Below are 57671 nucleotides of genomic sequence, written 5' to 3' on the forward strand. Positions count from 1 at the left end.
AGCTGATCATCGGCGCCATGATGCGCAAGCTGGTGCACGTGGCATTCGGCGTGCTCAGGTCAGGAAAAATATTTGATCCGACCTTGCACGCCGCTTGACGGGGATAACAGTATCTACCCTTGCGGGCATGAAAAAAGGCAGGCCGTCTGGCCTGCCTTCCTGTCGCTGGCACGCCCGCCTAAGCGGGCGCGTGGCGTTTACTCTTCTTCGTACGAGCTGATCGGGGCGCAGCCGCAGAACAGGTTGCGGTCGCCGTACACGTTGTCGGCACGGCCGACCGGTGGCCAGTATTTGCGCTGGCGCAGCGAAGCGACGGGGTAGGCCGCGACCTCGCGGCTGTACTTGCGTTCCCAGTTGTTCGACAGCAATACCTGCGCCGTGTGCGGCGCATGCTTCAGCGGGTTGTCGTCGTGGTCGAATTCACCGCTGGCGACCTTGGCGATTTCGGCCCGGATGGCAATCATGGCATCGATGAAGCGGTCGATTTCCACTTTCGATTCGCTTTCCGTCGGCTCGATCATCAGCGTGCCCGGCACGGGGAAGCTCATGGTCGGCGCATGGAAGCCGAAGTCCATCAGGCGCTTGGCCACGTCTTCGTTGCTGATGCCGGTGGCGTCCGTGATCGGGCGCAGGTCGAGGATGCACTCGTGCGCGACCAGGCCGTCGTGGCCCGTGTACAGCACCGGGTAGTGCGGTGCCAGACGACGCGCGATGTAGTTCGCTGCCAAAATCGCCGTCTCGGTCGCCGCCGTCAAGCCTTCTGCGCCCATCATCGCGATATACATCCACGAAATCGGCAGGATGCTGGCCGAGCCGAATGGCGCGGCGCTGACGGCGCCGATGCCTGCATCGGCCGCGTCGCGTCGGTAGCCGGTAGAGCGCTGGTTCGGCAGGAACTTCGCCAGGTGGGCGCCCACGCCGATCGGGCCGACGCCGGGTCCGCCGCCGCCGTGCGGGATGCAGAAGGTCTTGTGCAGGTTCAGGTGTGACACATCGCCGCCAAACGAGCCAGGAGCGGCCACGCCGACCAGCGCGTTCATGTTGGCGCCATCGATGTAGACCTGGCCGCCGTGCGAATGGATGATCTCGCACAGTTCCTGGATGCCTTCTTCAAATACGCCGTGGGTGGATGGGTAGGTGACCATCACGCAGGCCAGGTTGGCGCTGTGCTGTTCCGCTTTCGCCTTCAGGTCGGCCAAGTCCACGTTGCCATTGGCATCGCAGCTGGTGACGACCACCTGCATGCCGACCATATTGGCCGATGCGGGGTTGGTGCCGTGCGCCGACGAGGGAATCAAACAAATGTTGCGGTGGCCATCGCCGCGCGACTCGTGGTAAGCCTTGATCACCAAGAGGCCTGCGTATTCGCCTTGCGAGCCGGCGTTTGGCTGCAGCGAGACGGCCGCATAGCCCGTCAGCGCACATAGCATCTCTTCCAGTTGCGCGATCATTTCGCGGTAGCCCACGGTTTGCGCATCTGGCGCGAACGGGTGGATGTTCGAGAACTCGGGCCAGGTGACGGGGATCATTTCGCTCGTCGCGTTCAGCTTCATGGTGCACGAGCCAAGCGGGATCATGGTGCGGTCCAGCGCCAGGTCCTTGTCGGCCAGGCTGCGCAGGTAGCGCAGCATCTCGTGTTCCGAGTGGTAGCTGTTGAAGACGGGGTGGGTCAGGTAGGCGCTGGTGCGGCTCAGCTGCGCCGGCAGGGTGCTGGTCACATTCGCTTCGACGGCGTCCAGGCTTGGCGCGGCAGGCGCGTTGGCCAGGCCGTGCGCGAACACTTTCCACAGCAGCGCCATATCGTCACGCGTGGTGGTTTCATCGAGCGACACGCCGACGTGTGTGGCATCGATTTTGCGCAGGTTGACGCCATGCGCGATGGCCGTCGCGTGCAATTGCGCCGCATCGGCGACGTTGATGGTCAGGGTGTCGAAATAGCTCGCGTTGACGACGCCATAACCGAGGGTCTTCAGGTTGGCGGCCAGCACGCCCGTAAAGCGGTGCACGCGCTGGGCGATCTTCAGCAAGCCGGCGGGGCCGTGGTAGACGGCGTACATCGAAGCCATTACGGCCAGCAGCACTTGCGCCGTGCAGATGTTGGATGTGGCTTTTTCGCGGCGGATATGCTGTTCGCGCGTTTGCAGGGCCAGGCGATATGCCTTGTTGCCTTGCGCATCGACGGTCACGCCGACCAGGCGGCCCGACATGCTGCGCTTGAATTCATCGCGCGTGGACAAATAGCCGGCATGCGGGCCGCCGAAGCCGAGCGGTACGCCAAAGCGCTGGCTGTTGCCGACGACAACGTCTGCACCCCATTCGCCCGGTGGCGTAAGCATGGTCAGGGCCAGCAGGTCGGCCGCGACGATGACCATGGCGCCATTCGCGTGCAGTTTTTCCACGCCGGCGCGGTAATCGCGCACGACACCGTTGACGCCAGGGTATTGCAGCAGCACGCCGAAGCAAGCGTCCAGCGATTCGATTTCCGCAGGGTTGAAGGTACGCACTTCGATGCCGATCGGCTGGGCGCGCGTCTGCACCACTTCCAGCGTTTGCGGCAGAACGTCATTGGCCACGTACAGCACGGTCGACTTCGACTTGCCCACGCGCTGGATCAAGGTCATCGCTTCGGCCGCGGCCGTGCCTTCGTCCAGCATCGAAGCATTCGAGATGCCCATGCCGGTGAGGTCCGTGATCACTTGCTGGAAGTTCAGGATCGCCTCCAGGCGGCCTTGCGAAATCTCGGGCTGGTATGGCGTGTACGCCGTATACCAGGCGGGGTTTTCAAAGATGTTGCGCAGTACGACGCCAGGCGTAAAGGTGTTGTAATAACCCTGGCCAATCAGCGATTTCAATACCTGGTTCTTGCCGGCGATGGCTTTCAGGCGTGACAAGGCTTCCTGTTCCGGCATCGGCTGCGAGTAGGCGCCCAATGGCAGGGTGCCCTTGTTGCGGATGTTGGCCGGCACCAGGGCATCGATCAGCGCGGCGCGCGATGGATAGCCGAGGCTCGCCAGCATGGCTTGCTGTTCGGTGGAAGAGGGGCCGATGTGGCGGGCGATGAAGGCATCGCGTGCTTCGAGTTGGGTCAGGCTGGTGCGGGTCATGATATAGAGGCCAAAAAAGACTGAAAAACCGGAATGCGGCGCGCGGGCGCTGCTGTAATTTGTTGCAACCAAAGCAAACGGGCCGCAAACGCGGCCCGTGAATCACACGCGATTAAGCGCTGGTGGTGGCGCCATAGGCGGCAGCGTCGAGCAAGCCGTCCAGGGCCGACACGTCCGCTGGCTTGATCTTGAACAGCCAGTTGGCATAGGCATCGGCGTTGATCGACTCTGGCGAGTTGACGACGTCGTCGTTGACGGCTACAACTTCGCCGGCCACTGGCGCGTAGATGTCGCTCGCTGCCTTGACCGATTCCACCACGGCGGCGTCGTCGCCGGCACCATAGGTATTGCCCACGTCAGGCAGTTCGACGAAGACGATGTCGCCCAGGGCGTCCTGCGCGTACTCGGTGATGCCGACGGTGACGGTACCGTCGCCTTCAAGGCGTACCCATTCGTGGGAAGCGGTGTACTTCAGGTCTGCAGGAATGTTCATGTGTGGCTCCAGAGGGTAAGTGTTCGTTATTGATGATGTTTGTTCGGTCTTGCGGGCGGCTCTAATCGCTTACGCAGCCAGGATTTTACCGTTGCGCACGAAAGGCAGCTTGACGACGGAGGCGGCCAGTTGCTTGCCGCGGATTTCCACATGCACCGTGTCGCCCACGTTCACGCCGTTGGGCACGCGCGCCAGGGCGATCGCCTCTTGCATGGTCGGGCTGAAAGTGCCGCTGGTGATTTCGCCCTTGGCATCGGTGCCGGCGATGATGACTTGTTGATGGGCGCGCAGCACGCCGCCTTTTTCGCGCAGGATCAGGCCGACGAATTGCGCATTCTGGCCTTGGGCCAGCAGGGCAGCCTTGCCGCTGAAGTCGCGCTCGCTGACGAGGTCGATGGTCCAGGCCAGGCCTGCGTCGAGCGGGTTGACGCTTTCATCCATGTCCTGGCCGTACAGGTTCATGCCCGCTTCCAGGCGCAGGGTGTCGCGCGCACCCAAGCCGGCCGGCTTGACGCCAGCGGCGATCAATGCATTCCACAGCGCTTCCACCTGGCTGGCCGATACGCCGATTTCGAAACCGTCTTCGCCCGTGTAGCCGGTGCGTGCCAGCATGACTTCGCCGAAGGCCGTGTCCTTGACGATGACGACGTTGAAGGGCTTGATGGCTTCGGACGCGGCTTGCGTTTCCGGCAGTACTTGCCACACCTTGGCGCGCGCGTTCGGGCCTTGCACGGCCACCAGGGCCATGGCGTCATGGCCATCGCGGCGCTCGGTGATCGTCAGGGCGCTGTGAGTGTTTGTATTTTGCTGCTGCATCCAGGCCACGTCTTTTTCCGCCGTGCCCGCGTTGACGACCAGGCGGAACCAGTTTTCATTGAAGAAGTAGACGATCAAGTCATCGATGACGGTGCCTTCGGCATTCAACATGCACGAGTACAGGGCCTTGCCCGATACTTGCAGCTTGTCCACGTTATTGGCCAGCAAGCCGCGCAAAAAAGCGCGTACGTTGGGGCCCTCGATATCGACCACGCACATATGGGATACGTCGAACATGCCGGCATCGCCGCGTACGGCGTTGTGCTCTTCGATTTGCGAGCCGTAGTTGACGGGCATGTCCCAGCCGCCGAAATCGACCATGCGGGCGCCGAGGGCACGGTGGGCGTTGTTGAGTGGGGTCGCTTTGAGCGTCATGGATTCCTCGGGACGAAGGTAAAGGGGGAAGTTAACAGAACACGCTAGCCAAACACGGCTTTCTGGCGTGATCACTGACCCCCCTGTCCTTGATACCTGAGAGATTACGGGGGGCTTGCCCCGTGCGCCCCTTCGGTGGGCCGCCGGCAATAGCCGCGGCCGCTCTCCAGAGTTGAGCTAAATATGTCGCCAAAGCAACAACTTTAGTCCGCCTGATCGGTCCTTTTGCCTGAGAGTTTTTGGGTAGTGCCCCTTCGGCGGCAACGCTGGGTTGCCCTCTCCCGATCAAGTGTGAAGAATATATGCCAGCAGGGGTATTCTGTCAATCTGTAAAGACGTGCTCCGGAAGCTGCAATTGCGCGGCAGAGGTGCCTGTCGACGGGCTTGGCGGCGCCGTCATCGCGTGCAAGTGCGCGTCACCTCGTGGCGCAATGGGCTATGATGAAATTCGGGCTTTCTTGCGGGTGGCTGACATGAACACAATACAAAGCGAGACATACAGTAACACTGACAATAACATCGACAACAACACCGACAACAACACCGAGAACAACACCGGGCAGCACGCTTACTTCACCCTCTCGGGCGACGTCAACAGTGACATGGTGCGGCGCGTCTTCGACGCCGCAGCCGACATGACGGAAGACAAGCTCAGCGTCGCGCACATCCTGATTCAGTCGAATGGCGGTTATGTCAGCGACGGCATCTGTCTGTACAACTTTCTCAGCAAGTTGCCGTTTGACATCATTACCTACAACGCAGGGGCCGTGGCGTCCATTGCCGTCACGCTGTTTCTGGCCGGGCGGCAGCGCCATGCCAGCGAGACGGCGCGCTTCATGGTGCACAAATCGCATGCCACGGCGTCGCCCGGTTCGCGCCCCGACGCGCTCAGCATCATCGTCGAAGGCTTGCGCGCCGACGACATGCGCACCGAGCGCATCCTGCGCGACCATGTCAACCTGACGCAAGAGCAATGGCAGGTGCATACCTATTCCGACTTGCACCTGACGGCGGCCCAGGCGCTGCAAGTGGGCATGATCGAATCGATCCGCGACTTTGCGCCGCCCAAGGGCAAGCGCTTGACAAATATCTGACGCGTGTGCAGCAGCTGCGCAGCGCCTAGTTCCGCTGCGGAAATTTTGTAATCGAATGTAATTCTTTGCTGCAGCACAGCAAAAAGCCGCGCGAAACACGGCGCAGTCGTGGCATAGTGCAAGCTGATCATGAAATAAGTGCAGCGACGATGACTTGGTGGAATGGAATTTCTTTTGCGGCCGACATGTCCGTGATGGGGCCGGCTGGCGCGGCGATTGCCCTGTGGCTGCTGGTGTCGCGCCAGTGGCGCCTGGTGCTCAGCTGGAGCCTTTGGTATGGCGGTGGCTTGGCCCTCGTGGTGCTGTCGAAGCTGGCCTTCATGAGCTGGGGTGTGGGCAGCAGCGCGCTCGACTTTACTGGCTTCAGCGGTCACGCCATGCGTGCCGGCGCCGTGTTTCCGGTGCTGATGTATGTGCTGTTGCAGCGCGCCGAAGCGCGCTGGCGCCATGCCGGCGTGCTGGTCGGCGTGGCGTTTGCCGTGCTGGTGGGCATTTCGCGCGTAGTCGTACATGCACACAGCGTATCGGAAGCGGTCAGTGGCTGCGTGCTGGGTCTGGCAATGGCGCTGGGCTTCATCTGGACTGCCCGTGGCGCCGTCAATATCGCCGTCAGCCACGCGCTGGCGCTGGTCAGTCTGGTACTGATGGTGGTGCTGAGCTTCAAGGCCGAGCCCATGCCGACCGAGCAGTGGCTGCAAGAGCTGGCCAAGTTGCTGTCAGGTCACGAGCACGTTTTTTCCCGCGACGATTGGAAACTCGCACACGATCGCCGCCCGGTCCCTTAACTTGGCGCCAGCTGGCCAGCTGCCATTTGACGCTGTTGTTTTTTGGCCAGAAAAGCATCAGGAAATGGTATGATGAAGCACTTTTTTTCGGTGAGCGGCCAGGCTGCCATCGCCATGGCGAATATGAACTGATTATGCGCCCGCTTCGCCGATCTCAACCGCCAGCATAGGCCAGGAACTCTAAAACACGTGCGTCTCTCTTCCATCAAGTTGTCGGGATTTAAGTCTTTCGTCGATCCCACCAATTTCCAGGTGCCAGGCCAGCTCGTGGGCGTGGTTGGGCCCAATGGCTGTGGCAAGTCGAATATCATCGACGCCGTGCGCTGGGTGCTGGGCGAATCGAAAGCATCCGAATTGCGCGGCGAGTCGATGCAGGACGTCATCTTCAACGGCTCCACCCACCGCAAGCCAGCCGGGCGCGCTTCCGTGGAGCTGGTGTTCGACAATAACGATGGCAAGGCGTCCGGCCAGTGGGGCCAGTACGCCGAGATCGCCGTCAAGCGCACCCTGACGCGCGACGGCACCTCCACCTATTACATCAATGGCCAGCCCGTGCGCCGGCGCGACATCCAGGATATTTTCCTCGGTACGGGCCTCGGTCCGCGCGCCTACGCCATCATCGGCCAGGGCATGATTTCGCGCATCATCGAATCGCGCCCTGAAGAATTGCGTGTCTTCCTCGAAGAAGCGGCCGGTGTGTCGAAATACAAGGAGCGTCGCCGCGAGACGGAAAACCGCTTGCACGATACGCGTGAGAATTTGTTGCGCGTGGAAGATATTTTGCGCGAACTTAATGCCAACCTGGAAAAGCTCGAAGCGCAGGCGGCCGTTGCCACCCGCTTCCACACCCTGCAGGCGGACCAGGAAGAAAAGCAGAAACTCTTGTGGCTACTGCGCAAGAATGAGGCGCACAACGAGCAGACGCGCTATGCCCGTGAGGTCGAACAGGCACAGACGGATCTGGAAGAGCAGACGGCCAAGCTGCGCAACGTGGAATTGACACTCGAGCAGATGCGCCAGGCGCACTTTGCCGTCGGAGACCGTTTACATACGGCGCAGGGCCATCTGTATCAGACGAATGCGGAAATCGGCAGCCTGGAAGCGCAGATCAAGTTCGTCATCGAATCGCGCGCCCGCCTGCAGGCCCAGCTAGCCACCTTGACGGCCCAGCGCGACCAATGGAGCAGCCAAGGCGACGAGTACCAGGAGCAGATCGAAGAGGCGCAATTTCACCTCGAAGAGCTCGCTGCCAAGGTTGAGCAAGCGCAAATGATGGCCGAACAGAAGGGCGAGCAATTGCCCGAGCTGGACGCGGCCTGGCGCGCGGCGCAGAACAAGAGCACGGAATCGCGTGCGCGCATCATGCAGGCCCAGCAGCAGCTGGAACTGGAATCGGCGCACCAGCGCAACGCCTCGAACATCCTGGCCAGCCTGTTGACGCGCCGCGAGCGCTTGCAGCAGGAAAAAAATAGCTTGAGCCTGCCCGATAGCAGCCATCTGGAAAACCTGAAGCTGCAACTGGAAGAGAAGCAGCAAACCCTGGAAGAACAGGGTTTCTATCTGGAAGAGGCTTTGGAGCAGCAGCCCAAGCTGGAGCAGGAACGGGCCGCAGCGCAGGCGCAAGTCAATGCCGAAACAAACGCTAACGCCCAGCTCGAAGCGCGTCTTTCTGCTTTGAAACAATTGCAGGAACGCGTGCAGACCCAGGGCAAGGTGCAGCCATGGCTGAAAAAGCACGAACTCGACACCTTGCCGCGCCTGTGGCAAAAGCTGCAGATCGAGGCGGGCTGGGAAGCGGCCATGGAGTCGATCCTGCGCGAGCGCACGTCGGCCTTGCAGCTGTCAAATATCGATTGGGCCAAGGCCTTTTTTGCCGATGCGCCGCCGGCCAAGCTGGCCCTGTACGCGCCGTCGACGGTGGCGCCGCTGCCCGTGGCGGAAGTGGCGGGACTGAAACCGTTCCTGAACTTGCTCAAACTCAACGATCCGGGTTTGCGCGGCTTGCTGCAAGATTGGCTGCACAATGCCTATGCCGTGGAAGACGCGGCCGAAGCGCTGGCCGAACGTGCCAAGTTGCCGCCAGGCGGCTATTTTGTCACCAGGCTTGGACATGTGGTGACGGCTTCCAGCGTGCGTTTCTATGCTGCCGATTCTGAGCAGGAAGGCATGTTGGGGCGCCAGCAGGAAATCGAGAATATAGGCAAACAATTGCGCGCCCAGCAATTGCTCGCCGAAGAGGCGCGCGCCCGAGCCGTGCGGGCCGATGCTGCCGTCGCCAGCCTCACGCGTAATCTCTCGGACTTGCGCTTGCGCATACAGCAACTGACGTCTGCCGTGCATACGCTGCAACTCGATGTGGTGAAATTGTCGGAAGTCGAAGCGCGCTTCAACCAGCGCAGCACGCAGATCGGCGCTGACCTGTTTGAAATCGCCGCGCAGGAAGCCGAACAGATGCAGGCCAAGCTGGAATCGGAAGAGAAATTCGAACAGCTGGACATGGAACTGGGCAACTTGCAGGAAGCTCACGAAGACGGCCATACCGACTTTTTGCGCAAGGAACAGCTTTTGTCCGAAGCGCGCGAAGCCTTGCGCGACCTGGAGCGAAACGCCAAGGACACGGAATACGCAGAAAAAGCCCAGCGCGCCAAGATCGAGGAATTGCGCCGCAATATCGCCACGGCAAGCACGCAGGCACAGCAAGTGACGGCCAGCCTGCAGGCGGGCGAACTGGAGCTGGCCAACCTGGAAAGCGGCGCCGCCGCCGATGGCTTGCAGGACTTGCTCGAGCGCCGCACCACGCAGGAGCGGGCGCTGGCGGACGCGCGCCATGAACTGGACCAGATCACCCAGCAGCTGCGCCTGTCCGAAGATGCGCGCACGCAATCGGAGCGCAGCTTGCAGCCGCAGCGCGACAAGATCATGGAAATGCAGCTCAAGGAGCAAGCCGCGCGTCTGAACCAGGAGCAATTCGCCCAGCAATTGCTGGAATCGGGCGCCGATGAAGCGCTGCTGACGGAAAAGTTGCATCCGGACATGCGGCTCTCGTATCTGCAGGGCGAAGTCACGCGCCTGACGAACGCCATCACGGGCCTGGGCGCCGTCAACCTGGCTGCGCTGGACGAATTGGCACAGGCATCCGAGCGCAAGAATTTCCTCGACGCTCAAAATGCCGACCTGACGGAAGCGATCAACACCCTGGAAGACGCGATCCACAAGATCGACAAGGAAACGCGCGACTTGCTGCAAGATACGTTCGACAAGGTCAACCACCACTTTTCCGAGCTGTTTCCCATCCTCTTTGGTGGCGGGCAGGCCAAGCTGACCATGACGGGCGACGAAATTCTCGATTCCGGTGTACAAGTCATGGCGCAGCCTCCCGGCAAGAAAAATGCCACCATTCACCTGTTGTCCGGTGGAGAGAAGGCGCTGACGGCGACCGCATTGGTGTTTTCCATGTTCCGCCTCAATCCTGCGCCGTTCTGCCTGCTCGACGAAGTCGATGCGCCGCTCGATGATTCGAACACGGAACGCTTTTGCCGCATGGTCAAGCGCATGTCCGACCAGACCCAATTCCTTTTCATTTCGCATAACAAGATTGCGATGGAAATGGCCCATCAATTGATCGGTGTGACGATGCAGGAGCAGGGCGTATCGCGCATCGTGGCGGTGGACATGGAGTCCGCCGCAAATTTTGCTACCGAGGCACAAGCAGCATGACAGACTTACAAATTACCTTGTTCGGCGCCGGCGGCGTCTTTATCGTCGGTGTTTTTTCGTATAACAAATGGCAAGAATACAAGGCCAAGAAAAGTGTGGAACGGGCCTTTTCCACCGACCACGATGACGTGCTGATGCGCGAGGGCGAGGCGCCAGCGGCGCAGGCACAGGAACCGGTCTTGCGCCAGGAGCCGCGCTTTGACGCTGCACCCAACGCCAAGGCCGAACCGTCGTTTGGTGCGTCGCCAGCGGCCGTTGTAACGGATGCGCCCGTACACGCGGAACCGTCGCTAGGCGATACCCCGGCCGAGCCGCTCCTTGCAACAGGCGCCGAGCCGGTGCAAGAAGTGAGCACCGCCAGCGAGCAGGCGACCAGCCTGGTCGACCCGCTGATCGATTGTTTGTTGCCCCTGTCGCTGGAAGCGCCCGTGCGCGGCGAGAAGATTTTGCCGGTGCTGCAAACTCTGCGCCTGGTGGGCAACAAGCCCGTGCATTTCATCGGCTTGCACGTCAATGGCGACTGGGAACCGATCACGCATGGTGGTGTGTATACCAAGATGCAGGGCGGCGTGCAGTTGGCCAGCCGCAGCACGGCCTTGAATGAACTGGAATACTCGGAATTGGTCACGCGCTTGCGTGTCGTGGCCGACGAGATCGGCGCCGAACCGGAAGTGCCCGACATGATGGAAGTGATGGCCGAAGCGCGCAATCTGCATCGCTTTGTCGCCGGTCACGATGCCCAGCTGGGCGTCAACCTGCACACGAACGGTGCACCGTGGGCCATGTCGACCCTGCTCTTCGCCCTGGAAAAGCAAGGCTTTGACGTGCGTCCTGACGGCCGTTTCGTCATGCCCGATGGTGACGGCAGCTATCTGTTCTCGCTGTCGACAAATGTCACTCTGGCCGAGGAAACCACGCCCCGCTTGACCCTGTTGCTCGACGTGCCGTGCGTGGCGCCTGCACGCGACGCTTTCGGCGCCATGGTTGCCTGCGCCAAAGCGCTGGTGGGCCGCCTCGACGCCACCATCGTCGACGATTACAACCAGGCCCTGTCGGACGCGGCACTGGCCGAGATCGCCGGCCAGGTGCAAGAGTTTTACCAGGAAATGGAAGCGGCCGATATTGCGGCCGGCTCCACCCGCGCCCTGCGTTTATTTAGCTGAAGAATCGCGTAACAATGACTGATCCGACTAACCAGGACGCCGCCCAGCGCGTCCTGGCACTCACTGCCGAACTCAATCGGCACCTGCACGCCTACCACGTGCTCGACAATCCCACCATCCCCGACGCCGAGTACGACCAGTTGTTTGTCGAACTGCAGGCGCTGGAAGCGGCCCATCCGCACTTGCGCACGCCCGATTCGCCCACTTTGCGCATCGGCGCAGCACCGTTGCCGCAATTCGAGCAAGTCACGCACGCCGTGCCGATGCTGTCGCTGAACAATGGTTTCTCCGACGACGATATCGTCAATTTCGACCGCCGCGTGCGCGAAGGCCTGGACCTTGATGGTGCAGGAGTCGATTACGCCGCCGAAGTGAAATTCGATGGCCTGGCCATCAACCTGCGCTATGAAAACGGTTTGTTCGTGCAGGCGGCCACGCGCGGCGATGGCGCCACGGGCGAGGACGTGACGGCCAATATCCGCACCATCGCTGGCATTCCACTGCGCCTGCAGGGCGACAAGATTCCCGCCGTGCTCGATGTGCGCGGCGAAGTGATGATGTTCAAGGCCGATTTCGCCCGCCTGAACGAACGCCAGCGTGTGGCGGGGCACAAGGAGTTCGCCAACCCTCGCAATGCTGCGGCCGGCAGCCTGCGCCAGCTCGATTCGCGCATCACGGCACAGCGCAAGCTGCGTTTTTATGCTTACGGCATCGGCGCCCTTGATGGCGCCGTCATGCCACTGTCGCATTCGGCCTTGCTGGACTGGTACGACACCCTGGGTATTCCCGTGTCGAAGGAACGCAAGGTGGTGCAGGGTGCGCAGGGCTTGCTGGCATACTACGCCGATATCGGCGCGCGCCGTCCCGCCTTGCCCTATGAAATCGACGGTGTGGTCTACAAGGTCAACGCGACGCAAGACCAGCAGGCGCTGGGCTTTGTGTCGCGCGCGCCGCGTTTTGCGCTGGCGCACAAGTTTCCCGCCGAAGAGGCGCTGACGCTGGTGCTGGGCATCGATATTCAGGTTGGCCGCACGGGCGCCATGACCCCCGTGGCGCGCCTGGCGCCCGTGTCGGTCGGCGGCGTGACGGTGACCAACGCCACCTTGCACAATGCAGACGAAGTGCTGCGCAAGGATGTGCGCGTGGGCGACACTGTCGTCGTGCGCCGTGCCGGCGATGTGATCCCGGAAGTGCTGTCCGTGGTGCTCGACAAGCGCCCCGAACCGGCGCCGCTGCCGTTCAAGATGCTGGAACGCTGCCCTGTCTGCGATTCCCACGTGGTGCGCGAAGAGGGCGAGGCGATTGCGCGCTGCTCGGGTGGCCTGTTCTGCTCGGCGCAGCGCAAGGAAGCGTTCCGCCATTTCGCGGGCCGCCGCATGATGGATATCGAAGGCCTAGGGGAACGTTACATCGATACCCTGGTCGAACTGGAATATGTGCATGGTCTGGCCGACTTGTACCGGCTGACGCTCGATAGCCTGCTGGAAATGAAAGTGCGCGCCGACGAGCGCGATGCTTCGACGCCAGAAACAGTGCAACAAGGCAAGATTCCCACGAAATGGGCGGAAAACTTGCTGGCAGGCATACAGGCGAGCAAGCGTCCGCCGCTCGAGCGTTTCCTGTTCGCGCTGGGCATCCGCCACGTGGGTGAATCGACGGCCAAGACCCTGGCCGAATGGCTCGGTAGCCTCGACTATGTGCGCCGTGCGCCGGCGGCCTTGCTGCGCGTGCTGCCCGATATTGGCGGTACCGTGGCCGAGTCGATTGCCGATTTCTTTGCCGAAGAAAAGAACCAGCAGGCGCTGCAGGCATTGCTGGACGCTGGCGTCACGCCGCAGGGTGAACACGCGCCCAGTGCCAAGTTGCGCACGCAGCTCGAGCAGACCACGCTGCTGGCCGCCATCGGCATCCCCAAGCTCACGCAAGCGCGCAGCAAACAGCTGGTGGAGCGGGGCGTGACCCTGGACAGCCTGGCGGCGCAAGGACCCAGCTTCCACGCGGGCTTGCCTGCCGCCGTGGCGGAAGCGTTGGCGCAATGGCTGGCCGAGGCAGCGCATGTCAAGCTGCTTGTGCAATTGGACGCCCTGCGCAATGAATTACTGTCACAATTGCCTGAAATGCCAGTCTCTGGCGGCAAACTGGACGGCAAGACTTTTGTCTTGACGGGGACGTTGCCCAATATGAGCCGCGACGAAGCTGCAGAGCTGATCGAGGCGGCCGGTGGCAAGGTCAGCGGTTCGGTATCGAAGAAAACTGCTTACGTGGTGGCCGGCTCGGACGCCGGCAGCAAGCTGGCCAAGGCCGAGGAACTGGGTGTGGCCGTACTCGACGAGGCTGGCCTGCTGGCCTTGTTGGCCTTGCTGGCAAAAGACTAATCATTCAACATCTTACAGAAGCTACAGAAGACCCATGAAAAAAATTAGAAAAGCAGTCTTTCCCGTCGCTGGCCTGGGCAGCCGTTTCTTGCCTGCGACCAAGGCGCAACCGAAGGAGATGTTGCCCATTGTCGATAAACCACTGATTCAGTACGCAGTGGAGGAAGCGGTGGCGGCAGGCATCACGGAAATGATCTTCATTACGGGGCGCAACAAGCGCGCCATCGAAGACCATTTCGACACGGCCTACGAGCTGGAGTCGGAGCTGGAAGCGGCAGGCAAACGGCAGTTGCTCGACATGGTGCAAAACATCATTCCTAAGCACATCAATTGCATTTACATACGCCAGTCGGCACCGCTGGGCCTGGGGCACGCGGTGCTGTGCGCCCGTCCCGTGATCGGTGACGAACCGTTCGCGGTCTTGCTGGCCGACGATTTCATGGACGTGGAAGAGGGCGTGCGCCCGGTGCTGGCGCAAATGGCCGATGTCTTCCAGTATGAAAATTGCTCGCTGCTGGCGGTGCAGGACGTGCCGCGCGCGGAAACCAAGCAGTACGGTATCGTGTCGGCAAAAAATTATCAGCCCGACCTGGAACTGGTTTCGGCCATCGTGGAAAAACCTGCGCCCGAAGTGGCGCCATCGACCCTGGCCGTGGTGGGCCGTTATGTGTTGACCAGCCGCATCTTCGGCCACCTGGAAAATATCGGTACCGGCGCCGGTGGCGAAATCCAGTTGACGGACGGTATCGCCGCCCTGATGCGCGAAGAGCGCGTGTTGGCATATCGTTACCAAGGGCAGCGCTATGATTGCGGCTCCAAGCTTGGCTATCTGAAGGCCAGCATGGCGATGGGCATGAAACATCCGGAAACGGGCGCCGCCTTCCGTACTTACTTGCAAGAAATGCAGTCGACATTGGACGCAAAATGACCGTACGCGACATTTTGAAGATGGGCGATCCGCGCCTGCTGCGCATGGCAGAGCCAGTGCGCGACTTCGATACGCCCGAATTGCACGCCTTGATCGCCGACATGTTCGATACCATGCATGCCGCCAATGGCGCTGGCTTGGCGGCGCCGCAGATCGGCGTCAATCTGCAGTTGGTGATTTACGGCTTCAAGAATAATCTGCGCTATCCCGATGCGCCGCAAGTGCCGGAGACCGTGCTGATCAACCCTGTGCTGACGCCTCTGACGCAGCGTAAGGAAGAGGGTTTCGAGGGCTGCCTGTCCGTGCCCGGCTTGCGCGGTAGCGTGCCGCGCTGGAGCGAACTGCACTACGAAGGCGCGGACCAGTTTGGCCAGCCCATCAGCCGCGACTGCGACGGCTTCCATGCCCGCGTGGTGCAGCATGAAGTGGACCATCTGCACGGTATTTTGTATCCGATGCGTATCGTTGATTTTACGCAATTCGGCTATACCGAGGTCATGTTTCCCGATCTCGATCCGAACGACGACGACTAGGCCGCCGACATCGGGGGTCAGACCCCCGGATGCGTTAGCGCAGAGCTATGTGTTGGCGGTGTTGAGGGTCTGACCCCAGTACTCACCTAGCGCACTTTGCGGTTGCTGCCGAGGTTGTCGAGCAGGGCTTGCAATTCATCCTGCATGGCCGGCGTCAGGTTCAGGAAGCGGCAGCCGATTTGTACTTGCTCGCCCAGCAGGAAGGAGCGGAAAGTGCGCGAGAGGCGAATTTCCAGGTCGGCAATCATGACCTTGCTCGGCCCCAGTTCCAGGCGCACGCGCGACAGCTTGCGACCCACGTACAGCCCTATCGTATCGCGTGGGTGGGCGCGCATGCCGATGCCGCCGCTCGAGAAGTCATACAGCTGCAATTCATATGGCCGCCCTTCGAGCACAAACGCGGCCAGGTGGTACACGCCTAGCGGGGTTTCCAGGCGGGCCGATTCGCGTCGTTCCAGCACCAGGCAATGGCCGGGGAAGTTCGTCAGGTAGACGTTAGGGCGCCCGGGATACGCTTCCCATTCGCCGTTGACGGTAAATTGCAGCTTGGCACTCTGTACCGATGACACAAACGTGGCGCCGCCTTCGGGCAGAGTTGCGCCTTCATTGAGTTCCAGCACGAATTGCGGCAAGTCGTCGTCGACCGACAGGATGCGCGCCATGATGACATCTTCGCCGCCGGCCGGATAGATCGAGATGGCGTCACCGTTATCGGCCAGGCTGCACAGGGTTTCGCCGATATCCCACGGATCGCTCATATGGTGCGGCTTGGTGCCTGGCTCCATCGGTTCGGTGACATCTGCCAGGCTGGGTGCGCCTTTGCGCAGTGGATTGGGAATGGGATCGTTCACGACAGCGTATCTCTTTTATTCTAATGGGGAATAGTGTATAGGTTTAAGGCAATATTTACTAAGAAAATCACTATAATTGATTCTATATCACTATATTCCTGCTGCTATAAGCTGGCATGCCGCTGCGCATGCCATCTTGACGCCGTCGCTTAAAACTGTTCGTCCGCGCTCAGGTAGCGCCATTGGCCCGTTGGCAAGTCGCCCAGCTTGACCTTGCCGATGCGCACGCGTTTTAGTCCCAGCACTTTCAGGCCGACGGCTTCGCACATGCGGCGGATCTGGCGTTTCTTGCCTTCGCGCAAGGTAAAGCTCAATTGGTCTTCATTCTGCCAGCGCACCTTGGCGGGCAGCAAGGGCTTGCCGTCGAGCCACAGGCCGTGGTTGAGTCTTTTCAGCTCGCTGTCGGGCAGGGTATCGCCCTTGGTGTAGCTCACGCGCACCAGGTACTCCTTGTCGACATCGGTATCGTGGCCGATCAACTGCTTGGCCACGCGCCCATCCTGCGTCAAGACCAGCAAGCCGACAGAATCGATATCCAGACGTCCAGCGGCCACCAGGCTGCGCAGCTGGGTCGGGTGGAACTGTTCCGGGCTGCGGTCTTCCGCCCAGCGGTTTTCCGCCTTGATCAGCGCCACCGCTGGCGTGTAGCCGTCTTCGGCCTGGCCGCTGACGTAGCCGACGGGTTTGTTGATCAGCACGGTGACGCGCTTCGATTGCTCGGCTGCGGCTTGGCGTTCCACGGTAACGCGCTGGCTTGGGGTGACCTTGCTGCCCAGTTCGGACACCACTTTGCCATCGACGCGGACCCAGCCGCGCGCGATCCATTCATCGGCTTCACGGCGCGAGCACAGGCCCAGTTCGGACATGCGTTTGGACAAGCGTAATAATTCTTCGGTCATGTTGTTTCAGTTTCAGTAAGGGTAGGCGCTGCGCGCAGGTCGTTACACTTTCAGCGCATCGAGTAAATCGGTTTCCAGCAATATCTGGTTGCGGGCATTGTTGAGCGCGGGACCGTCGACGAGGAAGACGTCTTCGACCCGCTCGCCCAGGGTCATGATCTTGGCCGTGTGCAGGTTGATGCGGTACTTGGTCAGCACATTGGCGATCGTATAGAGCAGGCCCGTGCGGTCGTTGGCGGCCACCGACAGCAGGTAGTACTGGCCCTTTTCATCGGGCCGCAAGTCTACCGTCGGCTGGAAGGGGAAGGTGCGCGACAGACGCGACAGTCTTCCCTTGCCCGGCGGCGGCAGCGGCGTTTGCGACTGCAACAGTTTGCCCAGCTCATGCTCGATCAGGCTGATGATGTCGCGGTAGCTTTTGGCAAAGTTCTGCTCGGTGACGAGAAAAGTATCGAGTGCATAGCCATTCCTGGTCGTGTGGATCTTCGCGTCGAGGATGCTGAAATTCTTGCGGTCGAAATAGCTGCAGATGCGCGCGAACAGGTCGGGCTGATCGGGTATGTAGACGGCTACTTGCAAGCCTTCGCCGATCGGCGCCAGCCGGCATTTTACCACCGGCAACTTGCTGTCGAGCTTGTCACACAGCGAGCGCGTCTGCCAGGCGATGTCAGAGGCGTCATGGCGCAGAAAATACGCAACGTCCAGTTGCTGCCACAGTTTCAGGTGTGCATCCGGTGGCAAGCCGTACAGGCGTAGGGTGGCCAGCGCTTCCTGCTGGCGGTTTTTCAGCTCGCGGTCGGCCGTATGCGGCTCGCCACCGAGCACGCGCAGGGTGATTTTGTATAAGTCTTCCAGTAGCTTGCCCTTCCAGGCATTCCACACTTTCGGGCTGGTGCCACGGATGTCGGCCACCGTCAGCAGGTACAGGCCCGTCAGGTGGCGCTCGTCCTTGACCACTTTCGCAAAGGCTTGCACGACGTCGGGGTCAGACAGGTCCTGCTTTTGCGCCACTTGCGACATCGTCAGGTGATTTTCTACCAGGAAGGCGACCAGTTCCGTGTCCTCTGCCGACAGGCCGTGATCCTGGCAGAACTGGGTGACGTCGGCCACGCCCAGCTTCGAGTGGTCGCCGCCGCGGCCCTTGGCGATATCGTGGAACAGGGCTGCCACGTACAGCAGCCACGACTGCGAGAAATCGGCCATCAGTTGGCTGCAGAACGGATATTCGTGGGCATGTTCGCTCATCGTGAAGCGGCGCATGTTACGCACCACCATCAAAATATGCTGGTCGACCGTGTATACGTGGAACAGGTCATGCTGCATCTGGCCCACGATGCGGCGGAAATTGGGCAGGTAGCGCCCCAGGATGCTCATCTCGTTCATGCGTCGCAATGCGTGGATGATGCCCACGGGCGCTCGCATGATGCGCAGGAACAGGGCGCGGTTGACGTCATCCTGGCGGAAGGCGGCATCGATCTTGAAGCGCGCGTGCCACAGCGCGCGCGTGGCGCGCGAGGTCATGCCCTTCAGCGCCGGGCGTTCCGTCATCAAGACAAAGATTTCCAGCATGGCCGATGGATATTGCTCGAACGTATCGTCGGCGCTAATGTCGATCAGGCTGTTGACTTCATTGAAGCGTTCGTTGATGGGCACGGCCACATCGTCTTGCGGAAACAGCCGTGCCTCGATATTTTGCAGCAAAATCGTGTTGAGCTGGGTCACCGTCTTGGCGGCCCAGTAATAGCGCTGCATGAGAAATTCGCTGGCGCGGCGCATGTGCGGGCCGCTGCCCGTCGCTTGCAAGCCCAGCGATTCGGCGATGGCCGTCTGTATGTCGAATACCAGGCGGTCTTCGCGCCGACCCGCATGCAGGTGCAGGCGTACGCGGATATCTTTGAAGGCGCGCTCCTTTTCCATCAACTGGCGCGCTTCGGTGAGCGTAATCAGACCGCTGGTGGCCAGGGTGCGCCAGGAATTGGCCAGGCCGGCCGCCTTGGCGACCCATAAAATCACCTGCAAGTCGCGCAGGCCGCCGGGGCTTTCCTTGCAATTCGGTTCCAGGCTGAAGGCTGTGTCTTCATATTTGGCATGGCGCTGACGCATTTCCGCCGTTTTCGCCTGGAAAAATGCCTGCGGCTGCATGGCGGCCTGGTAGCGCTGCTGTAATTGCGCGAACAAGTCCGCGTTGCCGCACACGAGGCGCGCCTCGAGCAGGCTGGTTTGCACGGTAATATCAGCTTTCGATTCGACCATGCATTCTTCGACCGTGCGAATGCTGTGGCCGATCTCCAAGCCCAGGTCCCACAGCAGTTGCACCAGTTCTTCGAGCTTTTCTTGTGTTTGCGCATCGGGCGATTGCTGCAGCAAGATCAGCAGGTCGACGTCGGAATACGGAAACAGTTCACCGCGGCCATAGCCGCCCACACCCACCAAGGCCGTGCCAGGCGGCAAACCTGCTTCCTGCCAGGCGCGCGCCAGCACGCCATCGACGCTGTGGCGCAGGCTGCGCAGCAGTTTTTCAGGCTTGCCGTCGGCCTGGAAGGCCGCAATGACGACCTGGCGGTCGGCTTTCAGTTGCTGTTTCAGCTGTTCCCGAACTTGCTTTTTCATCTGGGCCCTGGGGTGGCGGTGCGTGGGATGGAAAAATCAGGCTTTGTTCAGGATCAAGGCGGGCGGCGGCGGCATGCCGGGCGAGACGGTCAGCACTTCGTAGCCCGTCTCCGTCACCAGCACCGTGTGTTCCCATTGCGCCGACAAGCTGCGGTCCTTGGTTTTGATGGTCCAGCCATCGTTCATCTCGCGGATCTCGCGGCGGCCCGAGTTGATCATCGGTTCCACGGTAAAAATCATGCCTGCTTCGAGGCGCTCGAGAGTGCCTGGTTTGCCGTAATGCAACACTTGCGGCTCTTCATGGAAGACCTTGCCGATGCCGTGACCGCAGAATTCGCGCACCACGCTATAGCCAGCCTTTTCCGCATGTTGCTGGATGGCATGGCCGATATCGCCGAGGTGGGCACCCGGCTTGATCTGGTCTATGCCCAGCCACATGCATTCATAGGTGATCTCCGACAGGCGCTTTGCCAGGATGGTGGGGGTGCCGACGAGGAACATGCGGCTATTGTCGCCGTGATAGCCATCCTTGATGACAGTGATGTCGAGGTTGACGCTGTCGCCGCTCTTCAAGACCTTGTCGCCCGGAATGCCATGACAGATGACGTCGTTGACGGAGGTGCAAATGGCCTTCGGGTAAGGCGTGTAGCCGGGCGGGCAATAGTTCAGCGGGGCCGGGATGGTGCCTTGCACGTTGAGCATGTATTCGTGGCACAGGCGGTCCAGTTCGCCTGTCGTGACGCCCACCTTGACGAAGGGAGTGATGTAATCGAGTACTTCAGCGCCGAGTTTGCCGGCAACGCGCATGCCTTCGATGTCGGCGGCGCTATTAATACGGATGGTAGGCATGGTGTAAGTCGCAATCTGCAAAATTTCCGGCTGAAAAGCGCGGGTGAAAAGCACAGACGATTTCCATGGTGCGGAAAAAAGTCTGCAAATATGTTGAAATTATAAACGAGGCGCCCTCAATTCGCCGCCTTCTTCCCATGGCCGGGCGGCGATTTGTGCGCAAATCGGGATGAACCGCCAGCTCGGCTACGCCTGGCGCCAGCGTGGTACATCGAGCGCTTCCCCAAGGGCCGGCGATTCGCAGTGCAGACTTGATGCGGCCGTCATTTCGGTGTAGAATTCTGGGTTGCTTGAATTCTCTTTTAGGCAATGCAGTAAAACAGTGTATTTAATCAATATAAACACGCGAATCCGGTCGACAAGGGTGCCTCTATGGTGACTGATCGGATTCCAGACCCAACCCTGGAGTTAATAATGTCCGTAACAATGCGCGAAATGCTGGAAGCCGGTGTCCACTTTGGTCACCAAACCCGTTTTTGGAATCCAAAAATGGCACCGTTCATCTTCGGCCATCGCAACAAGATCCACATCATCAACCTGGAAAAAACCATGGCGATGTACCAGGACGCAATGAAGCACGTGCGTCAACTGGCTGCAAACCGTGGCACCATCCTGATGGTCGGCACCAAGCGTCAAGCTCGCGAAATCATCGCTGCTGAAGCGCAACGCGCTGGCGTGCCTTTCGTTGATCAGCGTTGGTTGGGCGGCATGCTGACCAACTTCAAGACGATCAAAACGTCGATCAAGCGTCTGAAAGACATGGAAGTGATGATCGAAGACGGTTCGATCGAGAAGCTGTCGAAAAAAGAAGCGCTGATGTTCTCCCGCGAAATGATCAAGCTGCAAAAATCGATCGGCGGCATCAAGGACATGGGCGGCATTCCTGACGCAATCTTCGTTGTAGACGTCGGCTACCACAAAGGTGCGATCACTGAAGCGGCTAAACTGGGTATTCCGGTCATCGGCGTTGTCGATACCAACCACTCCCCAGAAGGCGTGAACTTCGTGATCCCAGGTAACGATGACTCCTCGAAAGCCATCATGTTGTACGCTCGCGGTGTTGCTGATGCAATCATCGAAGGCCGTGCAGCTGCCGGTAACGAAGTTGTTGAAATGGTTAAAGCAGCCGCTGGCGACGAATTCGTCGAAGTAAACGAACAGGCTTAATGGCCAGGCTATCGCGAGATAGCTGTTTGTAAGCACAGCAGTAAGGGAAAAGGGGTGGCAGCAGCTCCCCCTTTTTTTTAACAAAAAAACGATAGTGACCGCTGGCGAGGCATATCTGCCCGGCCGCGACTGTCGACTCACCGAATCAGGAGAAACACATGGCAGCGATTACAGCAGCGATGGTAGGCGAATTGCGCGGCAAAACCGACGCACCAATGATGGAATGCAAAAAAGCACTGACCGAAGCCGAAGGCGACATGGCGCGTGCGGAAGAGATCCTGCGCGTCAAACTGGGCGGCAAGGCATCGAAAGCATCGGCACGCATCACCGCTGAAGGCGTCGTGGCAACCTATATCGCCAATGGCGTAGGCGCCCTGGTCGAAGTGAACTCGGAAACCGACTTCGTTGCGAAAAACGACGATTTCCTGGCACTGGCCAACAACGCTGCCCGTCTGGTAGCAGAACACAACCCGGCTGACGTAGCTGCCTTGCTGGCCCTGCCACTCGATGGCAAGACACTCGATGAAGTGCGCGCTGCCTTGATCGGCAAAATTGGCGAAAACATGACCATCCGCCGCTTCCAGCGCTTCGAAACGAGCAACAAGCTCGCTTCGTACCTGCACGGTGCGCGCATCGGCGTGATCGTCGAATTCGACGGCGCCGATGAGCAAGTAGGCAAAGACGTGGCCATGCACATCGCGGCCATGAAGCCAGTATCGCTGTCTTCGAACGAAGTTCCTGCGGAACTGATCGAAAAAGAGCGTTCGGTTGCCCAACTGAAAGCCGAAGAAGACGCAGTCAAAGCGGCCGCCGAAGGCAAGCCAGCACAATCGCCGGAAATCCTGGCCAAGCGCCTGGAAGGCTCGGTACAGAAGTTCCTGAAAGAAGTGTCGCTGCTGAACCAGGCTTTCGTGAAAAACGACAAGCTGTCGGTTGAGCAAATGCTGAAGGCGGCTAACACCAGCGTCAAAGGCTTCGCCATGTACGTGGTAGGCGAGGGCATCGAGAAGAAGCAAGACGACTTCGCAGCAGAAGTCGCAGCACAGATGGCTGCCTCCCAGGGAGCGTAAGTAAAGCGGGCCGAGAGGCCCGTTTTTTTGGCCCGCCCGCACCTGTTGTGCCGGGCGGCGGCATGGGCAGTTGCGCACGCCTGTCCGGCGCTGCAAAGCGCTGCGCCATGTCATACTCGAATAACCTCATTTATGGAGCCCCAGCTCATGTCAAAACCAGCCTACAAGCGCGTCCTCCTCAAGTTGTCCGGCGAAGCCCTGATGGGCGATGATCCCTACGGCATCAACCGCGCCACGATCGAGCGCATGGTGGCCGATGTGGCCGAGGTGGCGAAATTGGGTGTGGAACTGGCAATCGTAATTGGTGGCGGCAATATCTTCCGCGGCGTCGCGCCTGGCGCGCAAGGCATGGACCGCGCCACCGCCGACTACATGGGCATGCTTGCCACCGTGATGAACGCACTGGCTCTGGCCGATGCGATGCGTCACGTCGGCATCACTGCACGCGTCATGTCGGCCATCGGCATCGAACAAGTCGTCGAGCCATATGTACGTCCGAAAGCCCTGCAATACCTGGAAGAAGGCAAAGTGGTTGTCTTTGCCGCCGGTACCGGCAATCCGTTCTTTACCACCGACACGGCAGCCGCTCTGCGCGGTTCCGAGATCAGTGCCGAGATCGTCCTGAAGGCCACCAAGGTTGACGGTGTCTACACGGCTGATCCGAAGAAGGATCCGAACGCCACCCTGTTCCATACGATTACGTTCGACGATGCCATCTCCAAGCATCTGCAAGTGATGGATGCCACCGCATTCGCCCTGTGCCGTGACCAGAAACTGCCGATCAAGGTGTTTTCGATCACCAAGCCAGGCGCCCTGATGCGCGTCATCATGGGTGAAGATGAGGGCACGCTGGTTCACGTATAGAAACAAGGAGCACCGAGAAGCGTCCATGGCTGCGTTGCAGCGCCTCGCCGTATTCGTACCGGCTTCGGCACTGCGCCTTGCCCTGAACGGTTTTCGGCACTCCCAACTGCGCGGGTTTGTTTCTTGAATCTGGCAAAGTAGAATATTCATTATTATCAAGACAAGGAGTACAGCAATGTCCTTAGCTGACGTTAAAAAGAACACGCAGGAACGCATGACCAAGTCGCTGGAAACACTGCGGGCCGACTTGGCCAAAGTGCGTACCGGCCGCGCTCATACGGGTATCCTCGACCACGTGATGGTCGATTACTACGGGTCGCCGACGGCGCTGACCCAGGTCGCCAACGTGACCCTGGTCGACGCGCGCACCATCGGCGTGCAGCCGTATGAAAAAAAGATGGCCAACACCATCGAAAAAGCTATCCGCGATGCTGATCTGGGCTTGAACCCATCGGCACAGGGCGACCTGATCCGCGTTCCTACTCCGCCGCTGACGGAAGAGCGCCGCAAGGAAATGGTCAAATTGGTCAAGAGTGAAGCGGAAGACGCAAAGATTGCTGTGCGTAACATTCGTCGCGACGCGAACGAGTCGCTGAAGAAACTGGTCAAGGAAAAAGCCTGCTCCGAGGACGATGAGCGCCGCTCGTCGGAAGAAGTGCAGAAACTGACGGATAAGTTTATTGCTGACATCGACAAGATGGTGGTCGACAAAGAAAAAGAAGTGCTGACAGTCTAGTTTTCAGTCCTTTTGATGCTGCCCGGGAAAGCACGGCTTTTCCGGGCAGTGCTATTTGGCGCATAATAGTCATCTTTTATTTTTAGTGTTCGTGTTTTCATGATCTATTCGAGTTCGACAACGGCAGTACCTGAGGTTGGCACGGTGCCGCGCCATGTGGCAATCATTATGGATGGTAACGGCCGCTGGGCAACCAAGCGCTTCCTGCCGCGCGTGGCTGGTCACGTCAAGGGTGCGGACGCCGTGCGCGGCATCGTTGAGGCCTGCCTTGCACGGGGCGTTCAATATCTGACCCTGTTTGCCTTCAGCTCGGAAAACTGGCGCCGCCCGGAAGAAGAGGTGTCGATGTTGATGCGCCTGTTCGTCACCATGCTGGAACGCGAAGTGGTCAAGATGCATGCCAACGACATCCGCTTGAAGGTGGTGGGCGACCTGTCGCGCTTCAACGACGAGCTGCAAACCCTGATCGCCAATGCCGAACGCAAGACGGCGCGCAATACGCGTCTGACGGTGACGATCTGCGCCAATTACGGCGGCCGCTGGGACATCATGCAGGCGGTCAACAAAATGACGGCCGAGGCTGCCAACGATGGCCAGCCTGCCGCGCAGGCTTACACGGAAGAACAATTGGCGCCGCACCTGGCCATGGCCTACGCACCCGAGCCCGACCTGTTCATCCGCACTGGGGGCGAGCAGCGCATTTCCAATTTCCTGCTGTGGCAACTGGCATACACGGAACTGTTTTTCACCGACACTTTCTGGCCCGACTTTAATGGCGAGTGCCTCGACGCGGCAATCGCGTCTTACCAGCAGCGCGAACGGCGCTTTGGCCGTACCAGCGCGCAATTAACTGAAAAGACAAACTGATGCTGAAAACACGGATAATCACCGCCCTGGTCCTGTTGGCGGTCTTGCTGCCGGTTCTGTATCTGAATTACTTCCCTGCCTTCGCCGTGATCGCCACGGCGTTCTTCGGCGCCGCCGTATGGGAAAGCTTCCGCATTTTTAAAAATCGCCAGGCGCTCTTGATTGCTGCCGTCTGGACTGCTGCCTTCGCGTATACGTTTTTTGTCGGTAACGGCATGGCGCAGCTCAATTTCTGGTTTGCCCTGTGCGTGGCCATCTGGCTGATCCGCTTCGCGCCCTCGCTGGCGACGGGCTTGCCGCCCACCGAAGGCTTGGGCAATACTTTGCTTAGTCTGGTGTATCCGGTCACCATCGTCGGCTGCTTCGTCGCCATCATTGCCTTGTTCCTGCATAGCCCGTTGTTCCTGCTGTCCGTCATGGCGCTGGTCTGGATCGCCGACGTCGGCGCGTATTTTTCGGGCAAGGCTTTCGGCAAGCGCAAGCTGGCGCCCAGCATTTCCCCGGGTAAATCTTGGGAAGGTGCCATCGGCGGCGGCATCGCCGTGCTCGTCATCGCCGCCATCACCATCGCTGCTGCGCCTTCGTTGCCGGTGCTGCAAGATACCTTTGCCGTGCAGTTGCAATTGCGCCGCGGCTCGCTGGTGACCTTGCTGGTGCTGCTGCTGGTCGTCGCTGCCAGCATCGTCGGCGACCTGTTCGAATCCCAATTAAAACGTCGCGCCGGCATCAAGGACAGCAGCAATCTGCTGCCTGGCCACGGCGGCGTACTCGACCGTATCGACGCGTTGATCCCGGTCCTGCCATTTGCTGCCCTGGTGGCCAGCTGGCTTTAAGGAAACTCATGCAATACATCACCATCCTTGGCGCGACCGGCTCGATCGGCGTGTCCACCCTCGACGTGCTCGCGCGTCATCCCGAGCAATACAGCGTGTATGCGCTGAGCGCGCACAGCCGTGTGGCCGAACTGGCCGCCCAGTGCTTGCAGTTCCGTCCGCAGCGCGCCGTCGTCGGCACCGCTGACGCGGCCCTTGAACTGACGCGCCTGCTCCGCGGCCAGGGCGTCGCTACGCAAGTCGATTATGGCGTCGAGGCGCTGTGCGCCATCGCCAGCGCACCACAAGTGACGGGTGTGATGGCGGCCATCGTCGGCGCAGCCGGCCTGGCGCCCACCTTGGCGGCGGCGCGTGCGGGCAAGAAAATATTGCTGGCAAATAAAGAAGCGCTGGTCATGTCCGGCCAGCTGTTCATGGATGCCGTGCACGATAACGGCGCCGTGCTGCTGCCCATCGACAGCGAGCATAACGCCATCTTCCAATGTCTGCCGCATGCGCATGGCCGCGCGCCAGGCGCTGCGGGCGTGGCAAAAATCGTGCTGACCGCTTCCGGCGGCCCCTTCCTTACGCGCGCTGTCGAAACGCTCGATACGGTCACGCCGGACCAGGCATGCAAGCATCCGACCTGGGCCATGGGGCGCAAGATTTCCGTCGATTCGGCCACCATGATGAACAAGGGCCTGGAAGTGATTGAAGCGCACTGGCTGTTCGGTGCGCCAGCCGAGCAGATCGAGGTGCTGATCCATCCGCAAAGTGTGATCCATTCGATGGTGTCGTATATTGACGGTTCCGTGCTGGCCCAGTTGGGCAACCCGGATATGCGCACGCCGATCGCCCATGCGCTGGCGTATCCACAGCGCATCGCCTCCGGCGTCGCGCAGCTCGATTTGGCGCAAATAGCCACCTTGCAGTTCGAGCGTCCCGATTTGCGCCGTTTCCCCTGCCTGGCGCTGGCGTTCGACGCCTTGCGCGCCGGCGGCACGGCACCGGCCCTGCTCAATGCGGCCAATGAAGTGGCTGTGCAAGCCTTTCTCGACGAGCAGATCGGCTTCCGCCAGATCGACCGCGTCATTTCCCACGTGATCGAGACCGTGCCGCATGGCGCCGCCTCCAGCATCGAGGCCGTGATGGAGCAGGACCGCCTGGCCCGCGCGGCCGCGCATGCGTATATCGCCCAGAGGCTGGCAGCATGACGTTGATCACCACCTTGCTGGCCTTTATCGTCGCGCTCGGTTCGCTGATTACCTTGCACGAGCTGGGCCACTACGTGGTGGCGCGCTGGTGCGGCGTGAAAGTGCTGCGCTTCTCGATCGGCATGGGGAAAGTGGTGTATTCGCGCAAGTTTGGCAAGGACCAGACCGAATGGGCTATTTCCGCGCTGCCGCTGGGTGGCTATGTCAGCATGCTCGACAGCCGTACGCAAGACCTTAGCGACTTGCCGGAAAGCGAGTTGCGCCGCGAGTTCACACGCCAGAGCGTGTGGCGTCGCATCGCCATCGTCGCTGCCGGGCCGCTGGCCAATTTTCTCGTCGCCATCGTGCTGTACGCGAGCTTGTTCATGCATGGCATCGAGGAGCCGTCGAGCAAGCTCGGCCCCGTGGCCGAGCAAACGCCGGCCCATGCTGCTGGCCTGCGCAGCGGCGATACGGTTGAAGCGGTCAATGGCAAGGCTGTCGCCAGCTGGTCCGAGTTGCGCTGGGAGCTGATCCAGTCCACCCTCGACAAGCAGGCTGCGCGCATCGAAGTGCGTCGTCCTGATCGTGGCCTGCAAGAAGCGACCTTGCCGACGGCCACTTTGACGCAAACGGACTTGGAAGGCGACGTGCTGGGTAAGCTGGGCCTGACGCTGGCCCGTTCCGCCCCCACGCTGATGGAAATCATGCCTGGCGGTGCAGCCGCGCGCGCCGGCCTGCAAAAAAACGACCAGATTCTGGCCATCGACGAGCAGCCCGTGCACGACGTGGCGCTCGTCATCGCCACCCTCAGCGAGGCACCGGGTCGTACTTTGCAATTGCGCCTCTTGCGCCAGGGCCAGGACCTGAGCTTGCCCATTACGCCTGACGCCGTGCCTGGCGCGGGGGTAAATGGAGCTGTAACAGTTGGTAAGATCCAGGCAAAACTGGGGCAGGTGCCGGATATGATCAGCGTCGCATCCGGACCGTTTTCTGCCGTGCTCAAGGCGTCCTCCAAAGTGTGGGATACCAGTGTCATGAGCCTGAAAATGCTGGGTAAAATGATCACCGGCCAAGTCTCGCTGAAGAATGTGACGGGGCCCATTACGATCGCCGATTACGCGGGCCAGACGGCGCGCATTGGCCTGGTAAGTTATCTGAGCTTCATTGCCTTCATCAGTATTAGTCTGGGCGTGATGAATTTGCTACCCATTCCTGTTCTGGATGGCGGGCATTTGCTGTATTATTCGCTGGAAGTTTTGACCGGACGCCCCTTGCCGGAGCGCGTAGGCGAGATTGCTCAGCGCCTGGGGATGGGTTTGCTATTGACCTTGATGGTGCTTGCCGTCTTTAATGACGTGTTGCGATTACTTAATTAGGGCGCTGGTTGATGCCATTGCGTGAGTCGCACAAGCAATCTTTTGTGTATGTTGTCCATTGATTTAGCCATTGAATAACCCCAATGAAATTACATTCTGCTCGTTTTGCCTTGCCTTCCTTTCGTCGCAGCCTGATCGGCGCCGCCGTCATGGCCTTCTGTGCCGGCCATGCGCTGGCCGTCCAGCCATTTACTGTCAAGGACATCCGGGTCGAAGGGATCCAGCGTACTGAAGCGGGGACTGTTTTCAGTTACCTGCCCGTGCGTGTCGGCGAAACGTTCTCCGACGAGAAGAGCGTCGCTGCCATCAAAGCGCTGTACGCGACGGGTTTTTTCAAGGATGTGCGACTGGAAGTCGATGGTGACGTGCTGGTGGTGCTGGTCGAGGAGCGCCCGGCCATCGCTGCCGTGGAATTTACGGGCACCAAGGAATTTGAGAAAGACGTGCTGGTCAAGGCATTGAAGGAAATCGGTGTCGGCGAAGCCAAGATTTTTGACAAGGCGTCGGTCGACCGCGCGGAACAGGAACTCAAGCGCCAGTACTTGTCGCATGGTCTGTACGGCGTGAAGATCACCACCACCGTCACACCGATCGAGCGTAACCGCGTCAATGTGGTGTTCGCCGTCGACGAGGGCGACGTGGCCCGCATCAAGCAAATTAACATCGTTGGCAACAAGGCTTTCAGCGACAAGGAGCTGCGTGATCAGCTGGCCTTGAACACCGGCGGCTGGTTCAGCTGGTACACCAAGGCTGATCAATATTCGAAGACCAAGCTGACCGGCGATATCGAGTCGCTCAAGTCCTATTACCTCGACCGCGGCTATATCGAGATGCAGGTCGACTCGACGCAAGTGTCGATCACGCCCGATAAAAAAGACATTTACCTGACGATCAATATCACCGAAGGTGAAAAGTACAAGATCGCCGGCACCAAGTTCGAAGGCGAGATGTTCGGCCGCGAAGAAGAGCTGAAGGCCCTCAATCTGATGCGCGAGGGCGAGATCTATTCGGGCGCGCGCCTGACGGCGACGAACAAACGCATCCAGGACCGCCTGGCTACGTTCGGCTATGCCTTTGCCAACGTCAATGCCAATCCGGAAATCAACCGTGAAAAGCATGAAGTGGGTTTTACTTTCTTCATCGATCCGGGCAAGCGCGTGTATGTGCGCCACATGAATATCGCCGGCAACACCACCACGCGCGATGAAGTCATTCGCCGTGAATTCCGCCAGTTCGAATCGTCTTGGTATGACAGCAACAAAATCAAGTTGTCGCGTGATCGCGTCGACCGCCTCGGCTACTTCAAGGACGTCACTATCGACACGCCAGAAGCGCAGGGCACGACCGACCAGGTTGACGTCAACGTGACGGTAGTGGAAAAGCCAACGGGTAACTTCCTGATCGGTGGCGCCTTCTCGCAATCGGAGAAGTTCACTCTGTCGGCATCGATTTCGCAGGCCAACTTCGCCGGTAGCGGCAACACCGTCGGCATCGAACTCAATACCAGCCATTACAGTCGCACGATCGCGTTTTCGCAAACCAATCCGTATTTTACGGACGATGGCATTTCGCGCAGCTTTGAAGTTTACCTGCGTACGACGGAACCGCCAGCGCTCAATATCGGCAGCTACAAGATCAAGCAAACCGGTGGCCGCGTCAGTTTCGGCGTGCCATTCTCGGAAGTCGATACCATCTTCTTTGGCATCGGCGCCGAGCGCTCGCGCATCGAAACCGATCTCACCAGCCCGGTCCGTTTCAAGCAGTACGTGATCGACAATGGCGGCCCGTCGGACGGTATCGGTTCGGCCACCACCAACGCCATCCCGCTGACGGCGGCTTGGCAACGCGACAGCCGCGATAGTGCGCTGACGCCATCGGTCGGTCGTTACCAGCGCGTCAACCTGGAAGCTGACGTGATCGGTAACCAGAAGTATTTCCGTGCCATCTATGAGCACCAGTATTTCCGTCCGCTGTTCAGCAAAGTGACCCTGGCGTTCAAGGGCGAGATCGATTACGGCCACGGCATCGGCAAGCACGTGTATCCAGTCTTCAAGAACTTCTACGGCGGCGGCATCGGTTCGGTGCGTGGCTACCTGAGTTCCTCGCTGGGCGCGGTCGAACCGAGCACCAACGATGCGCTGGGAGGCGCTTCGCGCCTGATCGGTAGCGCCGAACTGCAGATGCCATTCCCAGGTTCGGGCAATGACCGCAGCTTGCGCTGGTTCGGTTTCCTTGACGGTGGCCAGGTCTACCAGGAAGGCGAAAAAATGCGTATCTCGCAATTGCGTTATTCTGCTGGCTTGGGCATCAGCTGGATTTCACCGGTGGGCCCGCTCAAGCTGAGCTATGCCAAGCCGCTGAACGCCAAGCCGACGGACCGCCTGGAGCGTTTCCAGTTCCAGATGGGCACCGGTTTCTAACCGGCCATCTGAACCGGGGCGACAGCTTTTACCTTTTGACCATGGAGTATCATGAACACCGCATCCGCTACTTTGCCCAAGTCCCTTGCCGTGATCGCATTGTGCTGGAGTTCGCTGTTGCCGGTGCAGGCGCAGGCTCAGGAGTCGAAGATCGCCTGGATCAGCAGCGAACGTATTTATAACGAATCGAGGCTGGCGAAAGCTGCCAGCGCCAAGCTGGCTGAAGAGTTCCGCTCGCGTGAAAAAGCCGTGCAGGAACTGGGCAGTCGTTTCAAGGTGGCCAACGAAGCGCTGGAAAAGGACATGCCCACCCTGAGCGAGGCCGAGCGCGCCAAGCGCCAGCGCGAGTTTTTTGAGCTGGACAAGGAACTGCAACGTCGCCAGCGCGAATTTCGCGAAGACTTGAGCCAGCGCAGCAATGAAGAGCGCAGCGCTATCGCTGAAAAAGCCAACGCCATCATCCAGCAGATGGCGCATATCGAAGGATATGACATCGTGCTGCAGGAAGCTCTGTGGGCCAGCCCGCGCATCGACATTACCGACAAGGTCTTGAAGGCGCTGGACAAGTAACAGTAACGGTTTCAAGCCTGATAGTGCCGTAGCGAGCCGATGGGAGTTGTGGTTGAGAAGCGCAGCTGTGCTAAAGCGCAGTGAGCATCGGAGGCCGCAAATCGCGCCGCGCAGCAGGCATCGTCAGGCGTTTTTATAAGGGTATATCGATGGGCACTCGACTAGGAGACTTGGTCGAACGCTTCGGTGGTCAATTGGCGGGCGATGCCAACCTGGAAGTGACAGGGATCGCACCGCTGGCCGACGCTGGCGCTTCGCACATCAGCTTTCTGAGCAATAGTAAATTTCGCGCGCAGGCCGCAAGCAGCGGCGCTGCTGCGTTGATCGTCACGCCTGCCGACGACGCGCTGATCGGCGCCGAGTACGCCGGTGCGCGCATCATCACACCGAATCCCTATGTCTATTTCGCGCGCGCGGCGCAGTATTTCGCCGCCCTGCATGAAATCAAGGCCGCGCCCGGCATCCATCCGAGCGCCTTTGTCGACGCCAGCGCGCAGGTCGATGCCAGCGCCTCAGTCGGCGTGCACGCTGTGATCGAAGCGGGCGCCGTGATCGGTGCCGACTGCGTCATCGGTCCCGGCTGCGTGGTGGGGCGCGACGCCATCATCGGCGCCGGTACCCAGTTGTTCGCCAACGTGACGTTCCATGCGCGCTGCGTGATCGGCCAGCGCGGCATCATCCACTCGGGTGCCGTGATCGGCACCGACGGCTTCGGTTTCGCCAACGAAGGCGGCGTGTATATCAAGATTCCGCAGACGGGCAGGGTGGTGATCGGTGATGATGTCGATATCGGCGCCAACACCACCATCGACCGTGGCGCCCTGGCCGACACCATCATCGAAGATGGCGTCAAGCTCGACAACCAGATCCAGATCGGCCACAACTGCCACATCGGCGCGCATACGGCCATGGCCGGCTGCGTCGGCGTAGCCGGCAGCGCCATCATCGGCAAGTACTGCACCTTTGGCGGCGCCGCCATGGTGCTGGGCCATTTAACGATCGCCGACCGCGTCCACGTCGGCTCGGGCAGCATGGTCTCGCGCTCGATCGCGGAACCGGGCCAGTACACGGGTTTCTACCCGCTGGCCAAGAATGCTGACTGGGAAAAGAGTGCCGCCATCGTGCGCAACCTGTCAAGCATGCGCGAGAAGATCCGCGCGCTTGAAAAAACAATTAAAACACTGACCACGCAAGACGAAAAATGACTACTGAAAAAAAGACCCTCGATATCCTGGCCATCAAATCGCTGCTGCCGCACCGCTATCCGCTGCTGCTGGTTGACCGCGTGCTGGACTGGGAAGCGAACAAATCCATTACCGCGATCAAGAACGTGACGGTCAACGAAGAGTTCTTCCAGGGCCATTTCCCGCACAAACCGGTCATGCCCGGCGTGCTGATGATCGAAGCGCTGGCGCAAACGGCGGCCCTGTTGTCCTTCCTGTCGATGGGCGTCAAACCCGATGAAAATTCGGTGGTCTACTTTGTCGGCATCGACAATGCGCGCTTCAAGCGTCCTGTCGAGCCGGGCGACCAGCTGAAGATGGATGTGGAAATCCTGCGCGTCTCGCGCGGCATCTGGAAATACAAGGCAGTCGGCTCGGTCGACGGCAAAGTGGCGCTGGAAGCGGAGTTGATGTGCACTATCCGCAGCGCGCAGGATGCGAGCCAGCCAGCGGGTCAGTGATGGCGGCCATCCACTCCACTGCAGTGATTGATCCGAAGGCTGAGCTCGATAGCTCGGTCGAGGTCGGTCCGTACACCATTATCGGTCCGCACGTGCGCATTGCGGCCGGCACCAAGGTCGGTCCGCATGTCGTCATCGACGGCCACACAACGATCGGCAGCGACAATCACCTGTTCCAGTTTTCTTCCATCGGTGCGCAGCCGCAGGATAAGAAATGGGCGGGCGAGGCGACGCGCCTGGAAATCGGCGACCGCAACACTATCCGCGAATTTTGCACCTTCAATACGGGAACCGTACAGGGTGGCGGCGTGACGCGTCTGGGCAATGACAACTGGATTTCGGCGTATGTACACCTGGCGCACGACTGCCTGGTGGGCAACAACACGATTTTTTCCAATAATGCCCAATTGGCGGGCCACGTAGAAATCGGCGACTGGGTCATTATGAGCGGATTCGCCAATGTGCACCAGTTCTGCAAGATCGGCGCGCACGCCTTTGTCGGCATGAGCACCAGCCTGACGCAGGACGTGCCGCCTTTTGTCCTCTTGAACGGCAATCCGGCGCAGGCGCATGGCGTCAATATCGAGGGCTTGAAACGGCGCGGCTTCACGCGCGAGCAGATCAATGGCATCCGCACCGCGTATAAACTCATCTACCGTTCCGGCCTGACCTTGGAAGAAGCCAAGGCAGCGCTGTTTGAAGAAGAAATGGCAACGCCGGCAGCGGCGCAGCATATTCGCGCCATGCGCGAATTCCTCGGTGTGGCCTCGCGTGGCATCGTTCGCTGACCACTGCAGCGACCTGTCGGTCGCCATCGTCGCCGGCGAGGTGTCGGGTGACCTGTTGGCCAGCCGGCTGCTGTCGGGCCTGGTGCCGCAGTTGCCCGGCGCGCGCTTCCACGGCATCGGTGGCGAGCACATGGCCAAGCAGGGTTTCGTTTCCGACTGGCCGCTGGACAAGCTGACCGTGCGCGGCCTGTTCGAAATCATTCCCCGCTACCGCGAGATCAAGGGCATCCAGAACGCGCTGCGCGACCAGCTGCTGGCCGAGCGTCCTGCCGTCTTCATCGGCGCCGACTATCCGGGCTTTAACCTGGGTCTGGAGCAGCAGCTCAAGGAAGCCGGCATCCCCACCGTGCACTACATCGGGCCGCAGATATGGGCCTGGCGCGGTGGACGCATCAAGAAAATCATCAAGGCTGTCTCGCACATGCTGGTGATCTTTCCGTTCGAGCAAGAGATTTACCGCAAGGCTGGCGTGCCCGTCACCTATGTCGGCCACCCATTGGCCGAAATGATTCCCTTGCAGCCCGACGAGGCGGCCGCGCGCCGCACCCTGGGCTTGCCCGAGGACGCCAATGTGGTGACCCTGATGCCGGGCAGCCGCATGGGCGAACTTAAATACAATACGGTGGCGTTCGTGACCGCTTGCAAGCTCTTGCTGGCGCGCGACCGCTCGCTGCGTTTCGTCGCGCCCATGGCTGGCGAGAAGCAGCGCCAGTATTTTTTGCAGCTGGTTGCGCAAGCTCGCTTGCAGGACATCGAGATTTTACTCACCGATGGCGGCTCGCACACGGCCATCTGCGCCGCCGATGCGGTGCTGGTGGCCTCTGGCACGGCCTCGCTGGAGGTGGCGCTGTACAAGAAGCCCATGGTCATCGCCTACAAAATGATGCGCGCGTCATGGGAAATCATGCGCCACATGGGCTACCAGCCGTGGATTGGTTTGCCCAACATCCTGGCGCGCGAGAGTTTGGTGCCCGAACTGCTGCAAAATGCGGCCAGCCCCGAGGCCTTGGCCGACGCCATGTGGCAGCAACTGAGCGACGTGCCCGGCCGTCTGCGCCTGGCGCAGCGCTTCACGGACATGCATCACAGCTTGCTGCGCGACAGCGCGCGCGACAGCGCCAACGCCGTCATGCAAGTCATCGCCGCCAGCGGCAAATAAATCGCGAGCACCGCTTCAACCGCATTACCAACCAAAGATTCAACGTGAAAAATATCTATCCTGGCCTGTTTGACGACTTGCCATTCTCGCTCGATGAAATCATCTGCGGTGTCGACGAGGCAGGGCGCGGCCCGCTGGCCGGTCCCGTGTTCGCTGCCGCCGTGATCCTCGATCCGCAGCAGCCGATCGATGGCTTGCGCGACTCGAAAAAACTGAGCGAGGCCAAGCGCGACCTGCTGGCGCCGCAGATCAAGGCCAAGGCCCTGGCCTGGGCCATCGCCGAAGCGTCGGAAGAGGAGATCGACCGCCTGAACATTTTGCAGGCGTCGATGCTGGCCATGCGCCGCGCCGTCGAGGCCTTGAGTATCGTGCCGACCCTGGCCCTGATCGACGGCAATCGCTGCCCCGTGATGCCAATCCGCGGCATGGCCATCATCGGCGGCGACGACAAGGTCGATGCGATTTCTGCCGCCTCGATCCTGGCCAAGACGGCGCGCGATGCGGCCCTGGTGCACTTGCATGCAGCCTATCCCGAGTATTGCTTCGACCAGCACAAGGGTTACGGCACCAAGCTGCATCTGGAGCGCTTGCATCTGCATGGCGCTTCGCCCGTGCACCGCCGCTCGTTCGCCCCTGTGCGTAATGTGATTGCGCTGTTCGGCGCGCAGGAGGTGTCGGCATGAAGACGATTAGCTCGCGCGACAATGCGCAATACAAGGATTTGCTGAAGCTGGCGGGCAGTTCACAGGCGCGCCGCAAGTCGGGCCGCACCCTGCTCGATGGCGTACATCTGTGCCAGTCCTACCTGCAGCTGCGCGGCATGCCGGAGCAGTGCATCGTCAGCGAAAGCGCCTTGCAGAACCCGGAAGTGGCGGACATCGTTGGCCAGCTGGAAAGCCAGCGCGCGCATGTACTGGGTTTGCCCGACGCGCTGTACAAGGCGGTGAGCCAGGTCGAGCACGGCGTGGGTGTGATGTTCCTGATCGAGACGCCGGAACGCGCTGTCGGCGCGCCGCTGAGCGTGTCAGCGGTGCTGCTCGATAATTTGCAAGACCCGGGCAACGTGGGCTCGATCCTGCGCAGCGCCGCCGCTGCCGGTATCACGCAAGTGTATTGCAGCGCCGGCACGGCCTTCTGCTGGTCGCCGAAGGTGTTGCGCGCTGCCATGGGCGCACACTTTGTGCTCGACATCTTCGAGAACGTCGACCTGGCGGCGCTGGTTGCGGGCGCCAAGGTAAGTACCCTGGCCACCAGCGGCTACGCCACGCAGCGTCTGTATGACGTTGACCTGCGCCAGCCCGTCGCCTGGCTGTTTGGCCATGAAGGGCAGGGCGTGGCAGACGACCTGCTGTCGATGGCCACGCAGCAGGTGGTCATTCCCCACCTGGGCCAGATCGAATCGCTGAATGTGGCCGCTTGCGCCGCCGTGTGCTTCTTTGAACAGGTGCGCCAGAGCCAGAGCTGACACTTTACGCTGAGGCCCGCCATGCTTGACCTTCCGCTTTCCCTCTCGCGTGCCGACGATGCGGCTGTCACTGACGCGGCCCGGTGGCGCCAGGTCGCCGCGCTGTATCCTGCGCCGCCCGATGCCATCGTCAATCTGGAGCACGGCTACTTCGGCGCCATGGCGGCGCCCGTGCATGCTGCGTCAGCGCCTGGCCGCGCTGATCCATGCAGGTGCTGATCACGCAGTATCGGGGCTTGCAGGCCGGTGACACCGTGTTGTGGAGTCATCTCGATTATCCGGCTACGCGCACGGCCATGCGCTGGCTGGCGTAGCGCCGTGGTGTGACCAGCACTGAGGTCAGTCTGAGCTTGCCGATCAGCGACGACGAGATCGTCGCCCGCTATGCTGCGGCGATGCAGCAGGCCATCGGGCCTAAACTGCTGCTGTTGTCGCAGGTAACGCCAGCCAATGGGCAGCAGTTGCCGCTGCCCGCCTTGATGGCGCTGGCGCGCGAACATGGCATCGACATCGTGCGCGCCACGGTGGCCGTCACTACCACCACCGCTGAACTGGACCAGTTGGTGATGGCGCTGACGCTGCTTTCAACAGAAACGAACAGCTGACAAACCGACGCAAGCCGCCGATACCGACGCGCAGCAGGTTTGCTCAAGCGTTCTAGTACTCGCGGCGGTTCGGCTTGATCTCTTGCAGGATCGTCGTGGAGATCTCTTCGATCGATTTGGTGGTCGATGAGAGCCAGCGGATGCCTTCGCGTTTCATCATTTTTTCCGCCTCGTTGACTTCGTAACGGCAATTTTCTATGGCCGCATACTTGCTTCCTGCGCGTCTTTCGTTGCGTATTTCCGACAAACGTTCGGGCGTAATGCTTAATCCAAAAATTTTATTCTTAAACTCCAGTAGCGCGGAAGGTAGTTTGTCGCGTTCGAAATCGTCGGGAATCAGCGGATAATTGGCCGCCTTGATGCCGTATTGCATGGCCAGGTACAAGCTGGTCGGGGTCTTGCCAGAGCGTGAAACACCCACCAGAATGACATCGGCCGAGGACAGGTTTTTATGCGACTGGCCGTCGTCGTGCGCCAATGAATAGTTGATCGCTTCGATGCGGTTCTTGTACTCCTCGCTGTCGACGATATTGTGCGAGCGCCCGATGGTGTGGGTCGACATCACGCCCAGTTCCTGCTCCAGCGGTGCGACAAAGGTCTGGATCAGGTCCATATGCATGCCGCTGGACTTGCGGATCACGGCCGATAGGTCGTTCTTCACGAGGGTGGAGAAAATGATCGGCCGCTGACCGTCGGCGGCGAAGGCTTCGTTGATCTTGCGCGCCGCCTCGTAGGCCTTGTCCATGGTATCGATGAAGGGCAGGCGGATCTGGCGGAAGCGCAGATCGAACTGCGTCAGCACCGAGTGGCCGAAGGTCTCGGCGGTGATGCCGGTGCCGTCGGAAACGAAGAAGACGGTGCGGGCCGCGGAGGGCAGAGGGGGGCGTGGATCTTGTGTCATGGGTTTTCGGATCAAGATTGTGCGTCGTCAATTTGCGCCGCACAAGGTAAAATGGTTGGAACGGTATGATTGTGCTGCACGACGCCAAGAATAACAAGAACACTGTCAGTGCGCCGCGCGTAAAGATTTCTATCATCAGTAAGGGTGTCATTATGACCAACGCAGTATCGCAACAGCAGGAAGACAAGGACGCGGTGTATGTCGCCGCGTTCGAGCATTTGCGCATGACGGATGTCGAATCTGTCGGCGGCAAGAACGCCTCCCTGGGCGAAATGATCAGCCAGCTGGCAGAAGCCGGCGTGCGCGTGCCCGGTGGCTTTGCCACCACGGCGCAGGCATTTCGCGATTTCCTCTCGTATAGCGCAAACGGCGGCTTGCCGCTGGCCGAACGCATCGCCCAGCGCCTCGAAGGCCTGAACATCGATGATGTGCGCTCGCTGGCGCAAGCCGGTGCCGAGATCCGTCAGTGGATCGTGGAAACCCCGTTCCAGCCACGCCTGGCCGCAGAAATCGACCAGTTCTACGCCAAGCTGGTCGCCGATTCCGATACGGAAATGTCGTTTGCCGTGCGTTCCTCGGCGACGGCGGAAGACTTGCCGGACGCCTCTTTTGCCGGTCAACAAGAAACCTTCCTGAACGTGGTCGGCATCGACAACGTGCTCGACGCCATGAAACAGGTGTTCGCCTCGTTGTACAACGACCGCGCCATCTCTTACCGTGTACACAAAGGTTTTACGCACGCTGAAGTGGCTTTGTCGGCTGGCGTGCAGCGCATGGTGCGCTCTGACTTGGGTGCGGCCGGCGTGATGTTTACCATCGATACCGAGTCGGGCTTCAAGGACGTGGTGTTCGTCACTTCCAGCTATGGCCTGGGCGAAACGGTGGTGCAGGGCGCCGTCAATCCCGACGAATTCTATGTGCACAAGCCGATGCTGGAAAAAGGCAAGTCGCCTGTGATCCGTCGCAATATCGGCTCGAAACTGCTGAAAATGGAATTTACGCACGAAGCAAAAGCTGGCCGCTCCGTGAAAACCGTCGACGTGCCCGTCGAAATGCGCAACCGCTACTCGCTGAACGACAGCGAAGTGGTAGAGCTGGCAAAGTACGCCGTCATCATCGAGAACCACTACGGCCGTCCTATGGACATCGAGTGGGGCAAGGATGGCCGCGACGGCAAGCTGTACATCTTGCAAGCGCGTCCTGAAACCGTCAAGTCGCAGCAAAAGGCGACCGACGTGCAGGAACGCTTCAAGCTGAAGAGCACCGGCACGGTGCTGACTTCGGGGCGCGCCATCGGCCAGAAGATCGGCGCCGGCCCCGTGCGCGTGATTCACGACCCGGCCGACATGGAGCGCGTGCAGCCAGGCGACGTACTCGTTGCCGACATGACGGACCCGAACTGGGAACCGGTCATGAAGCGTGCCTCGGCCATCGTTACCAACCGTGGCGGTCGTACTTGTCACGCAGCAATTATCGCGCGTGAACTGGGCGTGCCTGCTGTCGTTGGCTGCGGCAACGCCACCGACGTGCTGAAAGACGGCACCTTTGTCACCGTGGTGTGCTCCGAAGGCGACGAAGGCAAGATCTATGATGGCTTGCTGGAAACGGAAGTGTCGGAAGTGTCGCGCGGCGAATTGCCTAAGCTCGACACCAAGATCATGCTTAACGTGGGCAATCCTCAACTGGCCTTCGACTTCCAGTCGGTGCCAAATGCGGGCGTGGGCCTGGCGCGTCTGGAATTCATCATCAATAACAATATTGGTGTGCACCCGCGCGCGATCCTGGAATACCCGAACATCGATGCCGACTTGAAGAAGGCCGTAGAATCGGTGGCGCGTGGCCACGCTTCGCCGAAAGCGTTCTATATCGACAAGCTGGCCGAAGGCATCGCTACCATTGCTGCCGCATTCTGGCCGAAAAAAGTCATCGTGCGCCTGTCCGACTTCAAGTCGAACGAGTACAAGAAGCTGATCGGCGGTTCGCGCTACGAGCCGGACGAGGAAAACCCGATGCTGGGCTTCCGCGGCGCGGCACGCTACCTGTCGGCCGACTTCTCTGAAGCGTTCAACATGGAATGCGAAGCGATGAAGCGCGTGCGCAACGACATGGGCCTGACGAACGTTGAAATCATGGTGCCATTCGTGCGCACCCTGGGGCAGGCGGAGAAAGTCATCGACCTGCTGGCGAAAAATGGCCTGAAGCGCGGCGAGAACGACTTGCGCGTCATCATGATGTGCGAAGTGCCGTCGAACGCCATCCTGGCCGATCAGTTCCTTGATCATTTCGATGGTTTCTCGATCGGCTCGAACGACTTGACCCAGCTCACCCTGGGCCTGGACCGCGATTCCGGCATGGAATTGCTGGCGGCCGACTTCGACGAGCGCGATCCAGCCGTGAAAGCCCTGCTGTCGATGGCCATCAAGGCTTGCCTGGCGCGTGGCAAATACATCGGCATCTGCGGCCAGGGTCCTTCGGACCACCCTGACTTCGCCGTCTGGTTGATGGAGCAGGGCATCGAATCGATGTCGCTCAATCCGGACTCGGTGATCGATACCTGGCAAAAGCTCGCTGCGCTGAAAGCATAAGCATCTTTTCGCCTTCTGAAAACCCGCTGCCGCTCACCTGGCAGCGGGTTTTTTTACGCCTCGCGCATAGATCTCGAGCTGATGCTGGGCGCTGCACGCGCCAGATTGATGGGGTGGCGCAAGATCAGCTAAAATGATTTCACCAACACATAGACCGGAGTTCATATGGCAAGCAAAAAACCAAGCAAGACTACAAAGATCGACATCGGTATTTCCGAGGTGGATCGCGCGAAGATCGCGGAAGGACTGTCCGGCCTGCTGGCCGACAGCTATACCTTGTACCTGATGACGCATAATTTTCATTGGAACGTCAAGGGGCCGATGTTCAACACCCTGCACCAGATGTTCATGGCCCAATATACGGAGCAGTGGGGCGCGCTGGACCTGATCGCCGAGCGTATCCGCGCGCTTGGCTATCCGGCACCGGGCACCTACAAGGAGTTCGTCAAGCTCGCCTCGATCAAGGAAATCGAGGGCGTACCGCCGGCACTCGACATGGTCAGCCACTTGGTGGCGGCGCAGGAAGCGACCGCGCGCACGGCGCGCCGGCTGTTCCCGCTGCTGGAAAAAGCCAATGACCAGCCGACGGCCGATTTGATCACGCAGCGCCTCGATTTGCATGAAAAGACGGCGTGGATGTTGCGCAGCCTGCTGGAAGAGTAAATGCCGGGCCCGCGCCCCTGCTGCTGTCCCGGCTATTGACGCCGTCAGGAATTGCGTTAGACTGTTTGCATATAAGTGTTTGGCAAGAAAAATATCAGGCAGTACTGTGCATTAAACCCCGTCGCTTATATAGGCTGCGGGGTTTTTTTATTTTCGGAGATATAAGGGTGGAGGCATCATGGCTGAATGGGTAGGCTGGTTCGTGGCAGCTGGCATGGTATTGATCCTGGAACTATTTACAGGCACGTTTTATTTGCTGATGATCGCCATCGGTATCGCCGCTGGAGGGCTGGTGGCGCTGGCAGGCGGCAATGGTTTCTGGCAGGCCGTGACAGCGGCCATAGTCGGCGTGGCGGCCACGCTGTTATTGCGGCGCAGCCGTTTTGGCAGGGCGGCGCGGCGCGATGCTGCACAGGATCCGAATGTGAATATGGATATCGGCCAAAGCGTGGCGGTCGCGCACTGGGTCGATGGCGCGGCGCGCGTGATGTATCGCGGCGCTTTGTGGGATGTGGAGTTGATTGCAGGCAGCGATGCGCAGGCCGGTCATTACACCATACGTGCCGTGCGTGGCAGCCGTTTGATTGTTGGATAACCTGGAGAGTAGATTATGGAAGTAAGCATCGGAAGCATGTCGCTGGTCTTGTTATTGCTGGCATTGGTATTTGTCTTCAAGACGGTCAATGTGGTGCCGCAGCAGCATGCCTGGGTGGTCGAGCGCCTGGGCAAGTTCCATGCGGTATTAGGGCCTGGCCTGAATATCGTCGTGCCTTTTGTTGATCGCATCGCCTACAAACATGTGCTCAAGGAAATTCCACTCGACGTGCCGCCGCAGGTGTGCATTACGCGTGACAATACGCAATTGCAGGTCGATGGTATTCTGTATTTCCAGATTACCGACGCCATGCGCGCTTCATATGGCTCGTCGAATTATATTGCTGCCATTACACAATTGGCGCAAACCACCTTGCGTTCGGTGATCGGTAAAATGGAACTCGACAAGACATTTGAAGAACGCGACCATATTAATACGGCCATCGTGAATGCCATCGATGAATCGGCGGCGAATTGGGGTGTCAAGGTATTGCGATATGAAATCAAGGATTTGACACCGCCCAAGGAAATTTTGCATGCGATGCAAGCGCAGATTACAGCCGAGCGCGAAAAGCGCGCATTGATTGCCGCCTCTGAAGGACGCAAGCAGGAGCAGATCAATATTGCCAGCGGTGAGCGCGAAGCGAACATTGCCCGCTCGGAAGGCGAGAAGCAGGCATCGATCAACCGCGCCGAAGGCCAGGCCACCGCCATCGTTGCGCTGGCCCAAGCCAGTGCCGAGGCGCTGCGCCAGGTGGCTGCCGCCATTCGTGAGCCGGGCGGCGAGGACGCCGTCAACCTGAAAGTAGCCGAGCAGTATGTGGGCGCGTTTGCGCAATTGGCGAAAACCAATAACTCGATTATCGTGCCGGCCAATCTGGGCGATATCAGTGGTTTGATCGCCACGGCGATGCAGGTGGTGAAAACGCAGAAGCCGAAAGGCAGCGTGGCGCTGCCCTGATTACTGGACTGCTTGGGTCAATAGCAAGCCCGTAGCAAGTTTTCGTCAATACTGCCCGCTGTATAGCGGGCAGTTTGCATTTGTGCTGCTCCGATTATCTGCTGGCGGCAGGATTGGAGTATCGTCGGATCAATCAATTACGTTGAAAATTTTTTCTTCATGCTATGCTATATGCACTTTCAAGATGATGTGCTGTAAGGCGCCGCTTATTGTCTTGATAGACGTAACATCTGCTGCGCAGGATGCTGGGTGGCGCTTGCAAATGATGCGCGATTGGCGATAGTATTGAGCCCATGCGTATTTTTAATTGCAATTTATAATTATTATAAATCGCAATGAAAAAAGTACGAAAGGTGAATGCAAGCGATGGCCTTGTGTCGAATCGCAGTCGTACGAAACAGCGGTACTTGTGCAGGTCGTCCAAGTTCGATGTGTGCTCGCGTGATTGAAGACTGGTATTGCTTGAAAGCCGGGGAAACAGGTTTTTTGCGCATCGAATTGTAAAAAATAAATCAAATCTTTAGAAAAATCACCTCAGTCGCGTTACAATTGGATAGAATTTAGCTGTTCAGTTATATTTTTCAACTCACACAAGGAAATTTCATGGATCTGTCGAGCTTATCCCTGTCCGAGCTGCGCACCTTGCAGGACGACATCAAGAAGCAAATGAAGAAACGCGAACAGGATGATCTGTCCAAAGCGCGCGAGCAAATCTTGGCGATTGCCCAGAGCGTGGGCGTTTCTGTTAAAGATCTGGTCGGTACAGGTATTCGCGCTAAAACGGGCACGGTCGCAGTGCGCTATCGCAATCCGGATGACGCGACGCAGCAATGGACTGGCCGTGGTCGTCAACCGAAATGGGTTAAAGAGTGGACCGATTCGGGGAAGTCGCGCGATCTGCTGAAGGTTTAAACAACCGTTCACTCGGATGCTTGTCCTATGCAGTGCTACAGACGCGGTGCAAGGCCGCATGCAAGCATCCGTGACTTTGTTAATTTTTTCTCATTGGTCAAACCGGCCAAGCTATTTTACCTCTGCGCATCACCACGGCATTTTTGATCATGCCAGTCTACTTCCCGCCTGATCCAATCCCTTCCCTGTTTTAGGCCTGCCGCGCCGAGTTTTCCGCTTGTCCCAGATACTGGCAAAATAAAACCCGGCATATAGCCGGGTTTGTTGATGCGTATGCTCTTTGAAATCGTCCAGCACGCTGCGCGCAGTGGCGTATCAGCGGCGGTGTGACTTCATTGCCGCCTGCACTTCGCGCGCGCCATCGCGGTCGCGCTCGGCAGCACGCTTGTCGTGCTGCTTCTTGCCTTTGGCCAGGCCGATTTCGCATTTTACGCGGCCACCCTTGTAGTGCAGGTTGAGTGGCACCAGCGTAAAGCCGGAGCGCTCCACCTTGCCGATCAGTTTATCCATTTCCGCACGGTGCAGCAGCAGCTTGCGTGTGCGTACGGCTTCCGGGTGGATATGCGTGGAGGCGGTCGGCAGGGCGCTGATATGCGCGCCGAACAGGAATAGTTCGTCGCCGCGAACGACAACGTAGGCTTCCTTGATTTGTACACGGGCGTCGCGTATGGCTTTGACTTCCCAGCCTTCGAGCACGATGCCCGCTTCGTAGCGGTCCTCGATAAAGTAGTCGTGGAAGGCTTTTCTGTTGTCTGCTATGGTCATGAGATGGTAAATGTGCGCGGGTCGGTTAAACTACTGTCTCGCGCAAGCGCGATAAAATCACTATATTCAACATCATAGCAAATGGTTCTTCAATGGCAGTAGTACATAAATCAGTTTTTCTCGGCTATAGCGCTGAACAAATGTTCGCGCTGGTGGCAGCGGTGGAGGATTATCCCAAATTCCTGCCTTGGTGTGGTGCGGTCGAGGTGCGCGAGCGTGGCGAGAGCACGGTCGTCGCCAGCGTGGGCATACATTACCACGGCGTGCGCCAAAGCTTCACCACGTCCAACGAGAACGTGGCGCCGACTTCCATCAAGATGAAGCTGGTCGATGGTCCTTTCAAGACCCTCGATGGCGTTTGGACCTTCAAGGCCCTGCGCGAAGATGCCTGCAAGATCGAACTGGACCTGCACTACGAGTTTTCCAGCCGCGTGCTCGAGCAGATCATCGGCCCCGTCTTCGGCATGATCGCCAACAGCATGGTCGATTCCTTCTGTAAGCGCGCGGAGGCGGTGTATGGCTGAGGCGGACATCACGGTGCAGGTGTGCCACGCCCTGCCCGACAGCACCTTCCTGCGCTCCTTGCGTGTGCCTGCAGGCACTTCCATTGAGCAGGCGGTGGCGCACAGTGGTTTGTTGCAGGCCATCCCAGGCATAGACCTGGCCATCAATATGGTGGGCATCTATGGCAAGAAAAAGCCGCTCGATAGCGTATTGCGCGACGGTGATCGGGTGGAAGTGTACCGGCCCTTGCAGGCCGACCCGAAGGAGGCGCGCCGGCGCCGCGCCGGCAGCAAGCCTGTAAAAGGCTGAGCGGGCAGGGCACCGCTGTGGTAATTGCCTGGCGAGCGGTTTTTAGCTATTTTCAATTATCTTTTCTGGGCAGCAAGGACGGAGGGCACTTTTTTCTGTATAATCTACTTTTGCGCCAATAGGAAATGCTATGCGTCTACTTCAAAAAGCACTCACATTCGATGACGTGCTGCTCGTCCCAGCCTACTCCAACGTTCTGCCCGCCGATACGTCCCTCAAAACTCGCCTGACCCGCAATATCACCCTGAATATTCCCTTGCTGTCCGCAGCCATGGATACGGTGACGGAAGCGCGCCTGGCGATCGCGATGGCCCAGGAAGGCGGCATCGGCATCATCCACAAGAATTTGAATCCGAAGGACCAGGCACGTGAAGTGGCCCGCGTAAAACGTTTCGAAGCTGGCGTGTTGCGCGATCCGATCACGATTCCGCCAGAGATGAAAATCCGCGACGTGATTGCGCTGACAGAACAATACGGCATCAGTGGTTTCCCTGTCGTCAAGGGCAAGGAAGTGGTCGGTATCATTACCAACCGCGACTTGCGCTTTGAAAAGGAACTCGACGCAGAAGCCTCCGCCAAGATGACTCCGCGCGAAAAACTCGTGGTCGTCAGCGAAGATGCCGATACGGCCGAAGCGAAGCGCCTGATGAACAAGCACCGCCTCGAGCGCGTGCTGGTCGTCAATGACGCGTTTGAGCTGCGCGGCTTGATCACCGTCAAGGATATCCAGAAGTCGACCTCGCACCCGTTCGCGTCGAAAGACAGCCAGGGCAAGTTGCTCGTCGGTGCTGCCGTCGGCGTTGGCGCCAAGGATGAAGAACGTATCGACCTGCTCGTTGCCGCTGGCGTCGACGTGCTGGTCGTGGACACGGCCCACGGCCACTCGCAAGGCATCCTGGACCGCGTACGTTGGATCAAGACCAAGTACCCGCAAGTGGAAGTAATTGGCGGCAATATCGCCACCGCCGCTGCCGCCAAGGCGCTGGTGGAATACGGCGCCGACGCAGTCAAGGTCGGTATCGGTCCTGGCTCGATCTGCACCACGCGTATCGTTGCCGGTGTGGGCGTGCCGCAAATCACCGCCATCTCGAACGTCGCCGAAGCACTCGAAGGTACGGGCGTGCCATGTATCGCCGACGGCGGTATCCGCTTCTCGGGCGATATCTCGAAAGCGCTGGCCGCTGGCGCCTCGACCGTCATGATGGGTTCCATGTTTGCCGGTACGGAAGAAGCGCCAGGCGAAGTGATCTTGTACCAGGGCCGCAGCTACAAATCGTACCGCGGCATGGGCTCGCTCGGTGCCATGTCTGACGGCTCGGCCGATCGTTACTTCCAGGACGCCACCATGAAGGCCGACAAGTTTGTGCCTGAAGGTATCGAAGGCCGCGTGGCCTACAAAGGCAGCGTGCTGGCGATCATTTTCCAACTGGTGGGCGGCGTGCGTCAATCGATGGGTTACTGCGGTTGCGCTACCATTGACGAACTGCGCGAAAAAGCGGAATTCGTGGAAATCACCTCGGCCGGCATGCGCGAGTCGCATGTCCATGATGTGCAGATCACCAAGGAAGCGCCAAACTACCGCTCCGAGTAAGCGGTAACGAAAGTCCAGACCGGCGCCCAGTGCGCCGGTTTTGTAATGACCCCAGATAAAGCCCCCATCATGCATTCTAAAATCCTCATTCTCGATTTCGGTTCCCAAGTCACCCAGTTGATCGCCCGCCGCGTGCGCGATTCCGGCGTGTTTTCCGAAGTTTTTCCGTATGACGTCAGCGACGAATTCGTGCGCAACTATGGCGCCGCCGGCGTGATCTTGTCGGGTAGCCATAATTCCACCCTGGACGGCGATTCGCCGCGCGCGCCGCAAGCCGTATTCGAACTGGGCGTGCCTGTGCTGGGCATCTGCTACGGCATGCAAACCATGGCAGCCCAGCTGGGCGGCAAGGTGGAAAACGGCCTGGTACGCGAATTCGGCTACGCCGAAGTGCGCGCCCGCAGCCATACCAAATTGCTCAACGGTATTGCCGATTTCGTCACCGACGAAGGCCACGGCATGCTGAAAGTGTGGATGAGCCACGGCGACAAAGTGCTGGAAATGCCGCCAGGTTTCAAGTTGATGGGCAACACGCCGAGCTGCCCGATCGCCGCCATGGCCGACGAAGAGCGCCAGTTCTACGGCGTGCAATTCCATCCGGAAGTGACGCACACGGTGCAGGGCAAGGCCATGATCGGCCGTTTCGTGCATGATATCTGTGGCTGCAAATCGGACTGGAACATGCCCGACTACATCAGCGAAGCGGTAGAGAAGATCCGCGCGCAGGTCGGTAGCGACGACGTCATCCTGGGCCTGTCCGGCGGCGTCGATTCGTCCGTGGCCGCTGCCTTGATCCACCGCGCCATCGGCGACCAGCTGACCTGCGTCTTCGTCGACCACGGCCTGCTGCGCCTGGACGAAGGCAAGATGGTAATGGACATGTTCGCCAAGAACCTGGGCGTGAAAGTCATCCGCGTGGATGCGGAAGAGCAGTTCATGGGCCATTTGGCTGGCGTCACCGATCCCGAGCAGAAGCGCAAGATCATTGGCCGCGAATTTGTTGAAGTGTTCCAGGTCGAATCTGGCAAGCTGGTCAACGCCAAATGGCTGGCGCAAGGCACGATCTATCCCGATGTGATCGAATCGGCCGGTAAAGGCAAGAAAGGCCAGACCATCAAGAGCCACCACAACGTGGGCGGCTTGCCTGACACCATGAAGCTGAAGTTGCTCGAACCCTTGCGCGAACTGTTCAAGGACGAAGTGCGTAAGCTGGGCGTCGCCCTGGGCTTGCCGCATGACATGGTCTACCGCCATCCATTCCCGGGCCCGGGCCTGGGCGTGCGCATCCTCGGCGAAGTCAAGAAAGACTACGCCGACCTGCTGCGCCGCGCCGATGCCATCTTCATCGAAGAACTACGCAACACGCCATACGAATTCGTCGCCGGCCAAGCCGTCGATCCGGATGCGCTGCCTGCGAACTGGTACGAAGCCACCAGCCAAGCTTTTGCCGTCTTCCTGCCCGTCAAATCGGTGGGCGTGATGGGCGATGGCCGCACCTACGAATACGTGGTGGCCCTGCGCGCCGTACAGACGCAGGACTTTATGACGGCCCACTGGGCGCATCTGCCGCACAGCTTGCTGGGCAAGGTGTCGAACCGCATCATCAATGAAGTGCGCGGCATCAACCGCGTCGTCTACGATATTTCAGGCAAGCCGCCTGCGACCATCGAGTGGGAGTGATGAGTTCGCTTTAACTGTTTAAAGTTAAAGTGAAAAATAGATGGCCGTTGATAATTCAAAAAGAATTATCAATGGCCATTTTTTTGATGTGCGTGCGCTTGATCCGTCGCGCCAAGGAAATACTTGCATTGACGTCTACACCGCGATCCCAGGTCAATGACTCCATCGAGCCATCAGGCAGTTTTTTGACGACACAGGTCAGCGCGTGAATCACGCTCCGCGTATTTCCCCGTGCGCTGCACCACTCCAGCTACAGCGACTTCCCAGCAAGGTAGTGATCCGGTTATTTCTCGCTCTTGCTTGCGGACTCGGCGCAATCCAAGGCTTTTTTTTGGATGGCTTCGAGGCCTTGACGCGCGAGGTCCAGCAACTCTATTTCTACGGTGCTGCCATTTTCCATGGACAGGCGCTGCACGGCGGAGGCCAGCACGGGGGGAAGTTCCAGAAAATTCAGGATTAGCGCCCCTCCGGCCGGCACTGGCGGGTTGATTTGCGTCCCTCTGGCGATGGGCAATGTGCCATGCACGAGCCAGGCGGTGCTGACGTCGAGGGTTGCGGCAATCTTATCTGCCGCATCCATAAGTAGTTTGGCTTTGCCTGATTCATAGCGATACAGTTGCGTGGGATTGATGCCCGCCAGTTCGGCAAGCAGCACTTGTGAGATATGAAGATTCTCGCGGCAGCTTTTGAGGCGCTCAGAAACATGGGTGTTGCCAGACATACATATTGCCTTTCAATATACAACGTTCGTGAATGACCGGCTGTGACGCAGCTGTCTCCACAATGATGAAAGGAACGAGAGCGTTTTGCTAACCACAGCCTGGTCAACAGTAATGATTTTACCGCCCGGGAGCGGCATGGCGGCATTCCTTGTTTCGTATTCCTTCCGGTAGACACGGCCAAGGTCGAGATCGTGTACGAATGCCAGAGCTGAGTCCGCCGCGCGCAGGGGAGGGAGCCGGTTGCAGTTGAGCTTGCCAATAGTTGGCCTGCGTTGCATGAGCTATCTTGCTTGACCCCGCTCTCAGGTCCTGGATGTCAGCGCTCAGGATGGATGAAATACTGACGCATACGGTTTTTCTTGCGGCAGCATGTGCTTTGCTTCCTCAAACTTTTCTTGGACGAGCAACGCATGGATTGCGTGGGCCAGCGGCGTCACATCCACCACCCTGGTTATCCATTGATTTACGTAAAGTTCTACCGCCTTTTTGCTGAGACCGATCTGAATGGCTCTGTGAGCTTGCGGCCGCAACAGCAGATCCCGCTCCGGGTCCCATTGGATACGCACGGGCGATGCCTCCTTCTTCGCCGACCATTCGTCCTTGCTCATGGATGCATCCGCGTGGCTCAGGCAACCGTGCTCCCGTGCCCATTCAAATTCCGCTCTGCTGATATTGATCGCCAGTATGCGTTGCTGACCAGCGTCTTTGAATCCCCAGCCCGCGCGATACATCATCCATAAGAAATACGGTTTAATCCAGGTCATGCGTTCCATTTTGAATGGAGGCGAAGTAAATGTGGCGTTCGTTAATGCTCCATCCGCGATTGCATCCGGATAGGCTTCATCAGGTGGCAAAGGCGCTGCAGATTGTATGTGCTAACTTTCCAATTCAAGTGCAGCGTAGCGCGCGGTAGACCGACCGAGCGCAGCACCTTGGTGCCCATATGTGCCAGGCTGGCGAAGATGTGTTCCACACGCACCCGGGTTTTGGCGATGCGTTTGTTCCGGCGTTCCTGCGCTTCTGAGATCGGCTTGTCTTTGCTGCCCTTGCGTTGGATATGCGTACGCGAGCCTTGCCTTTTGAGGCGCATCTCACGCATGCCGTCTACATAACCCTTGTTGGCATATAGGTCACGATTGGTGTTGGTCGGATCGATCACCTCTCCAACGTGCAGTGTGAACGAAGGTACTGCAATATATTCGTTTGTCATGATGGGATTTTGGTAATTTTGCACGAATCTCGGCCGACCCTCGATTCTCATATTTTTACTAGTGATAATGTGTGAGTTGAATAACAGTTACCAAGACGATAGAGTTCTCAAGAAATAAATATAGTTGCTGAATAGAAATAATTAACTTATACTTTCCTTACGTAAATAATTACTTAAGGCAACATATGCACCTGCGCTTGACGCCATGGTGCGGTGTATTTTTATTAAGTGGCACCTTGTGTGCCACCGTGTCCGCGCAGACCCGTACTGAAATCGCGCCGCCCCTTCCCACTACGCCTGGCATCAGCCAGCGCGACGATGCCAGCCAAGAATTAATCCGCCAGCAAGAACGTGAGCGCCTCCTGCGCCAGCAGCAGGAGCGCAATCCCGACGTGCGCCTGCTCGGGGCACCTGTTGCCGTGGCCGCCAACCGCTTGGCTGTTGGTGAATCGCCATGCTTTACGATTGATCAGCTTGTATTGCGGGGCGAGGGCAGCGCGCAGTTCCAGTGGGCGCTGGCCGCCGCCAGCCGCGATGACTTGGGCGCGCCTGACGCACCGCAGGGGCGCTGCCTGGGCACGCAGGCCATCAATGTACTGATGGGGCGGCTGCAGAACGCCATCATCGCGCGCGGCTATGTCACCACGCGCGTGTTGGCCGAGCCGCAGGACCTGAGCCGTGGCACGCTGGCCCTGAGCCTGATACCGGGGCGCATCCGCCAGGTCGGCTTTGCGCCCGGCACCAATCCCCGTGCCACCTGGTGGAATGCCGTGCCGGCGCGCCCGGGCGACTTGCTCAACGTGCGCGACACGGAACAGGCGCTGGAAAACTTCAAGCGCGTGCCGACGGCCGAAGCCGATATCCAGATCATGCCGGCCGAGGGCGGCAATGCCAAGCCGGGCGAGAGCGACCTGCAGATTCAATGGAAGCAGGGCTTGCCATTCCGCCTGGCGCTGGGCTTCGACGATGGCGGCTCGCGTTCGACCGGCAAACTGCAGAGCAGCCTGACCCTGTCGTATGACCATTGGCTGACTCTGAACGACCTGTTTTATCTGAGCCTGAACCAGAACGTCGACGGCAACCGCAACGGCCCGCGCGGCACGGCCGGCATGGTGGCCCACTATTCGATTCCCTACGCCTACTGGCTGCTGGCTTTCACGGTCAGCGACAGCCATTACCACCAATCCGTGGCCGGCATCAGCCAGGACTACAACTACAGCGGCGCCAGCCAGAATCACGAAGTCAAGTTGTCGCGCCTGGTGTACCGCGATGCCTCGCGCAAGACAATGGTGTCTTTGCGCGGCTGGCAGCGTGCGGCGCAAAACTTCATTGATGATACGGAAGTGGAAGTGCAGCGCCGCCGCATGGCCGGTTGGGAAGTCGGCATCGGCCACCGCGAATTCCTGGGCCAGGCTACCTTGGACGTGAACCTGCAATACCGGCGCGGCACGGGCGCGATGGATGCGCTGGCGGCGCCCGAGGAAGCGTTTGGCGACGGTACCTCGCGCTTCAAACTGATACTGGCTGACGCGGCCCTGTCGGCGCCGTTCACGCTGGCTGGCCAGCCACTGCGCTACTCGGGTAGCTGGCGCATGCAGCATAACCGCACGCCGCTGGTGCCGCAGGATCGTTTCGCCATCGGCGGACGCTACACGGTGCGCGGCTACGACGGCGAAAGCAGCCTGTCGGCCGAACGGGGCTGGCTGCTGCGCAATGAAGTCGGCGTGCCGCTGGGCAACAGCGGCCAGCAAGCGTATGCGGGCCTCGACCATGGCGAAGTGGCGGGGCCGTCCGCAGCATGGCTGATCACGCGGCGCCTAACGGGCGGCTTTGTCGGCCTGCGCGGCCAGTGGCTGGGCGTGCAGTACGACGCCTTTGTCGGCTGGCCCGTGCGCAAACCGGAGCTGTTCCGCACTGCTGGCCATACGGCCGGCTTCAATTTGAACTCGAGCTTTTAGTCATTTCTTAGGCACTATGAATATATCTTCTTTGGACATCATCGCCCCCGCCCTGGGCTTGCCAGGCCACAGCGAAGCAGAACTATTTGGCGCGCTGGCATGGCTTTGCATGCATTCCAAGAGTCATCGCAATCTGCCGCTGGCCTCGTTTAGTCAGACTTTATTGAATCCGATTAAACGGCAGCAGTTCATGCTGGCGTCGGCGTCGCTTGATGGCGTTCAGCAGCCGGTGGCATACGTGGCCTGGGCAAATTTCGATGCCGATGCCGAAAGTCGCTACCTGGCGGATGGCAGCCACTCCCTGATGCGCCCGGAAGATTGGAATAGTGGCGACCGCATGTGGATTACGGAATGGGTCGCTCCATTTGGGCACACGGCATCGTTCGTACGCGAAGTCTCCACCCGCCTCTCCGAATCCTGTTACCGGTTTTTGTATCACAAGGGAGACGAGACGGGTTTGCAGGTAAAGACATCGCGCGGCTGCGCAGTTTCCAAGGCGCAGGCTGCCAGTTGGTGGCGCGCCAGGCCGATGCATGCCCATTACGTCAAAACGACACCCATTTAAATATTTATAACGCCTAGCGCAGCAGGTTTTGTTAGGTGTTCTCAAACGAGAAGAATCCATGAATAAGCACCTGTACCGCATCATATTCAATCAGCGCCGTGGCCAATTGATAGTGGTGGGCGAGAATGCCACGTCGCAAGGCAAGGCCCCTGGTGGCGAAAGTGTCATGAACGATGGTGCAGGAGGGGGTGGCGCAGAGTTGACGCTGGCAACGTTGCGGCCGGCCTGCCTTGCGGTGTTCAGTGCCTTGGGCATGCTGCTTTTTGTGACCGGTGCCGCGCAAGGTCAGGTCGTGGCCGATCGCAATGCCCCCGGAGGCCAGCGTCCCACCGTGCTGCAGACGGCAAACGGCATACCGCAAGTTAATATCCAGACGCCCAGCGGGGCTGGCGTGTCGCGCAATACCTATAGCCAATTCGACGTGCAAAGCAATGGCGTCATACTAAATAACAGCCGCAGCAATACGCAAACCCAGACCGGGGGCTGGGTGCAAGGCAATCCTTGGCTTGCCGGTGGCAGCGCGCGCGTCATCCTGAACGAAGTCAACTCTGCCAATCCTAGCCAGTTGCGTGGTTATGTCGAGGTGGCGGGGCAACGCGCAGAGGTCATCATCGCCAATCCTGCCGGGGTAGCGGTGGATGGCGGCGGCTTTATTAATGCCAGCCGCGTGACGTTGACGACTGGTTCCCCCATCGTCAATGGCGGCAATCTTGACGGCTATGTGGTGCAGCGGGGCGTGGTCACCGTCAGCGGCAGGGGACTGGACACGTCACAAAGCGATTACACGGCCATTCTGGCGCGGGCGGTGCAAGTGAATGCTGGCATATGGGCCAACGATCTGCGGGTCGTCACGGGCGCGAACCGGATAGATGTAAATCATGCGGTCGAGGCTGCCGCATCTGCCGATAGCGTGAGGCCTGCTTTTGCACTGGACGTCGCCCAGTTGGGCGGCATGTATGCTGGAAAAATTACACTGGTAGGCACCGAGGCCGGTATCGGGACGCGTAACGCCGGAACCGTGGCCGCATCGGTGGGTAATGTGGTTCTGCATTCGGATGGCTGGATAAGCAACAGTGGCTATATTCAGTCCGGTGGCGAAGGCGGCCAGGTACAGGCTAGTGCAGCAGATAATCTGCAAAATTCCGGCACGATTTATGCTGCAGGCGATACCGGCATTTCCAGCGGCGGCGATATCAACAACAGCGGCTTGATCGCTGCTGCTGGCAATACTGTGCTGCGTGGGGGCGGCCGCGTCGATTCAGCCGCCGGTGCGGTCTTGGCTGCTGGCCTGAATGCTGACAATATACTTCGTGCAACGGGTGATTTGACCGTCGAGGCAAATGCCGGCGTAGGTATCCATGGTATCGGTGCCGCAGGAGACACGATGCGGATTGCGGGAACCGCAGTGGATCTCGCCGGGGCTAAGCTGTCGGCCAGGCAGCTTTCTGCCATGGCAAGCCAGGGAGACCTCGATGCCCTTCACGCCACGCTGGCCGCGCGCGACACGCTGGCGCTGCAAGCCACGCGTTTGTTGCGTACCGATGGCGCTCAGGCAACTGGCAGAGAGCTCAGTATTGCTGCGCATGACATATCGAATGTGGGCGGCCAGATTTTGCAACTTGGCGAAGGCGACCTTGCGCTTCGTCTGCTTGGTCAGCTCGATAATAGTGCTGGACGGATTGCCACCAATAGCCACAACCTGACTGTGGATGTGGCAACGCTGGTCAATACAGACGGCAAGATCGAACATGTGGGCACGGGTGCCCTTGCTATCCATGCCGCCTCGCTGGCAAACCAGCGCGGACAGATAACTGGCAATGGCGACCTTGCTCTGGCGGCTGACGCAGTGGACCACCGCGAGGCGACAACGCTGGCTAGGCATCTGACTGTGCAAGCTGGTACGCTGGATAATCGCGGTGGCAGCCTGATTCAGACGGGGGCCGAACAAACAACAGTGCATGTTGCGCGGGGTCTGGATAATCGCGGCGGCAGGCTGGAAACCAACGGCAGCCTTGACCTGTCGGCGGCCAGTGTGCTGAGCGAACATGGCCGCATTGCCGCAGCGCAGGCCGTCAACATGAAAGTGGCTGGGGGCCTGAACAACACGAGCGGTGTATTGGCTGCTGGACTTTCCTTGACCTTGAATGCCGGTGACGTGAACAACACGCGCGGCCAGATCCAGGCGGTATCCGGTGCTGCCAGCCTGGCCATCGGAGATTTGCACAATACGGCGGGCAGCGTGTTTGCGGCGGGGGATCTGGCGATTGCGGCTGGCAAGGTCGACAACAGCGGCAGCCTGTACGCGGGCTCGAATCAAACGCTCAATGCGACGGGCGCCATGGTGAACACGGGCGTAATCGCGGCGCAAGGCCATACGACGATCCAGGCGGTCAGCCTGGACAGTTCGGCATCGAGCCTGCTGGGCGCGGGCGTTAAAGCCGATGGCGGCTTGCTGGCGACGGGCGATTTGCGCGTGACGACGGCACAGGCGCTGCTTGCCAAGGGACAAAACCTGGCGGCGGGCCAGCTGGCCTTGAGCGGCGCGGCGCTGGACTTGACGGGCAGCCAGACGGGCGCAGCGAACATCGCGTTGATGGCGACACAGGGCGATGTGCTGACGCGCCAGGCAATGGTGACGACGCCGGGCACCTTGGCGGTGACGGCGGGAACGCATGCGAGCCAGACCCTGCTCAATGAACAGGGGCAACTGAGCGCGGGGCAGCTGGACTTGCAACTGAGCAACCTGGACAACCGCCGCGGTACTGTGGTGCAGACGGGCGCCGGCGATACGCGCATCGTGTTGAGCACGCCGGTAGGCGTGCTGGACAACACCAGTGGCCGCATCGCCGTCAACAGCGCGAATGCGACCGTGGACGTTGGCAAACTAATCAATACGGATGGCAAGCTCGAGCACGCTAGCACTGGCACGCTGGCGCTCCAAGCGGCAACGCTCGATGGCGACCGCGGCAGCATCATCGGCAACGGCCTGGTGCGCATCGACGCGGGCATCATGCGGCATGACAATGCCAGCACGGTGGGGCAGCAAGTGACGCTGCAGGCTGACAGCCTGAGCAACCGTGGTGGCCATGTGCTGCAGACGGGCAATGCGGCGATGACGGTGGCCACGACGGGGCAGCTCGATAACAGCGGCGGCGAGATCGGTGGCAATGGCGGAGTGCAGGTACGTGCAGGCGTGCTCGACAACAGCAAGGGCCGCATCACGTCCACGGCTGCGGCGTCTGTCGCCAGCATGGGGGCTGTGAATAATACTGATGGCGTGCTGGCGGCAACCACCGACCTGCAGCTTGCTGGTGCTGCGCTGGACAACACGCGCGGTCTGCTGCAGGCGGGCACGGGGGCGCTGGAGGTGACGGCGGCCAGCCTGCTGAACCAGCAGGGCACGGTCAGCGCCGGCGCGGACTTGACGGCAAAAGTGAGTGGTGACCTGAACAATGCCGGCCTGCTGTATGCGGGCCGCAACCAGCAATTGACGGTGGGCGGAGTGCTGAACAACAGCGGCTCCATTGCCTCCGTCAACAACACCCATATTACGGCCGGCAAAGTGACCAGCAGCGGCCTGCTGGGCACGGGGATCAAAGCCGATGGCAGCCTGGGCACGGCAGGCGATCTCACCATCAATGCCGATGGCGTGTTGCAAGCAAGCGGCCAGAACCTGGCGGCGGGCAGCGTCGTTCTGACGGGGACCTCGGTCGATTTGTCGGGCAGCCAGACGGGCGCGGCAAATATCGATATCACCGCGCGCGGCGGCGACGTGCTGGCGAACAAGGCAGTTATTTCCGCCAGCAACGTGCTGGCCATCACGGCCAACGCGACTAACGCCCAGTCACTGGTGAGTAGCCAGGGCCAGCTGGCGGCCGGTCAGTTGCAGCTGAACGTCGCCAATCTGAACAACGCCAGCGGCGAGATTGTGCAGACGGGCACGGGCGACACCGTCATCACCACTGGCAAGCTGGACAACACAGCCGGCCGCATCGCCGTCAACAGTCATAACCTGGCCCTCAACGCGACGGTATTGACGAATATCAATGGCAAGCTGGAGCACGCAGGTACGGGCGTTCTGGCCATCCACGCGGGCCAGTTCAACAACCAGCACGGCAGGATCACGGGCAATGGCAAGCTTGACATCACGGCGGCTGCCTTCGACCACCGTAATGCCACCACCATCGCCAATCAGCTGACGGTCAACGCAGGCAGCCTGGACAACCGCAGCGGTAGCCTGGCGCAGACGGGCACTGGCCTGATGACGGTGGCGGCTACCGGCCAACTGGACAACACGGGCGGCAAGATTGAAGGCAATGGCGATGCGCTGGTCAAAGCAGCTATCTTGCTGAACAGCACGGGCCGTATCGTGGCGGCGCA

49 protein-coding genes and 2 riboswitches (1 of these 51 running past the window's edge) are annotated in these 57671 nt (G+C 59.7%); of the genes, 37 read left to right on the forward strand and 12 right to left on the reverse strand.

The window, feature by feature from the left end; translation table 11 throughout:
• Positions 1-197: 197 nt before the first annotated feature.
• The 3 genes from gcvP to gcvT form a co-directional block, all read right to left on the reverse strand.
• Positions 198-3104, reverse strand: a complete 2907-nt coding sequence (gcvP, locus tag ACQ4V8_RS12525) for an aminomethyl-transferring glycine dehydrogenase (RefSeq protein ID WP_436571574.1) — start codon at positions 3102-3104, stop codon at positions 198-200.
• Between the two features lie 112 nt (positions 3105-3216).
• Entirely contained in the window at positions 3217-3597 is a 381-nt protein-coding gene (gene gcvH, locus ACQ4V8_RS12530; protein WP_010397595.1) for a glycine cleavage system protein GcvH, read from the reverse strand.
• Positions 3598-3666: 69 nt separating this feature from the next.
• A complete protein-coding gene (gene gcvT, locus ACQ4V8_RS12535; RefSeq protein WP_010397596.1) occupies positions 3667-4788 on the reverse strand; it encodes a glycine cleavage system aminomethyltransferase GcvT in 1122 nt (373 codons plus the stop codon).
• A 73-nt stretch (positions 4789-4861) separates the two neighbouring features.
• A riboswitch (glycine riboswitch) is annotated at positions 4862-4968 on the reverse strand.
• Positions 4969-4995: 27 nt separating this feature from the next.
• A riboswitch (glycine riboswitch) is annotated at positions 4996-5082 on the reverse strand.
• A 179-nt stretch (positions 5083-5261) separates the two neighbouring features.
• Between gcvT and ACQ4V8_RS12540 the strand changes: the two genes are divergently transcribed.
• The 7 genes from ACQ4V8_RS12540 (at position 5262) to def (ending at position 15383) form a co-directional block, all read left to right on the forward strand.
• Entirely contained in the window at positions 5262-5882 is a 621-nt protein-coding gene (locus ACQ4V8_RS12540) for an ATP-dependent Clp protease proteolytic subunit (protein ID WP_436571575.1), read from the forward strand.
• Positions 5883-6031: 149 nt separating this feature from the next.
• Positions 6032-6667 (forward strand): phosphatase PAP2 family protein, encoded by a 636-nt coding sequence (locus ACQ4V8_RS12545; protein ID WP_436571576.1) that lies wholly within the window; start codon positions 6032-6034, stop codon positions 6665-6667.
• Positions 6668-6856: 189 nt separating this feature from the next.
• Positions 6857-10384, forward strand: coding sequence for a chromosome segregation protein SMC (smc, locus tag ACQ4V8_RS12550; protein WP_436571577.1), 3528 nt, complete (start codon positions 6857-6859; stop codon positions 10382-10384).
• Complete coding sequence (locus ACQ4V8_RS12555; protein WP_436571578.1) at positions 10381-11547, forward strand: cell division protein ZipA C-terminal FtsZ-binding domain-containing protein; 1167 nt, start codon at positions 10381-10383, stop codon at positions 11545-11547. The genes smc and ACQ4V8_RS12555 overlap by 4 nt, the downstream gene beginning before the upstream one ends.
• A 14-nt stretch (positions 11548-11561) precedes the next feature.
• Entirely contained in the window at positions 11562-13922 is a 2361-nt protein-coding gene (ligA, locus tag ACQ4V8_RS12560; protein ID WP_436571579.1) for an NAD-dependent DNA ligase LigA, read from the forward strand.
• A gap of 34 nt (positions 13923-13956) precedes the next feature.
• Positions 13957-14850: a UTP--glucose-1-phosphate uridylyltransferase GalU gene (gene galU / locus ACQ4V8_RS12565; RefSeq protein ID WP_010397607.1), complete on the forward strand. Its 894-nt coding sequence runs from the start codon at positions 13957-13959 to the stop codon at positions 14848-14850.
• Positions 14847-15383, forward strand: a complete 537-nt coding sequence (gene def, locus ACQ4V8_RS12570) for a peptide deformylase (protein WP_010397608.1) — start codon at positions 14847-14849, stop codon at positions 15381-15383. Before galU ends, def begins: the two co-directional genes overlap by 4 nt.
• A gap of 86 nt (positions 15384-15469) precedes the next feature.
• Here the strand turns inward: def and ACQ4V8_RS12575 are convergent, their stop codons facing one another.
• The 4 genes from ACQ4V8_RS12575 to map all read right to left on the reverse strand — a co-directional run bounded on the left by ACQ4V8_RS12575 (position 15470) and on the right by map (position 20592).
• Positions 15470-16234, reverse strand: a complete 765-nt coding sequence (locus tag ACQ4V8_RS12575) for a flagellar brake protein (protein WP_010397609.1) — start codon at positions 16232-16234, stop codon at positions 15470-15472.
• Positions 16235-16383: 149 nt separating this feature from the next.
• The gene (locus ACQ4V8_RS12580; RefSeq protein ID WP_010397610.1) at positions 16384-17133 is read right to left on the reverse strand and encodes a pseudouridine synthase; all 750 of its coding nucleotides are present in this window, start codon (positions 17131-17133) and stop codon (positions 16384-16386) included.
• Positions 17134-17175: 42 nt separating this feature from the next.
• Positions 17176-19743 carry a [protein-PII] uridylyltransferase gene (locus ACQ4V8_RS12585; protein WP_010397612.1) on the reverse strand — a complete coding sequence of 856 codons (2568 nt, stop codon included), beginning with the start codon at positions 19741-19743 and terminating at the stop codon, positions 17176-17178.
• 36 nt (positions 19744-19779) lie between these two features.
• Entirely contained in the window at positions 19780-20592 is an 813-nt protein-coding gene (gene map, locus ACQ4V8_RS12590; protein WP_436571580.1) for a type I methionyl aminopeptidase, read from the reverse strand.
• Positions 20593-21006: 414 nt separating this feature from the next.
• On the opposite strand from map, the gene rpsB reads away from it, so the two are divergent.
• From rpsB to ACQ4V8_RS12680, 18 genes are all read left to right on the forward strand, one after another.
• Positions 21007-21759 carry a 30S ribosomal protein S2 gene (rpsB, locus tag ACQ4V8_RS12595; RefSeq protein ID WP_010397614.1) on the forward strand — a complete coding sequence of 251 codons (753 nt, stop codon included), beginning with the start codon at positions 21007-21009 and terminating at the stop codon, positions 21757-21759.
• A 158-nt stretch (positions 21760-21917) separates the two neighbouring features.
• On the forward strand, positions 21918-22829 hold the full coding sequence (gene tsf / locus ACQ4V8_RS12600; RefSeq protein WP_010397617.1) for a translation elongation factor Ts: 912 nt from the start codon (positions 21918-21920) through the stop codon (positions 22827-22829).
• Between the two features lie 147 nt (positions 22830-22976).
• Complete coding sequence (gene pyrH / locus ACQ4V8_RS12605; RefSeq protein ID WP_070347215.1) at positions 22977-23693, forward strand: UMP kinase; 717 nt, start codon at positions 22977-22979, stop codon at positions 23691-23693.
• A gap of 175 nt (positions 23694-23868) precedes the next feature.
• Positions 23869-24429 (forward strand): ribosome recycling factor, encoded by a 561-nt coding sequence (gene frr, locus ACQ4V8_RS12610; protein WP_010397622.1) that lies wholly within the window; start codon positions 23869-23871, stop codon positions 24427-24429.
• Positions 24430-24528: 99 nt separating this feature from the next.
• Positions 24529-25296 (forward strand): polyprenyl diphosphate synthase, encoded by a 768-nt coding sequence (uppS, locus tag ACQ4V8_RS12615; protein WP_029496362.1) that lies wholly within the window; start codon positions 24529-24531, stop codon positions 25294-25296.
• Positions 25296-26129 carry a phosphatidate cytidylyltransferase gene (locus ACQ4V8_RS12620; protein ID WP_436571581.1) on the forward strand — a complete coding sequence of 278 codons (834 nt, stop codon included), beginning with the start codon at positions 25296-25298 and terminating at the stop codon, positions 26127-26129. Before uppS ends, ACQ4V8_RS12620 begins: the two co-directional genes overlap by 1 nt.
• A gap of 8 nt (positions 26130-26137) precedes the next feature.
• A complete protein-coding gene (ispC, locus tag ACQ4V8_RS12625) occupies positions 26138-27322 on the forward strand; it encodes a 1-deoxy-D-xylulose-5-phosphate reductoisomerase (protein WP_070347216.1) in 1185 nt (394 codons plus the stop codon).
• Positions 27319-28680 (forward strand): RIP metalloprotease RseP, encoded by a 1362-nt coding sequence (rseP, locus tag ACQ4V8_RS12630; protein ID WP_436571582.1) that lies wholly within the window; start codon positions 27319-27321, stop codon positions 28678-28680. The genes ispC and rseP overlap by 4 nt, the downstream gene beginning before the upstream one ends.
• A gap of 83 nt (positions 28681-28763) precedes the next feature.
• Positions 28764-31100: an outer membrane protein assembly factor BamA gene (bamA, locus tag ACQ4V8_RS12635; RefSeq protein ID WP_436571583.1), complete on the forward strand. Its 2337-nt coding sequence runs from the start codon at positions 28764-28766 to the stop codon at positions 31098-31100.
• Between the two features lie 51 nt (positions 31101-31151).
• Complete coding sequence (locus ACQ4V8_RS12640) at positions 31152-31670, forward strand: OmpH/Skp family outer membrane protein (protein WP_010397635.1); 519 nt, start codon at positions 31152-31154, stop codon at positions 31668-31670.
• 149 nt (positions 31671-31819) lie between these two features.
• A complete protein-coding gene (gene lpxD / locus ACQ4V8_RS12645) occupies positions 31820-32875 on the forward strand; it encodes a UDP-3-O-(3-hydroxymyristoyl)glucosamine N-acyltransferase (RefSeq protein WP_029496364.1) in 1056 nt (351 codons plus the stop codon).
• A complete protein-coding gene (fabZ, locus tag ACQ4V8_RS12650) occupies positions 32872-33354 on the forward strand; it encodes a 3-hydroxyacyl-ACP dehydratase FabZ (protein ID WP_010397639.1) in 483 nt (160 codons plus the stop codon). Before lpxD ends, fabZ begins: the two co-directional genes overlap by 4 nt.
• Positions 33354-34142, forward strand: coding sequence for an acyl-ACP--UDP-N-acetylglucosamine O-acyltransferase (gene lpxA, locus ACQ4V8_RS12655; RefSeq protein WP_010397640.1), 789 nt, complete (start codon positions 33354-33356; stop codon positions 34140-34142). Before fabZ ends, lpxA begins: the two co-directional genes overlap by 1 nt.
• A complete protein-coding gene (gene lpxB, locus ACQ4V8_RS12660; protein WP_070346662.1) occupies positions 34126-35301 on the forward strand; it encodes a lipid-A-disaccharide synthase in 1176 nt (391 codons plus the stop codon). The genes lpxA and lpxB overlap by 17 nt, the downstream gene beginning before the upstream one ends.
• A gap of 44 nt (positions 35302-35345) precedes the next feature.
• Positions 35346-35984 carry a ribonuclease HII gene (gene rnhB / locus ACQ4V8_RS12665; protein WP_010397646.1) on the forward strand — a complete coding sequence of 213 codons (639 nt, stop codon included), beginning with the start codon at positions 35346-35348 and terminating at the stop codon, positions 35982-35984.
• Entirely contained in the window at positions 35981-36766 is a 786-nt protein-coding gene (locus ACQ4V8_RS12670) for a TrmH family RNA methyltransferase (RefSeq protein ID WP_010397649.1), read from the forward strand. The genes rnhB and ACQ4V8_RS12670 overlap by 4 nt, the downstream gene beginning before the upstream one ends.
• A 21-nt stretch (positions 36767-36787) precedes the next feature.
• Entirely contained in the window at positions 36788-36985 is a 198-nt protein-coding gene (locus ACQ4V8_RS12675) for a hypothetical protein (protein ID WP_436571584.1), read from the forward strand.
• Positions 36986-37089: 104 nt separating this feature from the next.
• The gene (locus tag ACQ4V8_RS12680; RefSeq protein ID WP_010397652.1) at positions 37090-37371 is read left to right on the forward strand and encodes a hypothetical protein; all 282 of its coding nucleotides are present in this window, start codon (positions 37090-37092) and stop codon (positions 37369-37371) included.
• Positions 37372-37423: 52 nt separating this feature from the next.
• Here ACQ4V8_RS12680 and ppsR read toward each other — a convergent pair whose 3' ends face one another.
• The gene (ppsR, locus tag ACQ4V8_RS12685; RefSeq protein WP_010397654.1) at positions 37424-38272 is read right to left on the reverse strand and encodes a posphoenolpyruvate synthetase regulatory kinase/phosphorylase PpsR; all 849 of its coding nucleotides are present in this window, start codon (positions 38270-38272) and stop codon (positions 37424-37426) included.
• A 152-nt stretch (positions 38273-38424) separates the two neighbouring features.
• On the opposite strand from ppsR, the gene ppsA reads away from it, so the two are divergent.
• The 5 genes from ppsA to ACQ4V8_RS12710 all read left to right on the forward strand — a co-directional run bounded on the left by ppsA (position 38425) and on the right by ACQ4V8_RS12710 (position 43987).
• Entirely contained in the window at positions 38425-40857 is a 2433-nt protein-coding gene (gene ppsA, locus ACQ4V8_RS12690; RefSeq protein ID WP_010397656.1) for a phosphoenolpyruvate synthase, read from the forward strand.
• 165 nt (positions 40858-41022) lie between these two features.
• A complete protein-coding gene (locus tag ACQ4V8_RS12695) occupies positions 41023-41520 on the forward strand; it encodes a Dps family protein (protein WP_010397658.1) in 498 nt (165 codons plus the stop codon).
• Between the two features lie 178 nt (positions 41521-41698).
• Positions 41699-42115, forward strand: a complete 417-nt coding sequence (locus tag ACQ4V8_RS12700) for an NfeD family protein (RefSeq protein ID WP_010397660.1) — start codon at positions 41699-41701, stop codon at positions 42113-42115.
• Between the two features lie 15 nt (positions 42116-42130).
• Positions 42131-43075, forward strand: coding sequence for an SPFH domain-containing protein (locus ACQ4V8_RS12705; protein ID WP_010397662.1), 945 nt, complete (start codon positions 42131-42133; stop codon positions 43073-43075).
• Between the two features lie 603 nt (positions 43076-43678).
• On the forward strand, positions 43679-43987 hold the full coding sequence (locus ACQ4V8_RS12710; RefSeq protein WP_010397665.1) for an H-NS histone family protein: 309 nt from the start codon (positions 43679-43681) through the stop codon (positions 43985-43987).
• A 315-nt stretch (positions 43988-44302) separates the two neighbouring features.
• On the opposite strand, the gene smpB is transcribed toward ACQ4V8_RS12710, so the two are convergent.
• Positions 44303-44752, reverse strand: coding sequence for an SsrA-binding protein SmpB (gene smpB, locus ACQ4V8_RS12715; RefSeq protein WP_010397668.1), 450 nt, complete (start codon positions 44750-44752; stop codon positions 44303-44305).
• A gap of 92 nt (positions 44753-44844) precedes the next feature.
• Here smpB and ACQ4V8_RS12720 point away from each other — a divergent pair, with 92 nt between their 5' ends.
• The 4 genes from ACQ4V8_RS12720 to guaA all read left to right on the forward strand — a co-directional run bounded on the left by ACQ4V8_RS12720 (position 44845) and on the right by guaA (position 48836).
• The gene (locus ACQ4V8_RS12720; RefSeq protein WP_029496365.1) at positions 44845-45276 is read left to right on the forward strand and encodes a type II toxin-antitoxin system RatA family toxin; all 432 of its coding nucleotides are present in this window, start codon (positions 44845-44847) and stop codon (positions 45274-45276) included.
• On the forward strand, positions 45269-45565 hold the full coding sequence (locus ACQ4V8_RS12725) for an RnfH family protein (protein WP_010397674.1): 297 nt from the start codon (positions 45269-45271) through the stop codon (positions 45563-45565). The genes ACQ4V8_RS12720 and ACQ4V8_RS12725 overlap by 8 nt, the downstream gene beginning before the upstream one ends.
• Before the next feature lie 130 nt (positions 45566-45695).
• Positions 45696-47156: an IMP dehydrogenase gene (guaB, locus tag ACQ4V8_RS12730; RefSeq protein WP_010397676.1), complete on the forward strand. Its 1461-nt coding sequence runs from the start codon at positions 45696-45698 to the stop codon at positions 47154-47156.
• Between the two features lie 69 nt (positions 47157-47225).
• Positions 47226-48836, forward strand: coding sequence for a glutamine-hydrolyzing GMP synthase (gene guaA / locus ACQ4V8_RS12735; protein ID WP_070346660.1), 1611 nt, complete (start codon positions 47226-47228; stop codon positions 48834-48836).
• Positions 48837-49119: 283 nt separating this feature from the next.
• On the opposite strand, the gene ACQ4V8_RS12740 is transcribed toward guaA, so the two are convergent.
• The 3 genes from ACQ4V8_RS12740 to ACQ4V8_RS12750 all read right to left on the reverse strand — a co-directional run bounded on the left by ACQ4V8_RS12740 (position 49120) and on the right by ACQ4V8_RS12750 (position 50768).
• Positions 49120-49557 carry a helix-turn-helix domain-containing protein gene (locus tag ACQ4V8_RS12740; protein WP_436571585.1) on the reverse strand — a complete coding sequence of 146 codons (438 nt, stop codon included), beginning with the start codon at positions 49555-49557 and terminating at the stop codon, positions 49120-49122.
• Between the two features lie 324 nt (positions 49558-49881).
• Complete coding sequence (locus ACQ4V8_RS12745) at positions 49882-50412, reverse strand: DUF4291 domain-containing protein (protein ID WP_082261047.1); 531 nt, start codon at positions 50410-50412, stop codon at positions 49882-49884.
• Positions 50364-50768 (reverse strand): transposase, encoded by a 405-nt coding sequence (locus ACQ4V8_RS12750; RefSeq protein WP_157998728.1) that lies wholly within the window; start codon positions 50766-50768, stop codon positions 50364-50366. The genes ACQ4V8_RS12745 and ACQ4V8_RS12750 overlap by 49 nt, the downstream gene beginning before the upstream one ends.
• A 185-nt stretch (positions 50769-50953) precedes the next feature.
• Between ACQ4V8_RS12750 and ACQ4V8_RS12755 the strand changes: the two genes are divergently transcribed.
• The 3 genes in view from ACQ4V8_RS12755 to ACQ4V8_RS12765 are tightly spaced (at most 58 nt apart) and all read left to right on the forward strand, a layout consistent with a single transcriptional unit that may run on beyond the window.
• The gene (locus tag ACQ4V8_RS12755) at positions 50954-52726 is read left to right on the forward strand and encodes a ShlB/FhaC/HecB family hemolysin secretion/activation protein (protein ID WP_436571586.1); all 1773 of its coding nucleotides are present in this window, start codon (positions 50954-50956) and stop codon (positions 52724-52726) included.
• A 31-nt stretch (positions 52727-52757) separates the two neighbouring features.
• The gene (locus ACQ4V8_RS12760; protein ID WP_010397690.1) at positions 52758-53291 is read left to right on the forward strand and encodes a toxin-activating lysine-acyltransferase; all 534 of its coding nucleotides are present in this window, start codon (positions 52758-52760) and stop codon (positions 53289-53291) included.
• Positions 53292-53349: 58 nt separating this feature from the next.
• Positions 53350-57671, forward strand: partial view of a two-partner secretion domain-containing protein gene (locus ACQ4V8_RS12765; protein WP_436571587.1) — the beginning only. It continues 10735 nt past the right edge of the window; 4322 of the gene's 15057 nt are visible here — the first part of the coding sequence; its start codon is at positions 53350-53352; its stop codon lies beyond the right edge, outside the window.

Source organism: Janthinobacterium paucivorans (assembly GCF_051380805.1).
In the GTDB taxonomy this organism is placed as follows: Bacteria; Pseudomonadota; Gammaproteobacteria; order Burkholderiales; family Burkholderiaceae_D; genus Janthinobacterium; species Janthinobacterium lividum_D.

Bases quoted from the DNA above. Each gene is read 5' to 3' on its own strand.
- gcvP (WP_436571574.1), bottom strand. From the start codon at position 3,104: ATGACCCGCACCAGCCTGACCCAACTCGAAGCACGCGATGCCTTCATC.
- gcvH (WP_010397595.1), bottom strand. From the start codon at position 3,597: ATGAACATTCCTGCAGACCTGAAGTACACCGCTTCCCACGAATGGGTA.
- gcvT (WP_010397596.1), bottom strand. From the start codon at position 4,788: ATGACGCTCAAAGCGACCCCACTCAACAACGCCCACCGTGCCCTCGGC.
- ACQ4V8_RS12540 (WP_436571575.1), top strand. From the start codon at position 5,262: ATGAACACAATACAAAGCGAGACATACAGTAACACTGACAATAACATC.
- ACQ4V8_RS12545 (WP_436571576.1), top strand. From the start codon at position 6,032: ATGACTTGGTGGAATGGAATTTCTTTTGCGGCCGACATGTCCGTGATG.
- ACQ4V8_RS12555 (WP_436571578.1), top strand. From the start codon at position 10,381: ATGACAGACTTACAAATTACCTTGTTCGGCGCCGGCGGCGTCTTTATC.
- ligA (WP_436571579.1), top strand. From the start codon at position 11,562: ATGACTGATCCGACTAACCAGGACGCCGCCCAGCGCGTCCTGGCACTC.
- galU (WP_010397607.1), top strand. From the start codon at position 13,957: ATGAAAAAAATTAGAAAAGCAGTCTTTCCCGTCGCTGGCCTGGGCAGC.
- def (WP_010397608.1), top strand. From the start codon at position 14,847: ATGACCGTACGCGACATTTTGAAGATGGGCGATCCGCGCCTGCTGCGC.
- ACQ4V8_RS12580 (WP_010397610.1), bottom strand. From the start codon at position 17,133: ATGACCGAAGAATTATTACGCTTGTCCAAACGCATGTCCGAACTGGGC.
- ACQ4V8_RS12585 (WP_010397612.1), bottom strand. From the start codon at position 19,743: ATGAAAAAGCAAGTTCGGGAACAGCTGAAACAGCAACTGAAAGCCGAC.
- map (WP_436571580.1), bottom strand. From the start codon at position 20,592: ATGCCTACCATCCGTATTAATAGCGCCGCCGACATCGAAGGCATGCGC.
- rpsB (WP_010397614.1), top strand. From the start codon at position 21,007: ATGTCCGTAACAATGCGCGAAATGCTGGAAGCCGGTGTCCACTTTGGT.
- tsf (WP_010397617.1), top strand. From the start codon at position 21,918: ATGGCAGCGATTACAGCAGCGATGGTAGGCGAATTGCGCGGCAAAACC.
- pyrH (WP_070347215.1), top strand. From the start codon at position 22,977: ATGTCAAAACCAGCCTACAAGCGCGTCCTCCTCAAGTTGTCCGGCGAA.
- frr (WP_010397622.1), top strand. From the start codon at position 23,869: ATGTCCTTAGCTGACGTTAAAAAGAACACGCAGGAACGCATGACCAAG.
- uppS (WP_029496362.1), top strand. From the start codon at position 24,529: ATGATCTATTCGAGTTCGACAACGGCAGTACCTGAGGTTGGCACGGTG.
- ACQ4V8_RS12620 (WP_436571581.1), top strand. From the start codon at position 25,296: ATGCTGAAAACACGGATAATCACCGCCCTGGTCCTGTTGGCGGTCTTG.
- ispC (WP_070347216.1), top strand. From the start codon at position 26,138: ATGCAATACATCACCATCCTTGGCGCGACCGGCTCGATCGGCGTGTCC.
- rseP (WP_436571582.1), top strand. From the start codon at position 27,319: ATGACGTTGATCACCACCTTGCTGGCCTTTATCGTCGCGCTCGGTTCG.
- bamA (WP_436571583.1), top strand. From the start codon at position 28,764: ATGAAATTACATTCTGCTCGTTTTGCCTTGCCTTCCTTTCGTCGCAGC.
- ACQ4V8_RS12640 (WP_010397635.1), top strand. From the start codon at position 31,152: ATGAACACCGCATCCGCTACTTTGCCCAAGTCCCTTGCCGTGATCGCA.
- lpxD (WP_029496364.1), top strand. From the start codon at position 31,820: ATGGGCACTCGACTAGGAGACTTGGTCGAACGCTTCGGTGGTCAATTG.
- fabZ (WP_010397639.1), top strand. From the start codon at position 32,872: ATGACTACTGAAAAAAAGACCCTCGATATCCTGGCCATCAAATCGCTG.
- lpxA (WP_010397640.1), top strand. From the start codon at position 33,354: ATGGCGGCCATCCACTCCACTGCAGTGATTGATCCGAAGGCTGAGCTC.
- ACQ4V8_RS12670 (WP_010397649.1), top strand. From the start codon at position 35,981: ATGAAGACGATTAGCTCGCGCGACAATGCGCAATACAAGGATTTGCTG.
- ACQ4V8_RS12675 (WP_436571584.1), top strand. From the start codon at position 36,788: ATGCTTGACCTTCCGCTTTCCCTCTCGCGTGCCGACGATGCGGCTGTC.
- ppsR (WP_010397654.1), bottom strand. From the start codon at position 38,272: ATGACACAAGATCCACGCCCCCCTCTGCCCTCCGCGGCCCGCACCGTC.
- ppsA (WP_010397656.1), top strand. From the start codon at position 38,425: ATGACCAACGCAGTATCGCAACAGCAGGAAGACAAGGACGCGGTGTAT.
- ACQ4V8_RS12695 (WP_010397658.1), top strand. From the start codon at position 41,023: ATGGCAAGCAAAAAACCAAGCAAGACTACAAAGATCGACATCGGTATT.
- ACQ4V8_RS12700 (WP_010397660.1), top strand. From the start codon at position 41,699: ATGGCTGAATGGGTAGGCTGGTTCGTGGCAGCTGGCATGGTATTGATC.
- ACQ4V8_RS12705 (WP_010397662.1), top strand. From the start codon at position 42,131: ATGGAAGTAAGCATCGGAAGCATGTCGCTGGTCTTGTTATTGCTGGCA.
- ACQ4V8_RS12710 (WP_010397665.1), top strand. From the start codon at position 43,679: ATGGATCTGTCGAGCTTATCCCTGTCCGAGCTGCGCACCTTGCAGGAC.
- smpB (WP_010397668.1), bottom strand. From the start codon at position 44,752: ATGACCATAGCAGACAACAGAAAAGCCTTCCACGACTACTTTATCGAG.
- ACQ4V8_RS12720 (WP_029496365.1), top strand. From the start codon at position 44,845: ATGGCAGTAGTACATAAATCAGTTTTTCTCGGCTATAGCGCTGAACAA.
- ACQ4V8_RS12725 (WP_010397674.1), top strand. From the start codon at position 45,269: ATGGCTGAGGCGGACATCACGGTGCAGGTGTGCCACGCCCTGCCCGAC.
- guaB (WP_010397676.1), top strand. From the start codon at position 45,696: ATGCGTCTACTTCAAAAAGCACTCACATTCGATGACGTGCTGCTCGTC.
- guaA (WP_070346660.1), top strand. From the start codon at position 47,226: ATGCATTCTAAAATCCTCATTCTCGATTTCGGTTCCCAAGTCACCCAG.
- ACQ4V8_RS12740 (WP_436571585.1), bottom strand. From the start codon at position 49,557: ATGTCTGGCAACACCCATGTTTCTGAGCGCCTCAAAAGCTGCCGCGAG.
- ACQ4V8_RS12750 (WP_157998728.1), bottom strand. From the start codon at position 50,768: ATGACAAACGAATATATTGCAGTACCTTCGTTCACACTGCACGTTGGA.
- ACQ4V8_RS12755 (WP_436571586.1), top strand. From the start codon at position 50,954: ATGCACCTGCGCTTGACGCCATGGTGCGGTGTATTTTTATTAAGTGGC.